Below are 56,548 nucleotides of genomic sequence, written 5' to 3' on the forward strand. Positions count from 1 at the left end.
CACCGAGACGGTGACCGACAGCGTGAACGGCAGCACCAACTCCAAGACCGCCTCGGTGAGCGTCTCCAGCAGCAGCCCGTCCCAGCTGCTCGGCAACACCGGCTTCGAGAGCGGCTCGTCCTCGCCGTGGTCGATGAGCTCCGGCACGCTGTGCAGCAACAGCGGCTGCTCGGGCGAAGTGGCCCATAGCGGCTCCTGGTTCGCCTGGCTGGACGGCTATGGCACCACCCACACCGACACGGTGTCGCAGTCGGTGGCCATCCCGAGCGGCAAGACCTCGGCCACCCTGTCGTACTACCTGCACATCGACACGGCGGAGAGCGGTTCGACCGCGTATGACACGCTGAAGGTGCAGGTACTCAACAGCTCGGGCTCGGTGCTCGCCACACTGGCGACCTTCTCGAACGTCAATGCGGCCACCGGCTATGCCGTGCACACGGCCAACCTCACCCCGTACATCGGGCAGACGGTGACGATCAAGTTCACCGGCAGCGAAGACTCGTCGCTGCAGACCTCGTTCGTGCTCGACGACATCACGCTGACCGTGCAGTAAGGCGGCCTTCGTCGCCGCTGCACGCGCAGCGGCAAAACCCAGGGCCCGGTCGGCGACGACCGGGCCTTTTTTCATGACGGCCCGGGTCCCTGCCTGCACGCCGGCCGGCCGTTGTATGGTGATGGCTCATTCACGCGGATCCCCGTCATGCATCGATTCCTGCCCAGCCTGTTCCTCGCCATGCTGCCGGTGGCGGCGGCCCAGGCGGCATCGCTCCCCGCCATGCCGCACGAGCAACCGGCGCTGCACGCACTGGCCGGCGCCCCCAGCGAGGCGGAGCTGCGCGCCACGATCACCAAGCTGGTCGGCTTCGGCACCCGCCACACGCTGTCCGACACGAAGTCCGACACCCGCGGCATCGGCGCCGCGCGGCGCTGGGTGAAGGCACGTTTCGAGGCGATCTCGCGCGACTGCGGCGGCTGCATCGAGGTGGCCACGCCCTCGCAGGTATTCAGCGGCAAGCGCATCCCCACGCCGACCGAGGTGATGGACGTGGTCGCGATCAAGCGCGGCAAGCGCGACCCGCAGCGGGTGATCGTGATGACCGGCCACCTCGACTCGCGCGTCAGCGACGTGATGGACGCCACCAGTGATGCACCCGGCGCGAACGACGATGCCTCCGGCGTGGCCGCGCTGATGGAAGCCGCGCGGCTGCTGTCGAAGCAGGACAACGACGCCACCCTGGTGTTCGCCGCGCTGTCCGGCGAGGAGCAGGGCCTGTACGGCGGCAAGGTGCTGGCCGACTATGCGGTCGCGCACGGCTGGCAGGTCGAGGCCGATCTCAACAACGACATCGTGGGCAACAGCCGGGGCCAGAACGGGGTGGTCGACAACACCACGGTGCGGGTGTTCTCCGAGGGCACCCGGAGCAACGAGACGCCGGCCCAGGCCAACTACCGCCGCTACCATGGCGGCGAGGTGGATTCGCCCTCGCGCAACCTCGCCCGCTACCTCGACCGCCTCGCCGACCGCTACCTGCCCGACTTCCACGTGCACATGGTCTACCGCACCGACCGCTACGCCCGAGGCGGCGACCAGGTGCCGTTCCTGGAAGCGGGCTACCCCGCCGTGCGCGTCACCGAGGCGCACGAGAACTACACCCGGCAGCACCAGGACCTGCGCACCGAGGGCGGTGTGCATTACGGCGACACGATCGACGGCATCGACTTCCGCTACCTCGCCCGCGTCACCGCGTTGAACACCATCACGATGGCCGCGCTGAGCCGCGCACCGGCGCCGCCGACCGGCGTCGACATTGCGGGCGCCGTGACCACCGACACCACGCTGAAGTGGCGCAAGGTGCCCGGCGCCGCCGGCTATCGCGTGTACTGGCGCGACACCACCGCGGCGCAATGGCAGCACGCGCGGGCGGTAGGCGACGTCGACCACGCGGTGCTGCAGGACGTGGTGATCGACGACTGGTTCTTCGGCGTATCGGCGGTATCCGCCGACGGCTATGAGAGCCCGGTGGTGTTCCCCGGCGACGCCGGCAGCTTCGCGCGTTCGCCGACGGCGCCCGGCAAACCCTGACCGGGGCCAGTCGCCCGGCGGGGGAATCGGCTCGTGCACGGCGGGAATCGGGCGCGCGACGCGGGACCGTACCAACTGAAACCCGGCAGGGCATCCTTGAAGATTATCCGGCGTCCCCGGACACGTTTTCTCTCTGCAATAACTTTCGCATTATCCGAAATTAATTGCGCCTGATTGACAGGACTTTGAATTGAATGCGATTTGGCATCGAAATCCTTGTGCTTTTGATTCCATATTTCAAAAAATCCTATTGACGGTTTTCATCCCCCTGACCTACGGTCTGCGGGATTCGCCAATTGGGAGGTTGGCGAATGATCCCCGAGGGATGTTCGGCAAAACCGGCATCCCGGAAAAGCGGCGGCGGCCTTGCCCGATGGACGCAATCAAGGGTAACCGCTGGTATTCACGGGATGCCGGTCAAGTCTGCAACAACAACCAATCGCCGCAAATCATGCGGTCATTCCTGCATGGGGTCGATTCGACCGCATCGGGTTTGTTTGTCCTGAAAATCTACGGGGAGTCATATGTCGACGTTATTGAAGCGCAATCTGCTCATCGCCTTCGCCAGCACCGCCCTGCTCGCAGCAACCCTGGGTTCTGCGGTCGCCGGCAACACGGATGAATTCGCACCGAACCCCTATGCGCCATCGTACGGGCATCCGTATCGCCACGGCGCGGTTCCCACCCGGGAAGCGCTGGCCCGCATGCACCAGTACGACAACCTGCACGCCGCCCAGCCCGGCAGCAGCACGACCACCAGCGGGAAAACCCTGAGCTATGGCGGCGGCGTGGACGGTATCGGCGTCACCAGCGGCACACCGCGCGTCTACATCGTGGTCTACGGCAGCCAGTGGGGCACCGCCGGCACGGACGCCAAGGGCAACATGACCCTGAGCAACGACCCGGTGAATGCCGTGCCGTACCTGCAGAACCTGTTCAAGGGCCTGGGCACCGGCAGCGAACTGTGGTCGGGCGTGATGACCCAGTACTGCGATGGCAGCGGCGTCGCCACCGGCGCCACCTTCTGCGCCTCGAGCGCCAGCCACATCGGCTATCCCTCGAACGGCGCCCTGGTCTCGGTCTGGTATGACAACTCGGTGCCCTCCCCGTCCAATGCCACCGGCGCGCAGCTGGCGCAGGAAGCGGTCAACGCCGCCCAGCATTTTGGCAACACCACGGCGGCCTCCAACCGCTACGCGCAGTACATCATCCTGTCGCCGACCGGCACGCATCCGGACGGCTTCAACACCTCCACCGGCAACTTCTGCGCCTGGCACGACTGGCAGGGCGACAACTACGGCATCACCTCGCCGGTCGGTGACGTGGCCTTCACCAACATGCCGTATGTCTACGACATGGGTACCAGCTGCGGCGAGAACTTCGTCAACAGCGGCACCCAGGGTCTGGTGGACGGCTTCTCGATCGTCAATGGCCACGAGTACGCCGAGACGGTGACCGACCAGAACCCGGCGGGTGGCTGGACCAATCACGTCAAGGGCTCCCGCAACAAGGGCCAGGAGAACGGTGACGAGTGCGCCTGGATCAGCTCCGGCCAGGGCAAGTCCCAGGATGTCGTGATGGGCAACGGCAGCTACGCCATGCAGAGCACCTGGTCGAACGACACCAACGAGTGCGACATCTCGCACCCGATCGTGCTGTAAACCACCGAAGGGTGTCCCGGGACACCGGCAGCCTGCATTCGACAGGCGTCATGGTGGATTCTGGGACGATGTGAGCTCGATGGCCCGGTCGGCAACGACCGGGCCATTTTTTTCCCTGGCGAAACATCCGCCGCCTCAGTCGCGCTGGAACACCGCCAGTTCGGGCCGGTGCAGGCTGAAACCCTGTACCCCGTTTACGCCCAGCGTCGCCAGCGCCTGCACGGTTTCCGCGTCGGCCACCCACTCGGCGACAATCTCCAGGCCGAGCCGGTGACCGATATCGGTGACCGCCCTGACCATCAGGTGGCTGACCGGATCGGTGAGCATGTCGCGCACGAAGCTGCCGTCGATCTTGAGGATGTCCAGCGGCAGGTTCTTCAAGTAGGTGAACGAGGACATGCCGGCGCCGAAATCGTCCAGCGCAACCTTGCAGCCCACCGCACGCAGTTGCTCCATGAAGCGCACCACCTGCGACAGGTTGCGCACCGCCACGGTCTCGGTGATCTCGAAACACACCCGCGACGGATCCACCCGATAGTGGCGCAGCCAGCCGATGATCCGGCCGGCCAGCGCCTCGTCCTCGACGCTGGCGCCGGAAAGATTGATCGCCACCATGCGCAGCCCCGCGCCTGCCGGATGCAGACGGTCGAAGTGGACCAGCGCGGTCTCGATCACCCAGCGGTCGACCGCCGGCATCAGGCCGTAGCGCTCGGCCGCCGGCAGGAATACGCCCGGCACCACCAGCTCGCCCGCTTCGTCGCGGAAGCGCAGCAGCAGCTCGACGCTGGGCCCGGGTTCGTCCGCCGGCGACAGCGGCAGGATCTCCTGGTAGGCCAGCACCAGCCGGCCCTCGTCGACCGCCCAGCGCAGCCGGTTCGCCCACTCCATCTCGCCGTGCCGGCGCACCGTCTCGTCATCGCGCTCGGAGTAGAAGTGCACGCGGTTGCGGCCGAGTTCCTTGGCCATATAGCAGGCGGTATCCGCCTGCGCCAGCAGATCCTTCACCAGCACGCCCGGACGATCGACCAGCACGCCGCCGATGCTGGCGCTGACCAGGTAGCTGCGCTTCTCCCAGCTGAACACGTAGCCGTCGATGCAGCGGCGCATGTGCTCGGCCGCCTGCTCGGCGGCAGCCCGGTCGGCCACGTTGGCGACCAGTACGCCGAACTCGTCGCCGCCCAGCCGCGCCAGCACGTCGCCAACGCCCAGCTGCCGGCGCATGACGGCTGCCAGTTGGGTCAGCAACTGGTCCCCGGCGAGGTGACCGGAGGTGTCGTTGATCAGCTTGAACTGGTCCAGGTCCAGGTACAGCAGCACGGCGGGCGGCGCCGCGGCGTCGATCTTGTCCAGCGCAGCCTGCAGGCGCAGTTCGAACTCGCGCCTGTTGTAGAGCTCGGTCAGCGCATCGTGGCTGGCCTGGTGGCTCAAGCGCTCGGTCAGCCGGCGCTGCTCGCTGATGTCGCTGGCCACCATCAGCAGCATGGTGCCCTCGTTCAGCGCAATCCGCGAGATCGCCACATCGGCCCAGAAACGCAACCCCGCATCGCCGTGCAGGAAGGTTTCGGTCCACGCGCCATCGCCGGGGTCGGCACCGCCGAGCCGCGCGCGCAGGTGCGGGTCCTCGAACAGCTCGGGCAGGCGGCGCCCGACGACCTGTTCTCCAAGGCGCGCACGCGCCGCCTGGTTCGCGTAGGTGATCCGCCCGTCCCCGGCCTCGGCCAGCAGCACCAGCGCCGGCAGCAAGTCGTTCAGCGCGCGGAAGCGCTCCTCGCTCTCGCGATAACGGCGGCTCATCCGCCAGCCCAGTTCGAGCGCACGCTGGCGGGTACTGACGACGGAGTAGACCAGCAGCGCCAGCAGGATGCTGGACAGCACGCCGGCCCACAGGGTCGCCTGGCCCCCTCCGCGCACGCCCGCGCCGGTGTAGTGCGGCAGCGGCCACATGCGGACATTCCATACGCGCCCGCCGTAAGCCAGCTTGCGCTCGTAGCGGTAGCCGTCGCCCAGCCATACCGGGCCGTTGCCCGAATCGAACAGGAGCAGCGCCTGCGCCCCGGTGACGTCGCTGATCTGCAGGCGCAGGTTGCGCGTCAGCGAGTCGGGCAGCGAGTTGCCGATCAGGCCATCCAGCCGGAACGATGCCGCGATCGAACCGCGCATGCGCGCGCGCCGCTCCTCGACGGTCCGCGGCGGCGCACCCGTGCTGTAGATCGGCAGCCGCAGGGTGACGCCTTCGCCCGCCATGCCGGATCCGGCCAGCTGCACCGGATGGAATGGCGCCGACAGGGTCGCCTGGTCGCTGTCGCGCGAGGCCAGCAGGCCGGCGAGGTTGCGCGGCTGCGTGCCCACATCGAGCCCGACCAGGCTGTCGTTGCCAGTCGCCGGTTCGACCCAGCGGGTTACGTAATGCTCCCCGTCCGGCCTCAGCTCGCGCTGGGCGTAGGCCAGGGCAAGCAGGCTGGGGAACTGTTCGCGCGGCCGCATGTTGGCGTAGAAGCCGGCGTATTCACCCGCCTCCACCTCCTCCGAGGAGAGGAACAGCGACTGCGCGGCGCGCAGCAGCGACTCCGCGGCATGCAGCTGGCTCTGCAGCGAAATGCAGGCCTTGTTGGCCAGCTCGTTGCGGACGAGCGTGCGTTCGGCCCGCAGCCGCTGCTTCTGCTGGTCGTGCGCGGCCAGCGCCAGCGAGAGCCCCAGCAGCAGCGCGAGCAGGCTCCACAGCCAGGCGGCGACTCGCCACCGCGAGGGTTGCGAGATCACGGGATCGCCCGCGCCACCGTCATCCGGCGGTGCGGGAAGCAAATCGTCGGGATGCTTTTTTCCAGGCAAGGGAACCACCACACGATGCCGTTGCCGCCGATGGTACACAACCGCACCGATGCCCATCCACGCAGGCGACGGAATCAACGTCCCCCGCGCGGTTTCGCGCGATGTGTGGGCGTGGCCGTCCACGGGTCGTCCGGCCACGGATGGCGCGGATAGCGGCCCTTCAGCTCCTTCTTCACTTCCGGATAGGTGCGCTCCCAGAATCCCTTCAGGTCCTGCGTCACCTGGATCGGCCGGCCCGCCGGCGAGAGCAGGTGCAGGGTGACCGGGATGCGGCCGCCACCGATGCGCGGCGTGTCGGCCAGGCCGAACAGCTCCTGCAGCTTCACCGCCAGCACCGGCGGCTCGCCTTCGGAGTACTCCAGCCGGCGGCTCTGCCCGCTCGGCACCAGCAGGCTTTCCGGCGCCTGCGCATCGAGCATGCGACGCTGCTCGTAGTCGAACCGCGTGGCCAGCGCCTGCGACAGCTGCTCCGCGCTGAGCGCGTCGAACCGGTGCTTGCCCTCGAGGTACGGCGCCAGCCACTCCTCCAGGGTGGCCAGCAGCGCCGGCTCGGAAACATCGGGCAGGCCCAGTTCGGGCATCCACGCGCGCAGCGCCTGCATGCGCGCGCGCAGTCGCCGCGCGGGATCGCTCCACGGCAGCGCTTCGACGCCTTTGGCACGCACGGCGGCAAGCAGCGCGGGCAATGCATCGGCGGCCTTCACCGGCACGCTGCGCCGCTCCAGCACGATCGCACCGAAGCGGCGCTCGTCGAACGCCTCGGCGGCGCCGCGCTCATCGTTCCAGCGCAGCGTGCGCTCGCGGGTGAAGCGCAGCGGGAAGTCGCGTTCGAGCACACGCGGATCGAACGGTGCGGCGGCAAACACCAGGCTGTCGCGCGCCTCCAGGCGCAGGTCCAGCACCACCAGCCAGGGCTCGCCCAGCAGCGCGGTGTCTTCGTGCAGGCGCACGCCGCGGCCGTTGGCCAGCGTGTAGCGCAGCGGGTTACTGCCGTCGCGGCGCGCGATGCGATCGGGGAACGCATGCAGCAGCAGGTCGCCGACCGCATGGCTGTCGGGTACGCCGCTGGCCGCTGTGCGCACGTCGAGGCGCCGGCGCCAGCCCTTGCTGGCCTGTTCGATCGCCGCCAGCGCGCCGCTGTCGGCTTCGCCGCGCACGGATGAGCCACGGCGGTCGCGCCAGGCATGCAGCGCGGCGACGCGGGCGCGGAAATCGTCGCTGCGCGCCTGCGCGCCGCGCAGCGGCGAACGCGCCTCCGTCAAGGCCAGCAGGTCGGCGATCAGTGCCCGCAGCTCCGGCGGCGCACGCAAGGCGGCGGCACCAAGCCGCGGCGTGGCGCCGAGTTCCAGCATGCGCCGGCCGAGCGCGGTGATGCGGCCATCGGTGTCCAGGGCGTCAAGATTCGCCAGCAGCTCACGCGCCTGCGCCAGCGCGCCGGGCGGTGGCGGGTCCAGCCAGCGCAGCTGGTCGCTGCCCCAGGCCGCCAGCTCCAGCGCCAGGGCGGAAAGTTCCGCCTGCACGATCTCGGCCGCGCGCGCCGGTTCCAGCCGCCGGCTCTGCGCCCACAGCCGGTACGCCGTACCGGCCGCCACGCGGCCGGCGCGGCCGGCGCGCTGGTCGGCCGAGGCCTGCGAGATGGCCACCGTCTCCAGCCGGGTGAAGCCGGAATTCGGGTCGAAGCGCGGCTCGCGCGCGAGTCCGCTGTCGACCACCGCGCGGATGCCCGGCAGGGTGACGCTGGACTCGGCCACGTTGGTGGCCAGCACGATTCTCCGCATGCCCGGTTCGGCTGGCGCCAGCGCTGCCTGCTGCTCGGCCAGCGACAATTCGCCGTGCAGCGCGACCAGCTCGACGTCGTCGCGCGTCAGCGTCTGCGCCAGCACGGCGTGCGTCCGTGCGATTTCGCGCCGGCCGGGCAGGAACGCCAGCACGTCGCCGTCGTTTTCTTCCAGCGCCTGCCGCGCGACGCGGGCCAGCTGGTGTTCAACCGTTTCCTGCGTGCGCGCCGGCGGATAGTCGACGCGCACCGGAAAACTGCGGCCCGGGCTGCCGAGCCACGGCGCGTCCAGCCACGCCGCGATGCGCTCGCCGTCCAGCGTGGCCGACATCAGCAGCAGGCGCAGCTCCGGCCGCAGCGTGGCCTGCACGTCCAGCGCCAGCGCGGCGCCGAGGTCGCCGGCGAGGTGGCGTTCGTGGAACTCGTCGAACACGATCGCGCCGATGCCGTCCAGTTCCGGATCGTGCTGGACCAGCCGGGTGAGGATGCCCTCGGTGACCACTTCGATGCGGGTCGCCGCGCTGACTTTCGACTCGAAGCGGATACGGTAGCCGACAGTTTGCCCGACCGCCTCGCCGAGCTGCTGCGCCATGAACTGCGCGGCGGCGCGCGCCGCGATCCGGCGCGGCTCCAGCATCACGATCTTGCGCCCGGCGAGCCATGGCGCATCGAGCAGGGCCAGCGGCACCTGGGTGGTCTTGCCCGCGCCCGGCGGCGCCTCCAGCACCAGCCGCGGCGTCGCCGCCAGCGACGCGCGGATCTCGGGCAGCAGCGGGGTGATCGGGAACGAAGGCGGCGCATTCATCGCGCCGATGATAGCGGGCGCCGCCGCGCGCCCCCCGGCGACACGCCGGGGCGGCTGTCTGCTACGGCTTGCTGCTGGCGGGCGTCGGCGCGCGCAGCGGTGCCAGCGACTCGAACTTGCTCTGGTAGTCGTCGGTGATCTGCTTCGCGTCCGCGCCGCCGCGGATCACCCGCGGCGTGATCAGCACGATCAGCTCGGTGCGGTTGCGGCTGCGGCTGGTGTTGCCGAACAGCCGGCCCAGCACTGGCACGCGATTGAGCCCGGGGATGCCGGTATCGGTGTTGCCTTCGGCCTGCTCGATCAGGCCGCCCAGCAGCACGGTCTGGCCACTCTGCACCGCGACCTGGGTGGCCAGCTTGCGCTGCGAGATGGCCGGGTTGCCGTTGACCAGCGGCACCGATTTGTCGGCCTGGCTCACTTCCTGGCTGATGTTCATGTAGACCAGGCCGCCGGGATTGATCCGCGGCTGCACGTTGAGGATCACGCCGGTACTCAGGTAGCTGACCTGGCTGTAGCTGGTGGCCGCGCCGAGGCCGGTGTTCACGCTGGTCTGGTTGATCGGGATCTGGTTGCCGACCGCGATGCTGGCCACTTGGTTGTTCATCACCACCATCGACGGCGCCGACAACGTCTTGGTGTTGCCGCTGGTCTCCATCGCGCGCACAGCGACCTGCAGGTCGCTGTTGAGGAAGGAGTAGAAGAACGGCTCGCCGTGGAACGCGTTGCCGCCCTGGCCCAGGCCGAGCTGGCGGTGCCGGTATGGCTGGCCCGGCACGATATTGCCGCTGCTGTCGGTGGTGCTGCCGGTCAGTCCTTCCAGGTACCACTGCACGCCGAACTGGAATTCGCCGGTGAGGCTGACCTCGAGGATGCGCGTCTCGATCTGCACCTGCAGCGGCACGTTGTCGAGCTTGTGGATCGCGCCCTTGATCTCCTCCCACTGCGACGGCCGCGCGCGCACCAGCAACTGGTTGCTGCCGTCGACCGAACTGATCCGCACGCTGCCGTCGCTGGAGCTGTACTGCGCCTCGCTGGACGCGCCGCCACCGGCCGCGCCGCCGAAGGCGGCCGAGCGGCTGCCGAAGCCGCCGCCCGCGCCTGCACTGCTGCTGTCGCGGCCATTGCCGCCGACCGCGCCGACGTTGCCGCCCGCGCCGCCCGCGCCGCCGAGGCCGCTGTCGCGTCCCGCACCGCCCGGGTTGCCGAAGCTGCCCGCGGTGCTGCCCATGCTGGTCGCGCCGGCGTTTTCCGCGCTGCCCAGGGTGGCGGCGGCGAGGCCCGGCCCGACCTGGCCGCCGTTGTCACCGCCACCGCCGGCGCCGCTGGTGTAGATCTGCGCCAGGTAGCGGGCCAGGTCCGATGCCTTGATGTTGCGCACGTCGTAGACGAACAACTGCGGCTCGTTGCCGCCGCCGCGGTCGATGCGGGTGATCCAGTCGCCGACCTCCTGCAGGTATTCCGGCTGGGTGCTGATCACCACCAGTGCGTTGGTGCGCTCGATCGGGATGAAGCGCAGCATGCCGGCCAGCGGGGTGCTCCCCTTTTCGCCGAACATGCCATCCAGTTTCGGCATCAGTTCGCCGACGCTGGCGTACTGCAGGTTGAACACGCCCACCGACATGCCGCGCAGCCAGTCGACGTCGAAGGTGCGCACCATGCGCTGGTAGTTGGCCAGCTCGTCGGGGGTGCCGGACATCACCAGCAGGTTGCGCGCCGGGTCCACCAGCAGGGTCGAATCCGCCCGCGCAAACGGCTTGATCAGCTTCTGCATCTCGGTGGCGGAGATGTAATGCAGCGGGAACAGCCGCGACTGCAGCCCGCCCGTGGGCGCGCTGGCGCCGAGGCTGGGCACCAGGTTGCCGGCCACCGCCTCCTTCTGCGGCAGCACCACATAGCCGCCGGCGCGTTGCACCAGCGCGTTGCCGGTCCACGACAGCAGGGTCTCCAGGATCGGCAGCGCCTGGTTCGACTCCACCGGCTCGGCGGTGGAGAACGAGATGTTGCCCTGCACGCCCGGTGCGATGGTGTAGTTCTGCTTGAGCAGGTCGCCCAGGATCGCCTTGACCACCGCCTGTACCGGCTGGTTCTCGAAGTTGAAGGTCACCGAGCCGCCGCCGCTGGCCGCCGGGCGCGGCTGGCTCAACGCGCCGGGCCGGATGAACTGTCCGCTGCCCCGGCTGAGCTGCGACGGTGGCGTGGCCGTGCTGCCCTCCGATGCGCCGTTGTTCAGCGGCAGGGGTGCGGGCACCGGGTTCTGCGTGCCGGCCATCGCCTCGCGCTGCAGGGCGCCGTTGTCCGGCGGTGGCGGCAGGCTGGCGCAGCCGGCCAGCGCCACGATGGCGCCCAGCATGACGCTGCGCAGGAGTTGCTGAGTGGGCGTGCGGAACATGAATCAATGCACCTCTTCATTGGCCGCAGCCGCCTTGGCAGCACGACGTTTTTGGACGCTTTCCCTGAGCTGGTCAAGGCTTTTCTGCCGCGCCGGATCTACCGACGGCGGCGACGCCTGCGGATCGCGACCGCCGCCGGAACGGATGTTCTGTCTTCCGGCCCCATGCGGCCCGATGCTGATCATCGCGTCGGCAGGCGCGGCCGGCGCCGGGCTTCCCGCGGCGGCACCCTTCTGCCCGTCGAAGGGCGCACCCGCCGGCAGCTTCAATTCGGTCCGGCCCGCGGAGGTGGCGAACACCGCCGAACGCGGATGCACTTCGAGCAGGGTGGCGCTGCCATCCGGCAACGCCTGGCCCTCGCGCAGGCGCACCTCGCGATGGTCGCCGTTCCGGTTGCGCAGCAGGGCCATGCGCAGCTCGGGGGTGAGGATGATGCCGGTCAGTTCGAGGTCGCCGAGATTGCTGCCGCCGTCGGCGGTGCGCGCCACCGGCTTGCGGTCCGGGCTGAACAGCGGTCGCTGCCAGACCAGCGCGTACTGCTGCAGCGGCACCGGCTGCAGCAGGTTGGCTGGCGGGCCGGCTGGCGGCAGCGGCGCCAGCGTGCGCGGCGTATCCCAGCGCACGCCGCGGCCGAAGCCGGCCAGCAGCAACAGCAGCAGCGCGCCCAGCAACGCGGCCAGTGCGACCAGCACGGGAGTCAGCTGGCGCTGATTGGCGGCGTTCAAGGCGCGGCTCCCGCGTCGTCGGGCGCGCGGCCGGGCGGCGCGGCCGCCGGACGCGCCGGACGCACGTAGCCGGACAGGCTGAACTGCACCTCCAGCGCCGCGCCATTGTTCTGCTGCGCCACCACCGGGTTTCGATAGATGCTGAGGTCGTCGACGAACAGGTAGGGCGTGCCCTGCTCCAACGCCTGCAGCACCGCCGCCAGCGGCTCCATGTCACAGGTCAGGCTGATGCTGACCGCCGCCTTGCGGTAGGGCTCGCCAGCGATCGACGGTGGGTTCGGCAGCGGCATCTTCTGGGTCACCGCGCAATGGCCGCCGCCGGCGTTGGCGGCGACCACGTCGATCACGCGCTGCATCAGGTCGGCCGCCGCGGCGTTCGGGTCGTCGGCGGCGAGAAACGCGGCGCTGGCGGCCTGGCCGGAGCCCAGTTCGGCGAGGCGCCGCTGCAGCGCCGGCTTCTCGGCGATCGCGGCGGCGTAACGGCTATGCGTGTCGCGCAGGTCGACCATCGCCTCGCGCACCTGCTGCAACGGCACCACGAACCACCAGTGCAGCAGCACCAGGTAGGCCAGCCCCAGTGCGAACAGGAGCAGCAGTACCGCCGCGATGCGGCTGTCGCGCGGATTCATCGCGGTGATCTTCATGGCGTGTCCCCGCGAGCTGCCGGGGGCGCCGCCGGTTTCGGCTGGTTCACGTGCGCAATCAGGTAGAAACGTTCCTTGCCGGTGGTCGGGTCGGGCTGGATGCTGCCCTGGAAGCTGGCGCCGGTGATCAGCTTCGAATCCTTCAGCGCGTCGAGCAGCTTCACTGCCTGCTGGCTCTGCCCCTGCACGCCGATCTGGCCGGTGTTGTCGACGCTGAAGCGCTCCAGCCAGGCGTTGTCCGGCAGGCGCTCGGTGACATCCTGCAGCAGGCTGAGCATGGCCACCGTGTCGTGCTTGCGCCGGGCCAGGAAACCGGCGGCGCCGGCGTCGTCCTGCAGTTGCTGGCGCAGCGTCGCCACCTGCTGCGCCTCGCCGCGCATCGCCTCGACTTCGGCCTGCATCTGCGCCAGCGCCAGCTGCCGGTTGTGCAGCCACTCGCCCAGCACCAGCACCAGCAGCAGCACGCAGGCGGCGGCCAGGATCAGGTTCAGCCGGCGGCGCGGGCGCGCGCGGCGCGGCACCTGTTCCGGCGACAGCAGGTTGACGCCGAGGCGGCCGTCGCCCACCGCCACGTCCGCCGCGTCGACCGCGATGCCCTGGGCCTGCAGGCGCGCCAGCAGCGGATCCAGCGTGGCGCGGGTGACCACCACCAGCTCCGCGTTGAGGCGGCCGGCCACGGTGGCCGCGGCCGTTTCGCGCACGGCGTAGTACACCTGCGCCACGGTGAACGGGGTCTGCCGGTCCATCTCGAAAGCGGCGACCTGACGCAGGTTGTCGCGCGCGGCCAGCGGCAGCGCCAGCGTGCGCCGCAACACCGCCGCTGCCGGCAGCAGCAGCGCCAGGCGCAGGTCCTCGCGGTCCACCCGCTGCAGCGCCGCCCCCATCGCGGCGGCCGGCGCGAGAGCGCCGTCGTCGTCCCAGCTCGCCAGCACCTCGCCATGGCCGCTGCGGCGCAGGGTCCAGGCGGTGCCGGCACGCTGCAGCAGGTGCCAGTCGGCGCCGCTGCCGAACCAGCCGCGCCAGCACAACGGCAGCAGGCCGCGCAGCTCGCCGCCCCACCAGCCCAGGAACGCGGGCAACGGCGAAGCGCGCCAACCGCGGCGTGCACGATCCCACAACGGCTGCAGCGACTGCGTTGCCGTACTCATTCCGCCTCCCCCTCCTGCCAGCGCATCACGGCGTACGGCTGCACCTGCCCCTCCTGCAGGCGAACCGTGGCACGCAGGATCGCACGCGTGCCATCGGCCAGCGTGGCCTCCGAACGAATACTATGCGCGGTTCCGTTGGCGAGAACCAGCCGCGGGTCGTCCGCGTTCTTCTGCCGTGCGGCCTGGATCGCGTTCATCTGTTCGGGCGTCATCCCGGGGATCGCGGCCAGCGCCAGCGGCGGGGCGGTGTTCGGATCCGGGCTCGGGTTGCCGGACCAGATCGTCACCACCGGCACCACCTGGCGGTACAGCGCCGGGGTCATGCCCAGCACCATCTGCAATTCCTCGATGCTGGCGAACGGACCGCCACGCGGACCGTAGTCGCGCCCGGCCGCCACATAGGCCGCGCGCTGGGTGGCGGCCGCGCCTTCGAGGATGGGCGGGCTGCGCCAGTCCACCACGCGGGCGGCCAGCACCTGCGCCTCGGCCGCCGTCAGCCCGGCCGCCTGGAACAGGCCGCGCAGCACCTCCGGCGGGGCGGCGTTGAGATCGACCTTGCCGCCCTCGTCGGTCGCGCGCACCACGACCGTGGCCTGGTCGTAGCGGAACGTGTACGGCCGGCCGTCGCCCAGCCAGTGCTGCTTCGGCTGCGGATCGTGCAGGGCGTACAGCGCACGCATCAAGCCAGCCTCGGCGGCGTAATGCGCTTGGGCCTGGGCAAACGCGTAGCGGGCCTGCAGGCCTTCGGTGCGCACCAGCGCGGCATAGCCGCCGAGCAGGATCGCCAGCAGCGTGCACGCCCACAGCACCAGCAGCAGGGCGACCCCGCGCTGGCAGGCACGCCGCGGCAACGGCCGGCGGCTCATCGTCCCCTCATGCCGGGCAGGTTGACCAGGAGCGCATTCGCTCGCACCGGCACGTCCAGCTGCGGCCACGCCATGCCGCCCTGCGCCTGCAGCTCGATACGCACCAGCTGCGGCATCCGGCGACCGTCGGGCCACGCGGTGGACCACGGTGCAGGGTCGCCCTGGTCGTCGACCCCGCGGTAGCTGAAGCTGCCTTTGACGATCCGATCGAGCAGCACCTGCGGTTCGCCCAGCGGCTGCGGCGGCCGGCCGTCCGGCGGCAGCAGGGCCAGGCTCAGCTCCAGCCGCAGGCCACCGTGGCCGTCGTCGACCAGTTGCAGCCGCTGCAACTGCGGGCCGAGCTTGCCGAGGTAGCCGGGCAGCGGCGCCACGTAGCGCATCTCGCGCGCGCTGCCCAGGAAATAGATCGGCTCGCCGTGATCGGTGCGGCCGATCGGCTGCACCTGGCTCTGCGCCAGTTCGCGGCGCAGGAATTGCTGCGCCGAGCGCACCTGGTCGACCCGCTCGATCGCTGCGGTGCCCGAGCGCACGCTGTGGGTGGCGGTGCGCAGGCCCGAGTACACGCCGACCAGCAGCAGCGCCAGCAGCACCAGCGCGGCGAGCACCTCCAGCAAGGTGAAACCGGCCGCGCGTTTCATCGGCCGGCCTGCGCATTGCCGGCGGCCAGCGGCGTGCCCAGCCGCAGCGTGCGGAAGTGCGCGGTGCGCGGATGCGCGGGCGGTCCCCACGACACGGCCAGGTCGAGCTGGTAGAGCTGCATCGATGCGTCGTGCGCGGCCGGACCGGCGGCGTTCCACGGCGTCACGTCGAGCTGCCAGCGGTAGCGCCGGTCGAAGCGGCCGGCATGCTGGCCCGGCTTCACCGCCTCGCCCACGAACGCGCTGTCGAGCAGGCTGCGCGCATGCATCGCCACCTCGCTGTACTCGGCGGCGTTGCGGCCTAGCGCGATGGACGCGCCGGCCACCTTCATCAGCGCGGTGAACGCGATCGCCAGCAGCATGATCGCGGCAATCACCTCGAGCAGGCTGAAGCCTTGCTGGTGGCGGGACCGGGCTTTCATCGCTGCGCCACCGCATCGACCACGCGCACCTCGCCGGTCAGCCACGCCACGTTGACGTGCCATTCGCGCCGGCCGCTGCGCAGGGTGATGCGCCCGCCGGTGGAGCTGCCGTCCGGGAAGAAGCGGATGCGTCCGGTGTGGTCGTTCGGCTGGTCCTGCCTCGCGCTGGTGATGCTCACGCGCAGGCCTTTCGGCAGGCGCACGCCCTGCCGCTTCGCGTCGTCGTAGCTGTTCGCGCGGGTGTCCACGTCGAAATGCTGCTCCTCCCCGCGCACGATCGCCTGCACCCGGGTGGCGCGCAACGCGCCGGCCAGCTCGCTGCTGGCCGCGCGCACGCGCGCGCTGGCCAGGCCCTGGGTCACCGATACGGACACAGCTACCGCCGCCAGCCCGATCAGCACGATAACGACCAGCATCTCCAGCAAGGTGAAGCCGTTGGTGCGCGCAGCCCTCATGCCTACTGCCAGTTACCCGCATCAGCATTGGTCCCGTCGCCACCCGGTTTACCGTCTTCGCCATAGAAGATCAGGTCGTACTTGCCATGTTGGCCGGGGTACTGATAACCGAAGTCATGCCCGTAGGGATCCTTCAGTTGCGATTCCTTGGCATACGGCCCTTGCCAGTTCGTCGCATTAACCGGCTTCACAACCAGATCTCCCAGCTGCTGCGGTGGCGAACCGTTGTCCAGTTCGTAGTTGTCGATGTCCTGGGCCAATGTGTTCAGTTGGATCTTGCCGGTCTTGTACTTGCCCTTGTCAAAGCTGGGGATGACCTTGGTGATCACTGCCACCGCAATGATGCCAACCAGTGCGATCACCGCCAGCATTTCGAGCAAGGTGAAACCGGCTTGCATACCAAATCGTCGTGGTTGCCTGTACTGCATGGAAATCACCTCAAGGTTTGCGAAGGTTGGTATCTACTGGACGCTGCTGGTCAGGGTAAGCAGCGGTAGCAAGATTGCCGCCATGATGATGCCCACCAGCACCGTCATCACGATGGTCAGCGCCGGCACCAGCGCCGCCAGCAGGCGGTCGATCGCGCGCCTGGACTCGAGCTCGAAGGTGTCGGCGACCTTCAGCAGCATGGTGTCGAGCTGGCCGGCTTCCTCGCCCACCTGCACCATCTGCATCGCCAGCCGCGGGAACAGTTTCGACTGGCCCAGCGCCAGGCTCAGGCCCGCGCCGCCCTTGACCTGCTCGTGCGCCGCCTCCAGCGCCGCGTCCAGCGCGCGGTTGGCGGTGACCTGGCGCGCGATGCTCAACGCGCTCAGCAACGGTACGCCGTTCTTCAGCAAGGTGCCCAGCGTGCGCGTGATCCGCGCGGTTTCCACCTTCAGCAGCAGCGGGCCGACCACGCGCAGCCGCAGCAGGCGGGCATGCCAGGCCAGCCGCGCCGCCGGCTCGCGCAGCCGCGCGCGCCAGGCGAACAGGCCGCCGCCGAGCAACAGCACGATCAGCCACCACCACGTCTGCAGCGCATTGCCGAGCGCCAGCACCGCGGCGGTGATCCAGGGGATCGGTACCTGCATGTCCTCGAAGATCGGCACGAACTGCGGCACCACGTAGGCCAGCAGCAACACCAGCGAACCGAGCACGCCGACCAGCAGGAACGCCGGATAGATCAGCGCATTGACGATGCTGCCGCGCAACTGCTGCGCGCGCTCCAGGTAATCGGCCAGCCGGCGCAGCGTCTCCTCCAGCGAACCGCCCGCCTCGCCGGCGCGCACCAGGCTGACGTACAGCTTGGGGAACACGCCATGCTCCTCGTCCAGCGCCGAGGACAGGCTGTTGCCGCCGCGCACGCGATCGCGCACGCGCTCGATCAGCTTCTTCGCGCCCTCGCCCTCGGGCAGCTCGAGCAGGATGCCGAGCGCGCGGTCCAGTGGCTGGCCGGCGCCGAGCAGGGTGGCCAGCTGATGGGTGAACTGGGCCAGCTGGTCGCCGCTGAACGGGCCGCGCTTGAACAGCGCGGCGAAGCCGCTGCCACCGCCGGCACCGTCGGCCGGCAGGGCTTCCAGCGGGGTGTGGCCCTGGTCCTGCAGGCGGCCGATCACTTCCTCGACGCTGGCGGCCTCCATCTGCCCCTGCAGCATCTCGCCGGCGTCGCTGACGGCCTTGTAGCGGAACTGGGCCACGTCAGCCTTCCTGCGTCACGCGCAGTACTTCTTCCAGCGTGGTGATGCCGGCCACGGCCTTGGCGATGCCGTCCTCGTACATCGTGCGCATGCCCTCGCTGCGCGCCTGCTTCTCGATGTCGCCCTCGTTCGCGCGCTGCATCACCAGCCGGCGCAGCGGGTCGCTCATGGTGAGGAACTCCATGATCGCGCGGCGGCCGCGGTAGCCGCTGGGATTGGCCGCGCTGGTGCCTGGCTTCCACAGCCGGATCGGCCGCTCGTCGGTGTACCTGTGCAACTCGAACTGCTCGATCACTTCCGGCAGCGCTTCGTACGGGATCGCCGTCTCCGGATCGAGCCGGCGCACCAGCCGCTGCGCCAGGATGCCGTTGACGGTGGAGCCGAGCAGGTAATCCTCCACGCCCATGTCGAGCAATCGGGTGATGCCGCCGGCGGCGGAGTTGGTGTGCAGCGTGGAAAGCACCAGGTGGCCGGTCAGCGCGGACTGGATCGCGATGCGGCAGGTCTCCAGGTCGCGCATCTCGCCGATCATGATCACGTCCGGATCCTGGCGCACGATCGAGCGCAGCGCGCCGGCGAAATCCAGCCCGATCTGCGGCTTCACCTGGATCTGGTTGATGCCCTCGATCTGGTACTCGACCGGGTCCTCGACGGTGATGATCTTCACGTCGGGCGTATTGATCCGCGACAGCGCGGTGTACAGCGTGGTGGTCTTGCCCGAGCCGGTGGGGCCGGTCACCAGCAGGATCCCGTGCGGGCGGTTGAGCACCTCGACGAAGCGCGACTGGAAGCGGTCGGTGAAGCCGAGCGAGGCGAAGTCGAACACCACCGATTCGCGGTCCAGGATGCGCATCACCACCGACTCGCCGAAGCTGGTCGGCACCGTCGACACGCGCAGGTCCAGCTCCTTGCCCTGCACGCGCAGCTGGATGCGGCCGTCCTGCGGCAGCCGGCGCTCGGCGATGTTCAGCCGCGCCATGATCTTCACGCGCGAGATCACCGCGGCGGTGGACGACGAGGGCGGCGCCTCGACTTCGTGCAACACGCCGTCGATGCGGTAGCGCACCTTCAGCCGGTTCTCGAACGGCTCGATGTGCACGTCCGACGCACGCTGCTCCACCGCGCGCTGCAGGATCAGGTTCACCAGCCGGATGACGGGAGCCTCGGAGGCAAGGTCGCGCAGGTGCTCGACGTCGTCCTCTTCCGCGGCGCTGCCGTCGAGGTTCTCCACGATGGTGCCCATCGCCGAGCGACCGCTGCCGTAATAACGCTCGATCAGTCCGTCGATCTCCGAACGCAGGCCCACGCGCAGCGCCACCGGCCGCCCGGCGGCCAGCTCCACCGCCTGCAGCGGATACGGGTCGGCCGGGTCGGCCACGATCAATGCCAGCCCGTGCTCGCCATCCTGCACCGGCACCACGTGCTGCTGTTTCAGGAAGCGCAGCGACAGCTCCAGCTCGGCCGGCGGCAGTTCCGGCGCGTCGCGCGCGGCCAGCAGCGGCACCTGCAGCAGTTCGGCCCAGGCCTCGGCCAGGTCGCGCTCGGAGACCAGGCCCAGTCGCGCCATCAGCGCGGTCAGCGTGCCCTCGGCCGATTCCTCGTGCAGACGGCGCGCGCGGGCGAGGTCGCCGTCCTTCAGGCGGCCGCGCGCGACCAGCCAGGCACAGACTTCCGCCTCGCGGTCATCCGCCACCCGACCCGACCCGCCGACCGCCGGCTCGATCACTGCCGACATCCTCCACCCCGCTCGATAGCTGCGAAAAACCGTCGACGCTCCCCTGCGGCGAAACGGCAAGCACCATAGTTAGCACATCCGGCTGGCCGCAGGTGAATGCCGCCCACACCGGCCACCACGGTGGCACAAACGTCCATTGTGGGGCCTGCGCCTGCAGCGTTGGACATCCGCGGCCTAGGAAAATTTCCTGTGCCGCCGCCGGCGTGACCCGGGTCGCAGGCCCGCGACGCGCCCGCGGCCGGTCATGCGTTTGCGCCGTTGCCGGGGTCTGGGACAATGCCGCTTTTGACGACCGGCCAGACCATGCAACTGCTCGATATCGGCGCCAACCTCACCCACGAGTCGTTCCACCCCGACCTCGACGCGGTGCTGCGGCGCGCGCAGGCGCATGGCGTGGGTCGTATGGTGGTCACCGGCGCCTCGCGCGACGGCAGCGGACATGCGCTCGCACTGGCGCGCGCGCATCCCGGCACGCTGTACGCTACCGCCGGCGTGCATCCCCACCACGCGGTCGACTACGACGACGCCACCGATGCGGCATTGCGCGAACTGGCGGTGCAGCCGCAGGTGCGTGCGGTCGGCGAGACCGGACTGGACTACCACCGCAACTATTCGCCGCGCGAGGTGCAGTTGGCGGTGTTCGAACGCCAGCTGCGGATCGCGGCAGACCTGCACAAGCCCCTGTTCCTGCACCAGCGCGATGCGCACGCGGATTTCGTCGCCCTGCTCCGGCGCTACCGTGACCGGGTGCCCGGCGCGGTGGTGCACTGTTTCACCGACACCGGCGAGGCGCTGCGCGACTACCTGGCGCTGGACTGCCACATCGGCATCACCGGCTGGATCTGCGACGAGCGCCGCGGCACCCACCTGCGCGAACTGGTGCGCGGGATCCCGGCCAACCGGCTGATGCTGGAGACCGACGCGCCGTACCTGCTGCCGCGCACGGTGCGGCCGCAGCCCAGCCACCGGCGCAACGAGCCGATGTACCTGAAGCACATCTGCGAGGAAGTCGCCCGCGACCGCGGGGAAAGCGCGGAAGTCACCGCGGCGAACAGCACCGCGACGGCGATGGCGTTCTTCGGCCTGGCCGAAGCGGCCTGAGCGTCAGGCCACCCGCCCCACCTGCACGAAGAACGGCCAGCGCACCGCGCGCACCCGTTCGGGCTCGCCCCAGGCCGCAGCCAGCGCGGGGGCGGCCGCCTGCACCGCATCGCGGCCGGTGCGCTGCCGATGCCGCTGCGCCGCCGACCACGACTGCAGGTAGGCCAGGAACTGTGCGAAATCCCAGTCCGCACGCATCGTGAAGCTGGGTGCCGGCACCGGCGTAAACGGGAATGGCAACCCCTGGTAGCCGGCATCCACCAACGCGCGCTCCGGCGGCCAGTCCGGGCCCAGCGCGCCGGCGTAGAGCTCGCGCTCCACCGCATCGACCGCACGGCTGACGCTGCAGTTGCCGTAGGCCGAGACCGCCAGCAGCGCGCCCGGCCGCGCCACGCGACGCACTTCCGCATGGAACGCCGCCAGGTCGAACCAGTGCAGCGCCTGCGACACGCCGACCAGGCTCACGCTGCCGGCGGCGAGGCTGCTGCGTTCGGCCGGCTCGGTGCGGTAATCGATGCGCGGATGCGGCGTGGCCTGTGCGATCTGCGTTGCGCTGGGATCGGTGGCGACCACCCGCTCGAAATGCGCGGCCAGGCCCAGGCTGGCCTGGCCGTTGCCGCAGCCGGCATCCCAGGCCAGCGCGAGGTCGGGCGCCTGCGCCGCCAGCCAGTCGAACCAATCGGCCGGCGGCAGCGGACGGGCGTCGCGGTACAGCGCGGCGTGGCCGGAGAAGTGATCCTTGAAGTCCATGCGGATACCGGTGCGGGGAGGATGCGCGGATTATCGCGCCATCCTCAGGCGAGTACGCGCGACGCGCCGGGAGCGAGCCCATCCAGCGCATGCTCGCCGATGCGCACGCGGATCAGCCGCAGGGTCGGGAAGCCGACCGCGGCAGTCATCCGGCGTACCTGGCGGTTGCGGCCTTCGCGCAGGGTCAGGCTGAGCCAGCTGGTGGGGATGGACTGGCGGAAGCGCACCGGCGGATCGCGCGGCCACAGCCAGTCCGGTTCGGCGGCGAAGGTGGCTTCGGCCGGCAGGGTCGGGCCGTCGTTCAGGACCACGCCGCGGCGCAGTGCCCGTAACGCCGCCTCGTCGAGCGTGCCCTCGACCTGTGCCAGGTAGGTCTTGGCCTGCTTGTGGCGCGGGTCGGTGAGCCGATGCGCCAGCCGGCCGTCGTCGGTCAGCAGCAGCAGCCCCTCGCTGTCCTGGTCAAGCCGGCCGGCTGCGTAGACGCCCGGCTGACGCACGAAGTCGGCCAGCGTGGGGCGGCCGCGATCGTCGGTGAACTGGCACAGCACGCCGTACGGCTTGTTCAACGCGATCAGCATGCGCGCCCGGCTCAGGGCGTCGAAGCCGCCGCCGGCTTCACGAAGCGCAGGGTCATCCGGTCGGACTCGCCGATCGCCTGGTACTTCGCCTTGTCCTTTTCGCCCAGGGTGAGCGTGGGCGGCAACGTCCACACGCCCTTCGGATAGTCCCTGGTGTCCTTCGGATTGGCGTTGATGTCGCTGCTTTCGTCCAGCGTGAAACCGGCGTCGGTGGCCAGCTTCACGACATAGCGGGTGGGCAGGTATCCGCTCGACTTCACGGCTTCCAGCGTGGCGTCGTCGTCGGCGCGGTGGTCGACCACGCCCAGCACACCTCCCGGTTTCAGCACCGCGAAGAACGCCTTGAACATCGCCGGCGCGGTGCCGGCCACCACCCAGTTGTGCACGTTGCGGAAGGTCAGCACCAGGTCGGCCGAGCCCGCCGGGCCGAGTACCGGCGCCTTCGGGTCGAAGGTGACGATCGTGGCCTTGCCGTAGTGCGCCGGGTCGGCGGCGAATTTGCGGCGCAGCGTGCTGTCGTCGCTGCGGGCCTCGGCGTCGGCGGCGGGCGCCTTCTCCGCGGCGATGTAGCGGCCGTTGTCACGCAACAGCGGCGCCAGGATCTCGGCGTACCAGCCGCCGCCGGGGGTGATCTCGATCACCGTGCGGTCCGGCCGCACGCCGAAGAACTGCAAGGTGGCCTTGGGATGGCGGTACGCGTCGCGGGCGCGGTTCGCCGCCGGGCGCCAGCTGCCGGCCAGCACGCCGTCCAGCTGCGAAGCGGTGAAGTCGCGGGCGCTGGTCGGCGGCACCAGTGCGTCGCTCGGCTGGTCCGGCGGAACCGAGACGGGGGGTACCGCCTGGGCAGCGGCCGCCAACGCCGGGCAGGCCGCCAGCAACGTGGCCGCCACGAGGCTCGCCAACCCCGTCCTGGCCGCCTGTGTCCTGTGTTTCATGGATGACTCCTTGGCATGGTGGTCGTCCGGACCTGCCGCACTGTCGCGCAAACCTTGTGCAGGACCGGTAGACGATTCAGAACGGCCGCGGGCAGACCGACTGCAGGCCGTCGATGTGTTCGTGCAGGTCCGGCGCGATACCTTGCCACATCGGGTCGAGGATGAAGTCGATGCCTTCGTAGCGAGCCAGCTTCGCGGCCGGGATGAAATCCGCATCGCCGGCGACCAGGATGATCTGGTCGACCAGCTTCTTGTAGGTCAGCGCGGCGATGTCGATGCCGATCTTCATGTCGACCTGGGTCTGGCGCATGTCCGGCTCGAAGTGCTCGTCGCCCAGGTCGTCCCAGCGCAGGTTGCCCTCGCGCAGCTGCTGGTAGGCGCCGCGCTTCAGCTGCCACTCGCCGCGCTCGGCCAGCCGGCCCAGCCGCAGCGCCATCTTGCGCTGGCGGCGCAGCTGGTCGTGCAGCTCGCGACGGAACGCGGCGGCGCCGGTGCGGCCGAAGTCGATGCTGTCGCCGCTGATCGGCCTGACGAAGCTCTTTTCCAGCGGCGGGCAGTCGTAGAAGTAGATGCGGTAGAGCTGCTCGCGCGGTCTGTCGACCGCCTTGAGGTGTTCCAGCGCCATGCCGAACAGGGTCTTCGCCACCGCGCGCGCATCGTTCGCGTCGCGCTCGCCGTAGACCTTGCGGTAGCGGGCGAGGAAGAAGGCGCCGTCGACGAGGATGGCGGTGCGGTTCATGGGACAACCTTATGGATGTGCTGGCATAACGAGGATGGGCGACGCCGGCAGGATGGGGCCGGCGGCGCGTGCCTATTCTACGTCAGTAGTGGATCACCGAGCGGATCACCTTGCCTTCGTGCATCAGCTCGAACGCCTCGTTGATGCGCTCCAGCGGCAGCACCTCGGTGATCATCTCGTCGATCCTGATCTCGCCGGCCAGGTAGCGCTCGACGTAGCCGGGCAGCTGCGAGCGCCCCTTCACGCCGCCGAACGCCGAACCGCGCCATACGCGCCCGGTGACCAGCTGGAACGGCCGCGTGCTGATCTCCTGCCCGGCGCCGGCGACGCCGATGATGATCGACTCGCCCCAGCCCTTGTGGCAGCACTCCAGCGCCGAGCGCATCACGTGGACGTTGCCGATGCACTCGAACGAATAGTCCACGCCGCCGTCGGTGAGGTCGACGATCACCTGCTGGATCGACGTGTCCGGGTAATCCTTCGGGTTGATGCAGTCCGTCGCGCCGAGCAGCTTCGCCATCTCGAACTTGGCCGGATTGGTGTCGACCACCACGATGCGCCCGGCCTTCGCCATCACCGCGCCCTGCACCACCGACAGACCGATGCCGCCCAGGCCGAACACCGCCACGGATGCACCCGGCTCCACCTTCGCCGTGTTGAGCACCGCGCCGATGCCGGTGGTGATGCCGCAGCCGAGCAGGCACACCTTCTCCAGCGGCGCCGCCTTGTTGATCTTTGCCAGCGAGATCTCCGGCAGCACGGTGTACTCGCTGAACGTGCTGGTGCCCATGTAGTGCAGCAGCGGCCGGCCGTTGAGCGAGAAGCGCGAGGTCCCGTCGGGCATCAGCCCCTGGCCCTGGGTGGCCCTGATCTTCTGGCACAGGTTGGTCTTGCCGGAGCGGCAGAACTTGCACTCGCCGCATTCGGGCGTGTACAGCGGAATCACGTGGTCGCCGACCTTGAGCGAGGTAACGCCCTCGCCCACTTCCTCCACGATGCCGCCGCCCTCGTGGCCGAGGATCACCGGGAACTGCCCTTCAGGATCGGCGCCGGACAGGGTGAATGCGTCGGTATGGCAGACGCCGGTGGCGACGATGCGCACCAGCACCTCGCCGGCCTTCGGCCCGGCCACGTCGACCTGTTCGATGCTGAGCGGCTGGCCGGCGGCCCAGGCGACGGCGGCGCGTGATTTCATGGTGCGGACTCCTCGATGCGATACGGATGCGTTGAACATCGCATGGTAACCGCTCGCCGTACGGCAGCTCACCGCATCAGCGTTCGACCATGCCGCACTCGCTCATGCCCGGCAGCTGCCGGCAGTAGTCGTCGGCCTCGGCCAGCAGCCATTCGCGAAAGGCCTGCAGGCCGCGGTGCTCCAGCGAGCGCGGCGGGTACACCAGCCAGTAGGCCTCCTCCACCGCCAGATAGTTGCCGCCCAGCACCTGCAGCCGGCCGGCGTCGATCAGCGACTTCGAGGTCACCATCCGCCCCAGCGCCACGCCGAGGCCTTCCAGGGCCGCATGGCGCAGCGCATCGAGGCTGTCGAACTGCGCCACGTAACGCTTCGGCCGCGTGCCGCCGTAGCGGCTGAACCAGTCGCTCCAGCGCGTCGAGGGCGCCGGCTCGCCGAGCAGCGGCCAGCGCGACAGCTCGCGCGGGTCGGCGCCGCCCATCCGCTCGATCAACGCCGGCGCAGCCACCGGCGCGATCCATTCGCCGAACAGCCGCTCGCTGTGCAGGCCGGCCCATTCGCCACGGCCGTAGCGCAGGGCAACGTCCACCGGTTCGCGTTCGAAATCCACCAGGGTCGAACCCGACTGCAGGCTGAGCTCCAGCTCCGGATGCGCGGCGACCAGCCGCGGCAGCCGCGGCACCAGCCAGCTCGACATGATGCCGGGGCTGGCGCTGAGCGTGAGCGCGTCATGGTGGCGCGTGCGATACGCCGCCAGCGCATGCTCGATGCCGTCGAAATGGCCGCCCACCGCTTCCAGCAGACTGCAGCCTTCGACGGTCAGCGTCACGCCGCGCGGGCCGCGCTCGAACAGGCGCCGCTCCAGCCGTTCTTCCAGCTGGCGCATCTGGTGGCTGAGCGCGCTCACCGTGAGATTCGCCTGCGCCGCGGCGCGCGACAGGTTGCCCTGCCGGGCGACCAGCACGAACTGTTGCAACAAGCCCAGCGGCAACTTTCCCACCTTGAATATTCCTCAAGCCTGACTTGCGAATATATCGCTTTTTGGCGGCCTTCGGCGTGCGTATCTTGAGCTCTCCCCAAGCCACAAGCCCTCCCAAGGAGGCTTCCCCATGAACTCGCTGTGGAAAGATCTGCTGTTCCTGCACGGCCATCTGGTGCACAAGGAGGACCTGGACTGGCGCCCGGACCCGGAGCCCGCTCCGAACCGGGCCAGCGACGCCGCCAAGGCCCGGCGCAATGTGCTGGCGTGCTGCGCCGGCGTGTGGCCACGGATCATGGCTCCGCGTTGAGGGTCGCCCGGGCTTGAATACCGCGGATATGCAGCCACTTCGTATGGACCGCGCGCCGCCTGCCGGGTCGCGCGCGGATTCTGCCCGCCGCACTCCGAGGTATTCCATGCACACGCGTCCGCTCGGCAACTCGCCGCTCTCCATCGCCCCGCTCGCCTTCGGCGGCAATGTGTTCGGCTGGAGTGCCGACGAGAAGCGCTCGTTCGAACTGCTCGACGCGTTCGTCGATGCCGGCGGCAACCTGATCGACACCGCGGATGTCTATTCGGCCTGGGTGCCGGGCAACTACGGCGGCGAGTCGGAAACCATCATCGGCAAGTGGCTGAAGCAGAGCGGCAAGCGCGATCGGGTGGTGATCTCGACCAAGGTGGCCAAGTGGGCCGAACAGCCGGGCCTCTCGCCGGTCAACATCCAGCAGGCGGTGGACCGCTCGCTGCAGCGCCTGCAGGTCGACTGCATCGACCTGTACCAGGCGCACGAAGATGACGCCAGCGTGCCGATGGAAGAAACCCTGGGCGCCTTCGCCCGGCTGATCGAGGCCGGCAAGGTGCGCGTGATCGGCGCCTCCAACTTCAGCGCCGCGCGCTTCGCCGACGCGCTGGCCATGTCGAAACAGCACGGCCTGCCGCGCTACGAAAGCCTGCAGCCGGAATACAACCTGGTCAGCCGCACCGGCTACGAGCGGGAACTGGAGCCGCTGATCCGCCGCGAGTGCATCGGCGTGATCAGCTACTACGCGCTGGCGAGCGGCTTTCTCAGCGGCAAGTACCGCAGCGCGGCCGACCTGGCGAAGAGCGCCGCACGCGGCGGCTCGGTGAAGAAATTCCTGAACCCGCACGGCCTGCAGGTACTGGCCGCACTGGACGCGGTGGCCGCCGCGCACCACGCCACCCCGGCCCAGGTCGCGCTGGCCTGGCTGATCGCCCGCCCCGGCCTCACCGCGCCGATCGTCAGCGCCACCAGCGTGGAGCAGCTGCGTGAACTGCTCGGCGCCACCTCACTGCAGTTGAGCGACAACGAGATTGCGCAGCTCGACCTGGCCAGCGCCTGATCACCCGATCGCAACGATGCGTCCTTCGTAGGGCGGGCACGGCCCGCCAGCTCTTGCTTCGCATGGTACGGCAATGAAGAGCGGCGGGCGGTGCCCGCCTACCGGCGTCACTCGGGTGCGTCGATCTGGTAGCCCTCGGCCTGCAAGGCGGCGAGGTAACCGTCCGGCTTCAGCAGTTCGTCCATCGGCAGCAGGGCGAAAGTCTGCGCATTGGCGGCCAGCGCCTTGCGCGCGGCAGCCAGCCACACGGCGCGCTGCTTCGCCGGAACGTCGTCGAGGCCGAGCGTCTGCGCAAAACCGGCGCCGGTGATTGCCGCCACGCAGGCGTCGCGACGATCGCTGTCGGGCAGTTCGTGCAGCGCCTGCAGGTCGCCCGTGGCCCAGGCGTTGGCGCGCGCGGTCATCGCCGGCATGTCGTGCTCGACGCTGTCCAGGGTGCGGATGAAGCAGGTGGTGTCGCGCGGCGCCGCCTGCCGGAACGCCTTGATCGCCGCCCGCGGGTGCTCGATCAGCACGGGGTAGTCGGTCGGCAGTTCAGGCACGCCGCGGCGTTTGGCCAGCTCGTCCACGCTCGCCTCGACCCCGCCGGAACGGCTGAGCCCGTTCGCCTTCAGCGCCTTCTTGTACAGCTCCTGCGCGGCGAACAGCGGGCGCCAGCGCTCGACGCTGCGGTCGTCACCCAGATACTTCTGCTTCAGCACCTGCCAGCGCGCATACACCGGCGGCGGCAGCACCTGTTGCAGGGTTTCGCCGTCGTCGTTCTTGCGCGCGCCATAAGCCGAAGGCAGCAGGAACAGCTTGCCGAGAAAACCCACGTCGGCCTTCAGCTTCACCGCCGGCGCCAGCAGCACCTGCTGCGAGCCGGCGATCGCCTGCTCCACCTCGCGCGACTGCCACTGCATCGCGCGCGGCAGCGGGGACAGCGTGCCCAGCACCCACAGCACATGCCCGTCCTTGCTCACCTTCCACAGGCCCGGCCCGGGCACCACGCCGCTCACCACCACCACCGGCAGGTTGGCCACGTCCTGCAGCGACGGCCGCGCGGCCGTGCTGGCCGCCGTCGGCACCTGGGCAGGCGCCGCGGGCACGCCTGCGGGCGCGAGGACACCCGACACGAGCAGGAAAGCCAGGGGCAGCAGGCGCATCACGGCACACTCCGGTTTCGAAGGCCGCCATTGTCGCAGGGCGATACTGAGAGGTTGTGAACTTTTCAACCTCTCAGGCCGGCCACGGAGGGCCGGGCATGAAACAGTCACCCCAGTGACTGTTTCATGTGAGCGAGTCCGGGCGTGTACCGGACTCGCGACTGAAGAAAACCACAGGAAGTGGTTTTCTTCACAAGCTCTGAGCGGAAGGTTGCCGGCCGGCAAAAGCCAACGGGGCACCGCGGGGTGCCCCGTTGCCTGACGCAGGAGCGGCAGTTCAGGCCGACAACTTCGCCAGCGCCGCGTTGAACGTGGCGCTGGGCCGCATCGCCGCGCTCACCCGCGCCAGGTCGGGGTGGTAGTAGCCGCCGATGTCCACCGGCTTGCCCTGCACGCGGTTGAGTTCGTCGACGATGGCGGCCTCGTGCTCGGTGAGCGCCTTGGCCAGCGGCGCGAACTTCGCCTTCAGCGCGGCATTCACGTCCTGCGCGGCCAGCGCCTGCGCCCAGTACAGCGCGAGGTAGAAGTGGCTGCCGCGGTTGTCGATGCCGCCGACCTTGCGCGAGGGCGACTTGTCGGTGTCGAGGAACTTGCCGTTGGCCTGGTCCAGCGTCTTCGCCAGCAGCTCCACCTCGGCGCTGCCGTCGCGGTTGCCCAGGTGCTCCAGCGAGGCGGCCAGCGCGAGGAACTCGCCCAGCGAATCCCAGCGCAGGTAGTTCTCTTCCAGGAACTGCTGCACGTGCTTCGGCGCCGAGCCGCCGGCGCCGGTCTCGAACAGGCCGCCGCCGGCCATCAGCGGCACGATCGACAGCATCTTCGCGCTGGTGCCCAGCTCCATGATCGGGAACAGGTCGGTGAGGTAATCGCGCAGCACGTTGCCGGTGACCGAGATGGTGTCCAGGCCCTGGCGGATACGCTCCAGCGAGAACCTGGTGGCGGCCACCGGATCCATGATGCGGATGTCCAGGCCGCTGGTGTCGTAGTTCTTGAGGTAGCGCTCGACCTTGGCAATCACCTCGCGGTCGTGCGCACGGGCCGGATCGAGCCAGAACACCGCCGGCGTGTGCCGCGCACGGCCCACCGCGAGCTTCACCCAGTCCTGGATCGGCGCGTCCTTGGTCTGGCACATGCGCCAGATGTCGCCGGCCTCCACGTCATGCTGCAGCAGCACCTTGCCGGCCTCGTCGATCACTTTCACCACGCCGTCGGCGGCGATCTGGAAAGTCTTGTCGTGCGAGCCGTATTCCTCGGCGGCCTGCGCCATCAGGCCCACGTTGGGCACGCTGCCCATGGTCGCCGGATCGAACGCGCCGTGCGCCTTGCAGTCCTCGATCACTGCCTGGTAGACGCCGGCGTAGCAGCGGTCGGGGATCACCGCCTTGGTGTCCTGCAGCTTGCCCGCGGCGTTCCACATCTTGCCGGAGTCGCGGATCATCGCCGGCATCGAGGCGTCGATGATCACGTCGCTGGGCACGTGCAGGTTGGTGATGCCCTTGTCGGAATTGACCATCGCCACGGCAGGGCGCTTGGCGTATTCGGCGTCGAGGTCGGCCTTGATCGCCGCCTGCGTCGCTTCCGGCAGCGCGCCCAGGCGCGCGTACAGGTCGCCGATGCCGTTGTTCGGGTTGAAGCCGGCCTGCTTCAGCGCGTCGGCGTGCTTCGCCAGCACGTCCTTGTAGAACTCGCCCACCGCCACGCCGAACATGATCGGATCGGAGACCTTCATCATGGTGGCCTTGAGGTGCAGCGAGAACAGCACGCCCTGCTTCTTTGCGTCCTCGATCTGCGCGTCGACGAAGGCGGCCAGCGCGCGGCGCGACATCACCGCGGCGTCGATGATCTCGCCGGCCTTCAGCGCGGTCTTCTCCTTCAGCACCTTGCTGGAGCCGTCCTTGCCGAACCACTCGATGCGCACCGCGGTCGGCTGCCCGACCACCGCGGACTGCTCGCTGCCGTAGAAGTCGCCGCCGTCCATGTGCGCCACGTGGGTCTTCGAGTCATGGCTCCACGCGCCCATCTTGTGCGGGTGCTTGCGCGCGTAGTTCTTCACCGAGGCCGGCGCGCGGCGGTCGGAGTTGCCCTCGCGCAGCACCGGATTCACCGCGCTGCCCTTGACCCGGTCGTAGCGCGCCCTGACGTCCTTCTCGCGATCGTCCTTCGGCTCGTCCGGGTAATCCGGCAGCGCGTAGCCGTGGTCCTGCAGCTCCCTGATCGCCGCCTTCAGCTGCGGCATCGAGGCGCTGATGTTTGGCAGCTTGATGATGTTCGCCTCCGGCGTGGTGGCGAGGCGGCCCAGCTCGGCGAGGTCGTCGGCGATGCGCTGGCCTTCCTGCAGCAGCTCGGGGAACAGCGCGATGATGCGCCCGGCCAGCGAGATGTCGCGCGTCTCGACCTTGACGCCCGCCGTGCCGGTGAAGGCGGCGATGATCGGCAGCAGCGACTGCGTGGCGAGGAACGGGGCTTCGTCGGTCAGCGTGTAGATGATCTTGGACGTGCTGGACATTGTCTGTGTGGACCTCTTTAGCGACTGCATGGCCGGGAGGGAGCCGTGCCGCCAGGGAACGGCGGCACGCTGATACAAGCCTCCCATTGTCGCGTTTTCGCCGGGGAGGGGAAAGCGCGATGCTGGCGGCACCGCCAACATGCGTCGACGTACTGTGGTTCGCGCAAGACAAAACGACGAGGGCGCGGCATGGCCGCGCCCTCGTTTCACCCCGCATCAGCGTTGCAGCTTATTTCACCGAGAAATCCTTGCTGGCGACCTGGTTGCCGTTCAACGAGATCTGCACCTTGTAGTCTCCGGTCGGGAAACCGTCCGGCTTGCTGATCATGAACGCGGTGGTCTGCGGGCCCGTCGCATTGAGCGACTTGCTGTCCTCATGCACCACCTGGCCGTCCTGGGTGGTCCATTTCGCCGACAGCGTGGCATTGCCGCTGCCGCTGGTGTCGACCGAGGCGTAGATGGTGTCCTTCGGCGCGAAACTGGTGCCGCTGGCGAGGATCTTGTGGTTCGCGTCGACCGTCGAACCCAGTTCCACCGAGCCGACCGTGACCGCGGCCGGCGCACTGTTGTTCATGGCCATCGGCGCCGTCGAAGCGGGTGTCGGTGCAACTGGCGGCGTCGGTGCCGTCGCAGCGGGTGGCGGCGTGCCCGATGGCGCCGGCGCCGTCGATTCGTCCTTCTTGCCGCACGCGCTCAAGGCCAGCATCGCAGCCAGCGACGCGGCAAGGACCAAGGGTTGGCGAGTGATCTTCATGGAGCTACCTCCTGCTTCAGGACTTGGCGGAAATATTCAGGACCTGGCCGACCCTGATCCGGCCCAGAGAACTGGTCGCGGAGAACTGGTCGCGATTGGCGGCGGGAATCTGCGTCCACGCGTTCGCATGGGTGTTTCGCGATCCTCGCCAGGTAACCGCCGGCCACCACGGTATGGCCGGCGACCTCCTCGGCGGTGGAACCGACCCGTGACTGCACGTGGCCTGGTGCCGCCCTGGCGGCGCAGCCAGCGGGTGGAGTTCGCTCCGCCCCGCACATCGCAAAATCAACCTTGCCGGCCTCGTCGTCCATCGCACGCCACTTCGTCCGCGAACGGGGTCAGTGGTAACCACCTTGCGGTTAACGGGTTGTGAGTGTGGCGGCAAAGCGTTCAGCTGGAGGCCACGGGAAGCGGCCGGATCAACCGATGTCGGGGCGGGGCACCATCGGATGGCGCCTCTGTCGCCGCGCCCACCACGCTCTTCGCCGCTCGGCGAGGCACGAGAAGATCACGTACAGCGCGGGGGTGCTGAGCAGGGTGAGGCTCTGCGAGATGAGCAGGCCGCCGATCAGGGCGATGCCGAGCGGACGGCGCAGTTCGCTGCCTTCGCCGAGGCCGATGGCGATCGGCAGCGCGGCGAGGATGGCGACCATGGTGGTCATCATGATCGGGCGGAAGCGCACGGTGCACGCCTCGCGCGCCGCTTCCAGCGGGCTCTTGCCGTGTTCGCGCTCGGCGACCAGGGCGAAGTCGATCATCATGATCGCGTTCTTCTTGACGATGCCGATCAAAAGCACCAGCGCGATCTGCGCCACCACCGACAGCTCGGTGCCGGTGATCCAGAGCGCCAGCAATGCGCCGGCGCCGGCGGCCGGCAGGGTGGAAAGGATGGTGACCGGGTGGACCAGGTTCTCGTACAGCATGCCGAGCACGATGTAGACGGTGAGCACGGCGGCGAGGATCAGCCAGCCCATGCCGCTCTGCGACTGCTGGAAGCGGCGGAAGTCGCTGCCCATCTTCACCCGGATGTCGCCGGGCATGCGCATGTTCTGCACGGTGGCCTGGATGATCGCCATCGCCTCGCCCATGCTCACGCCGGGGGCCAGGTTGAAGCTGAGATCCATCGTGGTGTACTGGTTTTCGTGGGTGATCTGCGACGGCGCCATCCCGGGCTCCTGCCGCGCGAAGGCGGTGATCGGGATCATCTTGCCGCCGCTCGAGCGCACGTAGATGCGGTTGAGCGCCTCCGGCGTGGCGGTCTGCACCGGCAGCGCGTTGACCACCACCTGGTACTGGTTGATGTCCGAGTAGATGGTGGACACCTGGCGCTGGCCGAACGCGTCGTACAGCGCGCCGTCGACGGCGCCGACCGACACGCCGAGCCGCGCGGCCTTGTCGCGGTCGATCACGATGTTCTGGCGCAGGCCGGCCTCGTCGACATCGGTGCCGACGTCGCGCAGCTTGGGGTTCTTCTTCAGCTCGGCCTGCAGTTTCGGCAGCCATTCCTGCAGGCTGGCCAGGTCGTTGCCCTGCAGCGAGACCTGGTACTGCGCGCCCTGGCTGGTGCCGCCGCCACCGCTGGGCAGGTCCTGCACCGGGCGCAGGCGCAGGTTGAGGTCGGGATAATGCGCCGCCTTCGCGCTGAGCCGCGACAGCACCGTGAAGGTATCGTCCTGGCGGCCTTCGGCACGGCTCTTCAGGTCGATGTTGAACGAGCCGCTGGTGCCCTGCCGGCTGCTGCCCAGGCGCGAGCCCACGGTGGCGACGTCGGGGTCCGCCATCAGCATGGTGGTGAGCCGTTTCAGGCGCTGCTCGGATTCGCCGAACGACACGGTGGCGCTGGACGTGGCGCGGCCCCAGATCAGGCCGGTGTCCTGCGCCGGGAACAGGCCGGTCTTGACCACGCCGAACAGGTAGACCGTGGCCACGATCAGCACCAGCGGAGTCAGCGAGAACGCCAGCGCATGGCGCAGCGAGAAATTCAGCGCGCGCGTGTATGCGCGCAGCATGCCGGCATGGAAACCGTCCAGCATGCGGGCGAGCCGCGACGGCGGCGCCTGCGGCTTCGCCGCATGGCCACCGAGGAATCGCCCGCACAGCGCCGGCGTCAGCGTCAGCGAGACCGTCGCCGAGACCACGATCGCCGCCACCAGGGTCACCGAGAACTCGTGCATGAACATGCCGGTGATGCCGCCGGCGAACAGCAGCGGGATGAACACGGCGATCAGCGAGGCGGTGATCGAGACGATGGTGAAGCCGATCTCCCTCGCGCCGGCGAGCGTCGCCTCCATCCGCGTCATGCCGGCATCGATGTGGCGGATGATGTTCTCGATCACCACGATCGCGTCGTCGACCACGAAGCCGATCGCGATCACCAGCGCCAGCAGGGTGAGGTTGTTCAGCGTGTAGCCGAGGATGTACATCACCACGAACGCGCCGGCCAGCGACAGCGGCACCGCCACCGCGGCGATCAGCGTGGGCGCGAGCCGGCGCAGGAACAGCGCCATCGTCAGCACCACCATCGCCAGCGAGATCAGCAAGGTGGCCTGCACCTCGTGCAGCGAGGCGCGGATGGTCGGCGTGCCGTCGAAGAACGGGGTCAGCACGGTGCCCGGCGACAGGTAGCCGCGCAGCATCGGCAGCTGCTCCTTGACCAGGTCGACGGTGGCGATGATGTTGGCGTCGGCCTTCTTGTAGACGTACATCAGCACGGCCGGCTTGCCGTGGAACCAGGCGGCCTGGTAGGCGTCCTGCTGGCCGGCGTAGACGTGGGCCACGTCCGACAGCCGCACCGGCGTGCCGTTGTGGCTGGCGACCACCAGCTGGGCGAAGTCCTCCGCGCCGTGCAGCTGGGCGGTGGCGCTGATCGACATGGTGGTGGTGCCGTTGGACAGGAAGCCCTCCGGCGAAGTCACGTTGGCCGCGCTCAGCGCATTGCGCAGCTGGTCGGGCGACAGGCCCATCGCATTCAGCGCGCGCAGGTTCACGTCGACGCGGACCGCCGGCGTGGCCGCGCCGGCGATCTCCACCGACGACACGCCCGGCAGCTGGCGCAGCCGCTGCGCCAGCAGGGTGTCGGACAGGTTGTACAGGTCGGCCGCCGATTGCGTGTCCGAAGTCAGCGCCAGCGCGATGATCGGGTCGTCGTTCGGGTTCGCCTTCTGGTAGCTGGGCGCACCGTTGAGGCCGCTGGGCAGGTCCGGCGCCGCCGCGTTGATCGCCGCCTGCACGTCGCGGGCGGCGGCATCCAGGTCGGTGCCGGTGCGGAACATCATGAACACGAAGGTGCGCCCCTCGGAGCTGGACGAGCGCATGGTGTCGATGCCGGGTACCTGGCCCAGGTGGCGCTCCAGCGGCGCGGCCACGGTGGAGGCCATCGTGCTGGCGTCGGCACCGGCCTGGCTGGCCTGCACGAAGATCGCCGGGAACTGCATGTTCGGCAGCGCCGCCACGCCGAGCAGGAAGTAGGCGATCGCGCCGGCCACGAACAGCCCCATCGCCAGCAGCGAGGTCCCGATCGGGCGGCGGATGAAGGTGCCGGAGAGGTTCATGGGTCCAACATGGGCGGAGGCTTGCGGACGACGCGCGGGAGGATCATCCCGCCTTCAACGTCCAGGGCGCGAAAAGGTTGATCGGCGCGCAGTGGGCGGCTCCTCTCCGGCCCTCCCCGGCGGGCAGGGAGGGCGCGAAGCGGAATTCCGGAAGGTCACGCCGCGTGACCGGCCTGGCTGCGGATCAGCGCGCGCCGTTCGCGGCGCGCCTCCAGCCAGTCGGAGAAGCGCTCCATGTACAGGTAGATCACCGGCGTGGTGTACAGCGTGACCAGCTGCGACAGCAGCAGGCCACCCACGATCGACACGCCCAGCGGCCGGCGCAGCTCGGCACCGATGCCGTTGCCCAGCGCCAGCGGCAGCGCGCCGAGCATCGCCGCCGCGGTGGTCATCATGATCGGGCGGAAACGCAGCAGGCAGGCGCGGCGGATCGCATCGCGCGCATTGAGCCCGGTGCGGCGTGCCTCGATCGCGAAGTCGATCATCATGATCGCGTTCTTCTTCACGATGCCGATCAGCAGCACGATGCCGACGATGCCGTCCACCGACAGGCTCATGCCGAACATGATCAGCGCCAGCAGCGCGCCGACGCCGGCCGGCGGCAGCGTGGAGATGATCGTCAGCGGGTGGATGTAGCTCTCGTACAGCACGCCCAGCACGATGTAGATCACCACGATCGCGGCCAGCAGCAGCAGGACCTCGTCACCCAGCGAGGAGGTGAACTCGGCCGCCTTGCCGACGAACTCGCCGCGCACCTGCGGCGGGAAATCCAGCTGCCGCTCGACCTGGTGGATCGCCGCCACCGCGTCGGACAGCGAATAGCCCGGCGCCACGTTGAACGCCAGCGTCACCGCCGGCAGCTGCTGCTGGTGGCTGACCACCAGCGGCGCGCTGGTCACCTGCGCGCTGACCAGCGCGGACAGCGGGATGTTGCCGCCGGCGCCGATCTGGAAGCCGATGTTGCCGGTGTTGCCGATGCCCGACGGCGTCGCCGAATTGCTCGACTTCAGCTGGCCGAAGCTGGTCGCGTTGCTGCCGGTGAGCGCGCCGTTGCCGTTGCCGCGCACGGTGAGCTTGGTCAGCAGGTCGTCGCTGGTGCGGAACTCCGGCGCCACCTCCAGCACCACGCGGTACTGGTTGAGCTGGGTGAAGATGGTCGAGATCTGGCGCTGGCCGAACGCGTCGTACAGGGTGTCGTCGATGGTCTGCACCGGCACGCCGAGGCGGCTGGCCTTCTCGCGGTCGATGGCGAGCTTGAGCGCATTGCCGTTGTTGGCGAGGTTGTTGTCGACGTCGGCCAGCTCCGGCCGCTGGCGCATCGCCTGGGTCATCTGGCTGGCGTAGCCGGCCAGCTCGGCCGCGTTCACCTCGGACAGCGAGTACTGGTATTCGGTGGCGGCGACGCGGCTGTCCAGCGTCACGTCCTGCACAGGCTTGAGGTACAGCGCCACGCCGGGGATCCCGGCCACCGCGTGCTGCAGGCGCGGCAACAGCGCGTCCAGGCCGTCGCGCTTGCCGCGGTCCTTCAGCACGATGCTGAGCTGGCCCTGGTTGAGCGTGGGGTTGATCGTGCCGGCGCCGATGAAGGCGGCCACGCCGGCCACCGCGGGATCCTTGCGCAGCGCCTCGGCGACGGCCCGGGTGCGGTCTTCCATCTGCGGGAAGGCGATGTTGTCGTCGGCCTGCACCACGCCGGTGATCAGGCCGGTGTCCTGCTCGGGCAGCAGGCCCTTGGGAATCACGATGTACAGGAACACGGTGAGCACCACGGCGGCGCCGGCGACCAGCATGGTCAGGCGCTGATGGCCCAGCACCCAGTCCAGCGAGCTTTCGTAGACGCCGACCGTGCGCGACCATACCGTGCGCTTGCCGGCAGCCAGGTGGCGCTCGTGCGCGTCGTCGCCCTCGGGCAACTGGTCGGGCTTGAGCAGGTAGGCGCACATCATCGGCGTCAGCGTCAGCGACACCAGCATCGAGATGGTCACCGCGATGGTCAGCACCCAGGCGAACTCGTGGAACAGCCGGCCGGTGACGCCGGGCATCAGCAGCAGCGGCAGGAACACCGCCACCAGCGACACGGTCAGCGACAGCACGGTGAAGCCGATCTCCTTCGCGCCGACCTCGGCCGCCTCCTTGCCGTCCCTGCCCTGCTCGATGTAGCGCACGATGTTCTCGATCATCACGATCGCATCGTCCACCACGAAGCCGGTGGCCACGGTGAGCGCCATCAACGAGAGGTTGTCCAGCGACATGCCGGTGAACGACATCACGCCGAACGTGCCCAGCAGCGACAGCGGCACCGCCACCGACGGGATCACCGTGGCCCACAGCCGGCGCAGGAACACGAAGATCACGCCCACCACCAGGAACACGGTGAGGATCAGGGTGAACTCGACGTCGTGCACCGAGGCGCGGATGGTCACCGTGCGGTCGGCGAACACGTCCAGGTGCACGTCGGCCGGCAGCGCGCTGCGCAGCTCGGGCAGCACGTTGCGGATCTGCTCCACCGTCTGCACGATGTTCGCGCCGGGCTGGCGGCGCACATCCAGCAGCACCGCCGGCTTGCCGTCCGCCCACGCGGCGAGCTGGTCGTTCTCGACGCCGTCGACCACGTTGGCCACGTCGGAGAGGCGCACCGGCGAGCCGTTCTTGTAGCTGATGATGGTGTTCTTGTACTCGGCCGCGTCCTTCAGCTGGTCGTTGGTGCCGATCGAGTAGCTCTGCGTCTTGCCGTTCAGCGTGCCCTTGGGCGCGTTGACGTTGGCCTGGGTCAGCGCGCTGCGTACGTCCTCCAGGGTCAGGCCGAGGTTGGACAGCTGCGCCGGATTCACCTGCACGCGCACCGCGGGGCGCACGTTGCCGGCGATCGAGACCAGGCCCACGCCCTGCACCTGCGACAGCTTCTGCGCAATGATCGAGTCGGCCAGGTCGTTCACCTCGCGCAGCTGGCGGCTGTCGGAGGTGAGCTTGAGGGTGAGGATCGGCGCGTCGGCCGGATTCACCCGGTTGTACACCGGCGGGTACGGCAGGTTGCCCGGCAGCGTGCCCTTGGCCTGGTTGATCGCCGCCTGCACGTCCTGCGCGGCGATGTCGATGTCGCGGTCCATCGCGAACTGCAGGATGATCGTGGACAACCCGGCGGAGGAATCCGAGCTCATCATGGTGAGCCCGGAGATCTGCCCCAGGTTGCGCTCCAGCGGGGTGGTGATCAGCGCGGCCATGGTGCTGGCGCTGGCGCCCGGGTACTGCGTGCTCACCACCAGGCTCGGCGCCTCGATCTCCGGCAAGGCGGACACCGGCAGCTGGCGGTAGCCAAGGATGCCCAGCAGCAGCACCGCCACCATCAGCAGCGAGGTGGCGATCGGCCGGCGAATGAAGAGTGTCGAGAATCCCATGGCTATCCGTAACGTGTAGGTGCGGTTTCCGCCGCGATCATGGCCAGGGCACGGCCGGGTTCACGCGGCGGCGGTGTCATGCCGGCCGGCACGCGGCCGCTCAACCGCGACGGCGACCGCCACCGTTCTTGCTGTTCTGCTTGGCCTTCTCCAGCTCGGCCGCGGTCGGCGCGGCCGGCACTTCGCCCGGCTTCAGCGCGTTGACCTTGCTGCCCGGCTTCAACCGGAACTGGCCCTCGGTGACCACCCGGTCGCCGGCCGCGAGCCCGCTGCCGATCATCACGTGGCTGTCGCCCACCTCGCCGGCCACCTGCACCGGCTGCATCTTGACCGTGCTATCGGCCTGCACCTGGTACACGTAGTCGCCGTCGGGCCCGCGCTGTACCGCCTGCGCCGGGATCACCAGGCCGCCGTCGACGGTGTTCACCAGCAGCTGCACATTGACGAACTGGCCCGGCCACAGCTCGTTCTTCGCGTTCGGGAACTCCGACTTCAGGCGGAACGTGCCGGTGCTGGTGTCGATCTGGTTGTCGATCACCTTGAGCACGCCGCCGCTGGCGATCGGGTGCGCGTCGGTGCGGTCCAGCGCGGTCACCTGCAGCGCGGCGCCTTCCTGCGCGGCGGCGCGGCGCACCAGGTCAAGGTTCTGCTCGGGCAGGGTGAACATCACGTTGATCGGATGCAGCTGGGTCAGCGTGACGATCGCGCTGGCGGTGGTGACCACGTTGCCGGGGTCGACCGCGCGGATGCCGGCCAGGCCGTCGATCGGCGACAGCACGCGGGTGTAGTTCAGCTGCACCTGGCTGTCGCGCACGCTGGCGGCGTCGGCGGACACAGCGGCCTGGTACTGGGCGGAGGTGTTGCGCAACGTGTCCAGGTCCTGCTTGGAGATGTAGCCCTTGGCGGCTAGGTCCTGGCTGCGCAGCAGATTGCCCTTCGCGGTATCCAGCAACGCCTGATCCTGATGCTGCTTCGCCAGCGCCTGGTCATAGGCGGCCTGGTAAGTGCGCGGATCGATCTGCGCCAGCACCTGGCCCTTCTTCACCGGCTGGCCTTCGGCGAACTCCAGGCTGAGCAGCTGGCCGCCCACCTGCGGGTTCACGGTGACCGTGTTGAGCGCCTGCACCGTGCCCAGCGCGGTCAGGTAGACCGGCACGTTCTGCTTGACCACCGGCACCACGGTGACCGGCACCGGTGGCGTCTCGTCCTTCCCATCCTTGCCCTTGCCGGCGGCCGCCGTCGCGGCCGCCCCCGGGCCGGCGGGCTTGTGCAGCAGGCGAAATCCCACGCCAGCCACCACGATCACGGCAATGACGATCAACGCGATCTTCCAAAAACGCGACATGCGAAACTCCTGGGCTAAACGGTGCGTTCGACCGGCACTCCACCATGCGGCATGCGTCGGTGATGTTACTGGCGTCTTTCAGTCGGCGCCGGTGGCGCCTGGCGGGGGGGAGCATAGGCGCAGTTGAACGGCATTGGACAATGCCGGTTGACAGGGGTGCGCCATGACCGATGGCAGGGTGGCCGGCCGGCCTGGCCCTTTCCCGGCCGGGCACCGGGCGCCGCGGCATGGCAGCGGATCGCCACGGAGGCCTGAAACTTGCCGCGCGCTTCGTCTATAATCCGCGACTGGTTCGGCTGCCCGATCCGTGAACGGGCCAGCCGGCAGACGCGATCCACGCCGCGCAACCATTTGCGGCGACCCACGCCGGGGCGAATCCATCGCGCCGGTGCAACACAGCAACAGGCCATTCAGGCAGGCCGGGGCAGCCATCGTGGCGTTCCGTCCGGCCCACTGACAGGAGTACGTGCGTGAGCGGTCCCATGAGCAAATCCGATCAGAGCGTCCTGCGCCAGTTCTCGATCATGATCGGGGGTCTGGCGGTACTGACGGTGGTACTGATCTTCACGGCGCTGGCGATCCACGATCACGAGCCGAAGGAATCCAACCCGAACCAGCCGGCCATGGTCGCCGCGCGGATCGCACCGGCCGGCGCCGTGTACGCCGGCGACACCGGCCGCGCCGCGATGCAGGCCGCCGCCGATGCCGCCGCCAAGGCCGCCGCCTCGCAGGTCGCCTACGGCGGCACCACCGACGGCAAGGCGATCTTCGACCACCTGTGCACCAGCTGCCACACCGCCGGCGTGGCCGGCGCCCCCAAGGTGGGCGACAAGGCTGCCTGGGCCCCGCGCGTCGCCCAGGGCATCGACACCCTGGTCAAGCATGCGATCGAGGGCTACCACGGCCCGGACGGCAATTTCATGCCGCCCAAGGGCGGCAACCCGGCGCTCACCACCGAGCAGGTGACCAACGCCGTGCACTGGATCGCCGACCAGGTGAAGTAAACCCGGCCTCCATGAAGCGAATCCTGACGCCGCCTTCGGGCGGCGTTTTCGTTGGCCCCTGACTGACAAGGGGGAGCCGGCGCTCACGGCGCGTGCGTCCCGATCCATGCCCGCGCGAAGTCCTGCAACTGCGGGAAGAACGCCTCGAAGCACTCCTGCAGGGCGGCGTCCCGCTCCAGCAGCACGGGCAGCGCCGAATCCAGCGGATTGCCGCGGCTCAGGCGCTGCCCGATGCCGCCCAGCGCCTCGCCCAGCATCGCGGGGTCGGCGTAGCCGGCGGGCAGGCCATGGCGCTCCATGTAGCCACGGAACCGCCGCAGGCCGTCCGGCAGCAACGCATCCTGCCGCCACAGCTGGGCACGCAGATCGGCGGCATATGCCGGCAGCGGCTGCGCGCTCCACTGCGGGAAATCCCGCGCCAGGCAGTGGTCGAACCACATGTCGAGCAGGATCCCGGCATAGCGGCGATACGGCGGAGGCAGCAGCGCCCGGGCCGCCAGCACCTCGGGGTGGGCGTCGGTGTAGACGTCGATCGCGCGATGCAGGCGGATTCCCTCGACCACCCGTGGCGGCCAAGCCAGCGCCTCCGCCCGCCCGTGCACGAAATCGCCCAGCATGCCGCCCAGCCGCAGGGCCTCGTCGTCGCCCGCCAGCAGCACGTGGGCCAGGTGGTTCATCCACGCCGTCCGCGGCAACCGATCCGCCCGGCGGTTATCATCGCCTGCATGACGCCCACCGAGCTCCCCGCCGCACCTGCCGGCTTTCCGGATATCGCCGCCAGTTTCATGCTCGACGGTCCCGCCGGCAAGCTGGAAACGATCAGCGACACCGCCGAACCGGCCTGCGCGCGCCGCGGCGTGGCGGTGATCTGCCATCCGCTCACGATCGAGGGCGGCAGCATGCACAACAAGGTGGTGACGATGGCCGAGCGCGCGCTGCGCGAATCCGGCCTGGACACGGTGCGCTTCAACTTCCGCGGCGCCGGCAATTCGCAGGGCGCGTACGACCATGGCCACGGCGAAGGCGACGATCTGGCCGCCGTGGTGGCGTGGATGCGCCGCATGCGCCCGCACGACGCGCTGTGGCTGGCCGGCTTCTCGTTCGGCAGCTACGTGACCATCGCCAACGCGGTGCGCCTGCGCGCCGATGTACTGGTCAGCATCGCGCCACCGGTGGGGCGCTGGCCGTTCGACGCGGTCGCGCTGCCGACCTGCCCGTGGCTGATCGTGCAGGGCGAAGCCGACGAGATCGTCGAGCCGCAGGCGGTGTTCGACTGGGCCGGGACGCTGGAGCACCGGCCCGAGCTGGTGCGCATGCCCGAGACCAGCCACTTCTTCCATCGCCGGCTGATGGACCTGCGCGGCGCGATCAGGCATGCGATACGCGGCTGGCTGCCACCCTTGCGGCACGGCTGACGCCGGCCATCGCCCCTTTCGAAGACCTGCCCGCTCCATGAGTGAAACCCCCTCGCCCGCGCCCACGGCGCGCTACCTCGAAGGCGTCGCCGCGCACCGCTGGGAGTCCGACCCGACCCAGCTGGCGCTGCTGCCGGAGTTCGACCGCATGCACGCGGCGCTGTGCGCCGGACCGGCGAACGGCAACGGCCTGCTCGGCCGCCTGAAATCCCTGCTCGGCAACGACCCGCCCGAGGCGGTGCCGGGCCTGTACCTGTGGGGCACGGTGGGCCGCGGCAAGACCTTCCTGATGGACCTGTTCGCCGCCAGCCTGCCGCACGGCGTGGTGCTGCGCCGGCACTTCCACCGCTTCATGGGCGAGGTACACGAGCACCTGCGCACGCTGGGCGAGCGGCAGAGTCCGCTGGCGGAAGTGGCCGCCGGTCTCGCCGCGCGCTGCCGCGTGCTGTGCCTGGACGAGTTCCTGGTCAACGACATCGGCGACGCGATGATCCTGTCGGGCCTGCTCGACGCGCTGTTCGCGCGCGGCGTCACCCTGGTCACCACCTCCAACACCGCGCCGGCCAACCTGTACCAGGGCGGCCTGCAGCGCGCGCGTTTCCTGCCCGCGATCGCGCTGATCGAGCGGCACTGCCACGTGGTCGAGATGGCCTCCGCGCACGATTGGCGCCTGCGCGCGCTGACCCAGGCTTCGGTCTACCTCACCCCGCCCGGTGCCGAGGCGCACCGCGCGCTGGAGCGCATCTTCGCCGGCCAGGCCCGCGGCCACGTGGAGGAGCACGGCAACCTGCACGTCAACGGCCGCGCGATCCCGTTCGTCAAGCGCGCCGACGACATCGTCTGGTTCGAGTTCGCCGCACTGTGCGAAGGCCCGCGCGCGGTGGCCGACTACATCGCGCTGGCCAAGGCCGGCCCGACGGTGATCGTGGCCAACGTGCCGCAGTTCACCGTCTACAGCGAGGACGCCGCCAAACGCTTCGTGCAATTGGTCGACGAGTTCTACGACCGCCGCGTCAAGCTGGTGCTGTCCGCCGCCGCGCCGATCACCGAGCTGTACGACGGCGAACGCCTGCGCGCCGAGTTCGGCCGTACCGAATCGCGCCTGATCGAGATGCAGAGCGAGGAATACCTGGCGCTGGACCATCGGCCCGAATGAACTGCTACCGTGCCGGCTGAGGATCGCCACCGGAGCCACCCATGTTTCTTCCGCTTGCCGTCGTCCTGCTGCTGGCCGCCGCCGACCTGCCGCCTGGCCAGGATTTCAGTACGCGCGTGACGCAGGGCCGGCTGGCCGAGGCCGCCGCCACCGGGCCGGCCTACCAGAAGCAGCTGTGGGACCGGATCACCGCCCCTACCGCGGCGGCGCTGAAGGGCTGCATCACCCGCCATGCGCCGGCCGACAAGTCGCCGTTCACCCTGGTCGCCGACGTCCAGGCCGACGGCAGGCCGGCCCGGATCGAGGTGCTGCCGCCGACACCGGTCGCCACCTGCATGGCCGACCGCTTTGCCAGCGGAATGCTGCCGCCGCCACCCACCACGCCGGCGCCCTACCCGATCGAGATCGACTTCAGCATCGTGCCTTGAGCCGGCATCGCGACGGCCGCACGCCCACCTCGACCATCCCCGCCACGGAGACACCCATGCACCGCACCGTCCTCGCCCTCGCCATCGCGCTGGCCGCCACCGCCCTCGCACCGTTGCACGCCACCGACGCTTCCGGCGTGCAGGCCATGGCGCAGCAGGAACTGCCACAGGTCATCGCGTGGCGGCGCGACATCCACCAGCACCCCGAGCTGAGCAACCGCGAGGTGCGCACCTCGGCGCTGGTCGCGCAGGAGCTGAAGAAGCTGGGGCTGGAAGTGCACACCGGCATCGCGCACACCGGCGTGGTCGGCCTGCTGAAGGGCGACCTGCCCGGGCCGCGGCTGGCGATCCGTGCCGACATGGACGCCCTGCCGGTGACCGAGGAGGTGAACCTGCCGTTCGCCTCGAAGGCGAAGGGCGAGTATCGCGGCAAGACCGTCGGCGTGATGCACGCCTGCGGCCACGACGCGCATACCGCGATGCTGCTGGGCATGGCGCAGGCGCTGGCCGGGATGAAGAAGCAGTTGCACGGCTCGGTGCTGTTCGTGTTCCAGCCGGCCGAGGAAGGTGCGCCGGCGGGTGAGGAAGGCGGCGCCTCGCTGATGCTGAAGGAGGGCCTGTTCAGGCAGTTCAAGCCGGACGCGATGTTCGGCATGCACGTGGTCAGCGCGCTCAACGTGGGCACGGTGGCGGTGCGGCCGGGGCCGACGATGGCCGGCTCGGACTGGTTCCGCATGGTGGTGCACGGACGCCAGACTCACGGCGCGATGCCGTGGAACGGGGTCGACCCGATCGTCACCGCCGCCGAGATCATCAGCACCGCGCAGACCATCGTCAGCCGCAAGCTGGACATCGGCACGCTGCCGGCGGTGCTCAGCTTCGGCATCGTCGAGGGCGGCTCGCGCTACAACATCGTGCCGGACAAGGTGGAGCTGCAGGGCACGCTGCGCACGTTCGACGCCGGCATGCGCCAGCAGGCGATCGACAACCTCAAGGGCATCGCCGAACACCTCGCCGCGGCGAACGGTGCCACCGTGGAGGAACAGATCCCGGTCGGCGACAGCAACCCGGTGCTGGTCAACGATCCCGCGCTGGCCGCAAGGGTGAAAGCCAGCATCGTCACGGCGATCGGCGCCGGGCACGTGATCGAGGCGAAGCCGTGGATGGCCTCGGAGGACTTCGCCTACTTCGCGCAGAAAGTGCCGAGTGTGTATTTCTTCGTCGGCGCCACGCCAGTCGGCCAGGATGCCTCGAAGGCGCCGGCCAACCACTCGCCGAAATTCTTCCTCGACGAGGGCGCGCTGAAGATCGGCATGGCCTCGATGCTGCAGGCCAGCCTGGATTATCTCGGCACGCCCAGGTCCTGACGGCGGCAGGCCGGGGATGCGAAGGCGCCGCTACGCCGCGGTCGTGCCGGACTGCTGCATCCGCTGGAAGCGGCTATGGTGGACCAGCAGGCCGCTGAAGTAGGCAATGTAGTAGCCGACCAGCAGGCCGATCACCAGCATGGTCAGCGGGCTGGCGGCGTAAGCCGTCGGCGGCATCACGCCGGGCGCGGCCGAAACCTGCTGCATCTGCGGCCATGCCACCAGCATCCGCCAGGCCAATCGCCCCAGCAGCAGCGCAGTGAGCAGCGCACCGATCCACGGATTCGGCACGTAGCAGTCGCCCTTTGCCGGATCGACCTCGAAACGGGTCAGGCGCAGCCCGAGCAGGCCCAGCGCACCGCCGAGCAGCACGCCGCCAGCGAGGCCCTCGGCCAGCGCAAGGTGGTGGAACCCGCTGAGCGCGAGCACGCCGCCGAGGACCGCGAACATCACGATGCGGAAGATCATCCGCTTGCGCCGGATCGGCTGGCGGCCGAACTGCCGGCTCACCCGCCGCCACACCATCCAGGCCAGCAGCGGCAGCATCACGAGATATTGGGTCAGGTGGGCGGGCATGGGCATCTCACCGGGCAGATGGTGCCCAGCATAGTCGCCCGCGGAATGGCTGACGATTGACGTTTGTCACCCCTCGCCGTGCGGCAGGAGCGCGGCGCGCTACTTCGCCTTGCCCTGGTTCGCCACCGCGGCCATCTTTGCCGCGATCGCCTCGGCATCGCCGAGATAGTAGTGGTTGAGCGGCTGCATCCGGTCGTCGAACTCGTACACCAGCGGCACGCCGTTGGGGATATTCAACTCGACGATCGCCTCGTCGGAAATGCCGTCCAGGTATTTCACCAGCGCGCGCAGCGAATTACCGTGCGCGGCCACCAGCACGCGCTGGCCGGACTTGATCGCCGGCGCCAGCACCTCGTGCCAGTACGGCAGCACGCGGGCCACGGTGTCTTTCAGGCATTCGGTGTCGGGGATCTGCTTCGGATCGAGCGCCGCGTAGCGCGGATCGTGCACCGATTCGTTGGCGGCGCGCTCCAGCGGCGGCGGCGGGATATCGTAGCTGCGGCGCCACACCTTCACCTGCGCCTCGCCATACTTCGCCGCGGTCTCGGCCTTGTTGAGGCCGGTGAGGCCGCCGTAGTGGCGCTCGTTGAGGCGCCAGTCGGTGAGCACCGGGATCCACATCAGGTCCATCGCGTCCTGCACGCCCCACAGCGTGCGCACCGCGCGCTTGAGCACCGAGGTATGCGCCACGTCGAACATGTAGCCGCCCTCGCGCAGCAGGCGACCGGCCTCGCGCGCCTCGGCCATGCCCTGCTCGGTGAGATCGACATCGGCCCAGCCGCTGAAACGGTTGTCGAGGTTCCACTGCGATTGGCCGTGGCGGATCAGGACGAGCTTGTGCATGGGGGCGCCCAACAGTGAGGTGTAAACCAGGAATGGTGCAGGCCGGCCCGCACAGCGTCAAATGCGGCCCCTGCCACAGGTCATGCCAACCCTGCGCGGCGGCGGCGCATCCTAGTACGGAACCCCCACTCCAGGAGACCACTATGCGTCGATTCCCGACGATCCTCATCCTCGCCGCACTCGCGCTGGGCCTGTCGCCGCTGGCCAGTGCGCGCGACAACGATATCGACAAGGTCAACGGCTCGGTGCAGGTCGAAGCCGGCCAACAGGTCGGCGACGTCAGCACGGTCAACGGCGCGGTGCATATCGCCGGCGGCGCCAGCGTGCACGAGGCCAGCACCGTCAACGGCAAGGTCGAGCTGGGCGACAAGGCCCAGGCCACCAAGCTCGGCACGGTCAACGGCGCGATCAGCCTGGGCAGCGCCAGCCGGGTCAGTGGCGAGGTGAGCGCGGTGAACGGCAGCATCCATCTGGCCCGCGGCGCCGACGTCGGCGGCCGGGTCGGCAACGTCAATGGCGCGATCGTGCTCGACGGCGCCCACGTCGCCGGCGGCCTCGGCACGGTCAGCGGCGACGTCACGGTGGGCGCGGACTCGCGCGTCGAGGGCGGCATCCTGGTCGACAAGCCGAACAACGGCTGGTTCCACTGGGGCAGCGAGCGCAAGCCGGTGATCGTGATCGGCCCGCACGCGGTGGTGCAGGGCACCCTGGAATTTCGCCGCGAAGTGGTGCTGAAGGTCAGCGACAGCGCTCAGATCGGCCCGGTGAAGGGCGCCACGGTGGAGAAGTTCAGCGGGGCCACGCCGTAAAGGGCAGGAGTGAGTGATGAGCGAGAAACGAGATACGAGCGGGATACGACTCGACTTACTCGTTTCTCACTCCTCTTTACTAGTTTCTCTCATCACAGCCAGTCGCGCGGTTTGAGGTACTCGGCCAACTTCGCCTCGGCGGAGCCGGCCTCCGGCTGATACGCGTACTCGAAGCGCACGCGCGGCGGCAGGCTCATCAGGATCGACTCGGTGCGCCCGCCCGACTGCAGGCCGAACAGCGTGCCACGGTCGTAGACCAGGTTGAACTCCACGTAGCGGCCGCGCCGGTACAGCTGGAACTCGCGCTCGCGCTCGCCGTACGGCGTGGCCTTGCGCCGTTCGACGATCGGCAGGTAGGCGTCGAGGAAACCCTGGCCCACGTCGCGGGTGAACGCGAAGCAGCGCTCGAAGCCACCTTCGTTGAGGTCGTCGTAGAACAACCCGCCGACGCCGCGCGTCTCGCCGCGGTGCTTGAGGTAGAAGTACTCGTCGCACCACTGCTTGTAGCGTGGGTAGACGTCCGCGCCGTACGGCGCGCACACGTCGCGCGCCACCGCATGCCAGTGCCGCACGTCCTCGTCCACCGGATAGAAGGGAGTGAGGTCGAAGCCGCCGCCGAACCACCACGCCGGCGCCACGCCTTCCTTGCTGGCCTCGAAGTAGCGCACGTTGGCGTGGGTGGTCGGCACGTGCGGGTTCTTCGGGTGCAGCACCAGCGACACGCCGGTGGCGATGAAACTGCCGCCGGCCAGCTCGGGCCGGTGCGCGGTGGCGCTGGGCGGCAACGGGTGGCCATGCACGCGCGAGAAGTTCACCCCGGCCTGCTCGAATACCGCGCCGTCGCGCAGCACGCGGGTGCGCCCGCCGCCGCCGGCCTCACGCGTCCACGCGTCTTCCTCGAACCGCGCGCCGCCGTCGGCCTGCTCGATCGCAGCACAGATGCGGTCCTGCAGTTCGCGCAGGAAGGTTTCGGCCTGGTTGGCTTGCTCGCTCATCGTCTGGCGTCGTCGGTTCGATCCGGCGAGCTTAGCAAGGCGAACGATCCGGCGGATGCGGCGTGGCGTCGCGCGGAAACGACGACGGCCCCGCGGGCGGGGCCGTCGTCATCGCGGATGGCCGGAGAATCAGCCGCCCGGCGAAGCCATCGGCATCGCTTCGGCGCCGGCGGAAATCAGCTGCAGATCCCGGCCGATGTCGCCACTGAGGTAACGCATCCAGTTCATGTAGTTCGTATGGATCAGGCGGGTGCCGTCCTTCTTCACCTCGTACTTGAGGTTGGTGCTACCGGCGTAGCTGATCTTGACCTGGTGCGTGTCGAAGGCGACGTGGATCCTCGCCTGGTAATCGTTGCCGTTCAGCGCCGCGTCGATGCCATCGGCATGCTCGGCGGTGACGACCCAGGTACGACCGATCAGCGCGCCCTTGACCGCCTTGCTCACCTGCACCGCGGTCAGGCCGGCGGGCACGTCGATCGGCGGCGGGTCGACCAGCGGGGTCTGGCGGAACGCCATGGTCAGCAGCAGCATGGGCAGCAGCAACAGCAATAATAGCCGTGAACGCGGCATCGTGTTTCCTCCCTGATAGGCCGGCAAGGCGCGCGGCCCGTGCAGTCTGCCGGGGCGGCGCGCGGCGTACAACCCGGCCGCTCAGCTGATCCGCGCGCGCATCCGCCGGTGTCCGATCAGTTGCGCCCAGCGCAGGCCCAGATCGGTCCACATCAGATAGCTGGCCTCGACCAGGAGCAGGCCGAGGTAGCGCCGATGCCGCGGCATCGCCGGCTCGGCCGCTACCGGGGTGCTGTCGAAACCGAGCCGTCGCGCCAGCAACAGGCAGCGGGCCAGGTGGTAGCGGCTGGTCACCAGCGCCACCGGCGGCAGGCCGGCGTTGCCGGCCTCGGCCAGCAGCAGGCGGCGCGCGTGGCGCAGGTTCTCCAGCGAATCCACCGAATCCTGCTCCAGCTCCAGCCGCACCGTGCCAGGCAGGCCGTGCTGCCGCAGCCAAGCCTGGCCGGCGGCGGCCTCGCTGCGCTGGCCGCCGCTGCAGCCGCCGAGCAGCAGCAGGTGGCCGGTTTGCTGCTGCTCAGCCAACGCCAGCGCACGGCGCAGCCGCTGCCGGTAGTCGTGCTCCGGCGCATCGCGCTCGAGCCGGCGGCCGAACACCAGCGCCACCATCCGCCGTGGCGGCGCCAGCGGGCTGCGCGCGGCGACCCGGCAGACGTGGATCAGGTAACCCAGCCAGACCAGGCCCGCGCTGAGCAGCAGCGCCAGCACGGTGACCAGCGCGGCATGCTGCACGTCGCGGTCGCGCAGGTAGCGCCAGCTTGGTGAGGGGGACGGGTTCGACGACACGGGATTTTGCGGAGGAGCGGGCGCTCCAGCTTAACCGGGCGTATCCGGTTCGCGGCAGCTTCATGCCCCGGCAACCACCCTGAATGCCCACCTGGTCACAGGCTAGGCATTCTGCAGGGTCAACGTTAGGCTTTCCTGATGCCCCTTCCCATGACACCCCTCGCGGTCACCGCCTACACCGCCACCTCCGCCATGGGCAGCGGCCTGGCGGCACAGCTCGATGCGCTCGAGCGCGCCCGCAGCGGATTGCGCCCCAACGACATCAGCAGCGCGCCGCTGGCCTGCTGGATCGGCCGTGTCGACGGCGTGGAGGACACTGCCCTGCCCGCCGCGCTCGCCGCCTGGGACTGCCGCAACAACCGCCTGGCCTGGCTGGGCCTGAACCAGGACGGCTTCCTCGACCGCGTGGGGGCGGCGCGCGCACGCTACGGCGCCGCCCGCGTGGCGCTGCTGCTGGGCACCTCCACCGCCAGCATCGGCGCCACCGAGGAGGCCTATCGCCGGCTCGATCCCGATGGCGGCATGCCCGACGACATGCTGCGCCCGGCGATCCACGCGCCGCATTCGCTGGCCGGGTTCGCTGCCGCCGCGCTCGACCTGGAAGGGCCGTGCCTGACCGTCTCCACGGCCTGCTCGTCCAGCGCCAAGGTGTTCGCCAGCGCCGAGCGGATGCTCCGCCTCGGCCTGGTCGATGCGGCGGTGGTCGGCGGCGTGGACACCCTGTGCGACAGCGTGCTGTTCGGCTTCAACGCGCTGGAGCTGGTGTCGCCCGAGCCGTGCCGCCCGTTCGACGCCGCGCGAAACGGCATCTCGATCGGCGAGGCCGCCGGCTTCGCCCTGCTGGAGCGCATCGAGGCGGCGCCCGATGCGCCGCGGCTGCTCGGTTATGGCGAGGCCAGCGACGCACACCACATGTCCACGCCGCACCCGGACGGCCTCGGCGCCGAACTGGCGTTGCGCGACGCGCTGGCGCGCGCCGGCCTCGACGCGGCGCAGGTGGACTACATCAACCTGCACGGCACCGCCAGCCTGAAGAACGACGCGGTGGAGGCGGCGCTGGTCAGCCGCACCTTCCCTGCCACCACGCGGGCCAGTTCGACCAAGGGCTACACCGGCCACACGCTGGGCGCGGCCGGCATCGTCGAGGCGACCATCGCGCTGCAGGCGATCGAACACGGTCTGGTGCCCGGCAATCTCGGCGGCGACACGCCCGATCCGATCTGCGGCGCGCACTTCGCCTGGCGCAACGAACACCGGCGCGTCGACGTGGCGCTCAGCAACTCGTTCGGCTTCGGCGGCAACAATGCCTGCCTCGCGTTCGCCCGCGCGGGGTCCGCCGCATGACCGCGCTGAGCGTCCATGTGGAAGGCGTCGGCCTGTGGTCGCCGCCGCTGGCCGACTTCGCGGCACTGCGGAACCTGCTCGCCGGTAGCACGCCGGAGCCGGCGCCGGCGCGACCCTCCGCCGCCATGCTGCCGCCGAACGAGCGCCGCCGCGCACCGGAGAGCGTGCTGCTGGCGATCGAAGTGGCCGGCCAGGCGCTGGCGATGAGCGGCCGCGACGCCGCCGCGCTGGCCTGCGTGTTCGCCTCCTCGCATGGCGACCAGGCGATCACCGACTACATGTGCGCCACCCTGGCGCACTCGCCGATGGAACTGTCGCCGACCCGCTTCCACAATTCGGTGCACAACGCCGCGGTCGGCTACTGGACCATCGCCACCGGCTGCCACGCGCCGTCCACCGCGGTCTGCGCCCAGCGCGAGAGCTTCGGCGCCGGCCTGCTCGAGGCGGCCAGCCAGGTGCTGGCCGAACAGCGCCCGGTGCTGCTGGTATGCAGCGACACCGCCAGCAGAGGCCCGCTGGACGAAGTCACCGCCTGCCGCCTGCCATTCGGCTGCGCGCTGGTGCTGGCGCCGCAGGCCGGCGCCACCACGCTGGCCCGGCTCGACCTCGGCCTGCAGCCGCGCGCGGCCCTCGACGCGCCACTGCCCGAGCCGCTGGCCGGCTGGCGCGAGGGCAATCCGTCAGCGGTGAGCCTGCCCTTGCTGGCCCTGCTCGCCGCCGGCCGCGGCGGCCACTGCCGACTGGCCACCACCGCTACACTGGAATTGCACATCGACATGGAGCCCGTCGCTTGAATACCCCCGCCGCGCGCTGGTGCGTGCTGATCCCCTGCCTCAACGAGGAGGCCGCGATCCGGTCCGTGCTCGAATCCGTGCTGGCGCTGGGTGCGCCGGTGATCGTGATCGACGACGGCTCGGACGATCGCACGCCCGAGATCGTCGCCGCCCTGCCGGTGACCCTGCTGCGCCATGACGAACGCCGCGGCAAGGGCGAGGCGCTGCGCCACGGCTTTCGCGAAGCGCTGCGGCAGGGCTACGACGCGGTGCTGACGATGGACGGCGACGGCCAGCATCTGGCCGCCGACATCCCGCACATCGTGGCCGCCGCGCAACGCTACCCGCAACACATCGTGATCGGCGCACGCCTGCTCGACCGCGAGCAGCAGCCGAAGGGCCGCCGCCGCGCCAACGCGGTGGCCGACTGGGGCATCTCGTGGGCCTGCGCGCAACCGGTGGCCGACACCCAGAGCGGGCAGCGCTGGTACCCGCGCGCGGCGCTGGCACTGGTCGACCTGCCGGCGGAAAACTTCGTGTTCGAAGCGGCGATCCTGATCGCCGCTTCGCGCGAGAAGCAGCTCGGCGTGGTCTCGGTGCCGATCGCCTCGCGCTATCACGGTGCATTCCGCCCCAGCCACCTCAAGCCGGTGCGCGACGTCACCCGCATCACCACCTACACGATCGGCCGGGTGGTCCACTACGGCCACGTGATCCGCAGCTATCGTCGCTCGCGCGGTGCGCCGCTCGTGGTCGACGCTGGCGCGGACTGATGCGATTCAGCCCATGCCGCCGTTGACGCCGATCACCTGGCCGTTGATGTAGCCGGCCACGTCCGAGCACAGGAACGCCACCAGCGCGGCGACCTCCTCCGGCTTGCCGGCGCGCTGCGCGGGCACCAGCTCGCGGATGCGTTCGGACGGGAAGGCCGCCTCGGCCATGCGCCCCTCGATCACGCCGGGCGCCACCACGTTGACGGTGATGCCGCGCGAGGCCATCTCGCGCGCCAGCGACTTGCCGGCGCCCACCAGCGCCGCTTTCGCCGCCGCGTAGTTGGCCTGGCCGCGGTTGCCCAGCTGCGCCGCCGCCGAGCCGATCGAGACGATGCGGCCGAAGCGCGCGCGCGCCATCGGCAGCAGCAGCGGCTGGGTGACATGGAAGAAACCGTGCAGCGAGACGTCGATCACCCGGTGCCACTGCGCGTCGCTCATGCCGGCCATCGGCGCGTCGTCGTGGATGCCGGCGTTGTTCACCAGCGCATGGATCGGCCCTTCGGCCAGCAACGCGTCCAGCGCGGCACGGGTCGCTTCCGCGTCGGTGACGTCGAACGCGATCGCCTGCGCGCGGCCGCCTGCGGCGACGATCGTCGCCGCGGTTTCCTCCGCCCGGCTCAGGCTGTGATGGCCGTGCACGATCACCTGCCAACCGGCCGCGGCCAGTGCGTGGCAGATCGCGCCACCGAGCTCGCCGCTGCCGCCGGTGACCAGGGCGCGACGTGCGGGAGGGGCTTCGGACATGGGAGGACTCGCAGGCGGATCAGCGGGAAGGATGGATCACCGCGGCACGCCCGCTGGCGAGCAGCCGGCCGCGATGCTCGACGCGGAACGCATATTGCGCGCCACCGTCGTCGGCGTAAAGGCATTCGGCATGGACGTCCAGAGCGCCGTCGAGCCGGTCGACGTATTCCTCGAACAGCTGCACCTCGCGCAGGCTGACCAGCCGGCCCGGGCGCACTTCGACCAGGCCGCGCGCACGCGCCAGCAGCGCGCCATGCACCGCCATCGCCTGCGCGCCGTATTCGGCCAGATGCACCGCGTGCAGGCCGTGCGCGCTGCGCAGCGGGTTGTCTGCGCGTGCATGGCTGGCGCTGGTTGCGTGGATCGTGCGCTCGTCCCAGGCCAGCACCGCATCCAGCAGGCACATCGTGCCCGCGTGCGGGATGAGCGCTGCCCAGTCAGTCTTGTCGAGCATGCGGCGCCATCAGGATCGACAGGCAGAAGTGGAAGGCCACGCCCAGGCTCACGGTGAGCCCGATCGCGCGCAACACCGGGATCGTGGCCCACGCCAGCATGCCGAACACCAGCAGCGCGGACAGCACGCAGACGATCGTGGCGTGCAGCGTGCGCCGCTGCTCGGCTGCGTCGCCGGTGTCGCGCTCGAAGAACAGCGCGTAGTGCAGGCCCAGCCCACCGGCGAGGATCAGCGCGACCAGGTGGAACAGCGAGATCTCGACACCGGCCACGCGCTCCACCGCCAGCACCAGGAAGGTGGCCAGGGTCATCGGCGCCAGCACGTGCCACGCGCGGCGCAGGCTGCGCAGCGCGAGCGCGATGGTCAGCACCAGCAGCAACGCGGCGGCCGCGAGCGCCTGCAGGATACGCGAGCGGTAATCAACCACCAGCGATTCGGAGGCGGCCTTCAGGTCGAGCAGGCGCACCGCGCCATGCGTGTCTGCGCCCAGCGCCTGCAACGCGGCCACGTCGTGCACGCCACTGACCGTGCCCAGGCCCAGCCAGTGGCCGTCGCGCTCGACCAGCATCGCGGCGAGGCGCTGGCCCAGCGGCGTCTGCGCGTAGCGTTCTGGCGTCAGCGGCGGCAACGTGCGTGCGGTTTGCACATCATTGACGAACGGCCGGAACAGGTCGGCGCGGAACGGCAGGCCCTGCAGCGCCTCGTCCAGCGCGTGCTGCAGCGTGGCGCGGTCGGGCAGCTTCGCCTGCCGTTCGCGCTGCACGGCCACGCTGGGCAGGTAGCGCGATGGCAGTTCCAGCGCATCGGCAGCATGCCGCGCCAGCAGCGCATCGACCCGCGGCTGCAGCGTTTCCGACAGCGCCAGCACGCCCTGCGCGCTCGGCGCCTCCAGCACCAGCAGGTAGCGCACGTCGGGCGCGCCCAGCGCTTCGCGCAGGCGCGCGTCGTGCTGCAGCAGGTCCGGCGGCAGCGGGGTCAGCGCGGCGAGGTTGTCCTGCCAGAACGGGCCGCGGGCCAGCGCCAGCATCGCCACGATCGCCGCGGCGACCACGACCGGAATCCAGCGCGGCCGTGGCAGCCGGTCGACCCACGTGCGCGCCCGCAGCAGCCAACGCATCGCGGCCACGTCGCGCACGCGCCGCGGCAGCAGGTACGGCAGCAGGTAGCGCGTGCTGAAGCCGGCCACCAGCAGGCCGACGATGGTGAACACCGCCAGCTGCTTCAGCCCGTTCACGCCGGACGCGTAGAACGCCAGGTAGGCGATGCAGGCCGAGGCGATCGCGGTGAGCAGCAGCGGCCACAGCGTGCGCACGCTGGCCACCGCATCCTCGCCCGCACGGCGGTGGCTGAGCACGCGGATCGGGTACTCCTGCGCCACGCCGAGCAGGGTGAAGCCGAACGCCAGGGTGATGCCGTGCACCGCGGGGAAGGCCACGATGAGCGCGGCGATGCCGGCCAGCGCGGCGCTGGCGATCGGCAGCGCCGACAGCAGCAGCGAGCCGACGCTGCGGTACGCCAGCAGCAGCAGCGCGATGAAGCCCACGGTGGAGATGCGCCCGATCCAGTCGGCCTGGTGCCGCGTCTGCGCCGCGGCCACCACGCTGAAGTAGCCCGGCCCGCTCAGTTCGAGCGTTGCACCGGCACTGCCCGGCAGCGTGGCGAACGCCCGGCGGATGCCGTCGATCGCCTGCTGTTGCGCGCCGGGGTCGAAACCGGCGGCGACGGTCTGCACCAGCAGCAGCGCCTCGCCCCATGGCGAGAACCACACGCCTTCGCGCAGCTCCGGCGATTTCGCCGGCGCCCAGCGCTCGGCCAGCTTCAGCACCTCCAGCGTGGGATCGCGCGGCAGCAGGCCTTTGAGCAGGCTGGCGGCGGGCGAAGACAGATCGTCCAGCCGCTGCTGCAGCTGGTCGGCGAGATAGGCCTGGTCGAGCGGCTGCGTGTCCAGCGTGGGCGACAGCAGGTAGCGGTAGGGCAGCAGGCCCGCGTCCAGCGCGCCGAGGTCAAAGCTGCCGTTGAGCACCTGGCTGTAGCGCCGGTCGTTTTTCAGCGCCGCGGCAAGGCCCTGACTCAGCGCCGCCAGCCGTTCATCGGACTGGCCATGGATGGAAAGCAGCAGCAATCGCGAACCCGGCCCCTCGCCGACCTGCTCCATCAGCAGGCGCTGGTCCGGCGTGGTCGGCGCGGGCATGAAGCTGCGCAGGTCGGTGCTGACGCGCAGCCGCTGGCTGACCATCCAGCCCAACCCGGCCAGCGCCAGCAACCAGAGCACCAGCAGCGTCGCGCGGGCGCCTGTGCGCATGCTCAAGGTGCGCCCTGGCACAGCGCC

49 protein-coding genes and 1 pseudogene (1 of these 50 cut by a window edge) are annotated in these 56,548 nt (G+C 69.7%); 15 read left to right on the forward strand and 35 right to left on the reverse strand.

Translation table 11 applies throughout. From position 1 onward, the window contains the following. The 3 genes and pseudogenes from DEO45_RS12615 to DEO45_RS12625 form a co-directional block, all read left to right on the forward strand. Positions 1–553, forward strand: a pseudogene (locus DEO45_RS12615) (xanthomonalisin); the annotation flags it as partial. A 147-nt stretch (positions 554–700) separates the two neighbouring features. Next, positions 701–2,083, forward strand: coding sequence for a M20/M25/M40 family metallo-hydrolase (locus tag DEO45_RS12620; RefSeq protein WP_114344210.1), 1,383 nt, complete (start codon positions 701–703; stop codon positions 2,081–2,083). Positions 2,084–2,607: 524 nt separating this feature from the next. Further along, a complete protein-coding gene (locus DEO45_RS12625; protein ID WP_114344212.1) occupies positions 2,608–3,744 on the forward strand; it encodes a hypothetical protein in 1,137 nt (378 codons plus the stop codon). A 135-nt stretch (positions 3,745–3,879) separates the two neighbouring features. Here DEO45_RS12625 and DEO45_RS12630 read toward each other — a convergent pair whose 3' ends face one another. From DEO45_RS12630 to gspE, 13 genes are all read right to left on the reverse strand, one after another. After that, the gene (locus DEO45_RS12630) at positions 3,880–6,504 is read right to left on the reverse strand and encodes a bifunctional diguanylate cyclase/phosphodiesterase (protein WP_223250866.1); all 2,625 of its coding nucleotides are present in this window, start codon (positions 6,502–6,504) and stop codon (positions 3,880–3,882) included. Between the two features lie 143 nt (positions 6,505–6,647). Continuing rightward, positions 6,648–9,155, reverse strand: coding sequence for an ATP-dependent helicase HrpB (hrpB, locus tag DEO45_RS12635; protein ID WP_114344216.1), 2,508 nt, complete (start codon positions 9,153–9,155; stop codon positions 6,648–6,650). A gap of 61 nt (positions 9,156–9,216) precedes the next feature. Next, positions 9,217–11,544, reverse strand: coding sequence for a type II secretion system secretin GspD (gspD, locus tag DEO45_RS12640; protein ID WP_114344218.1), 2,328 nt, complete (start codon positions 11,542–11,544; stop codon positions 9,217–9,219). A 3-nt stretch (positions 11,545–11,547) separates the two neighbouring features. Continuing rightward, positions 11,548–12,270, reverse strand: a complete 723-nt coding sequence (locus DEO45_RS12645; protein ID WP_114344221.1) for a general secretion pathway protein GspN — start codon at positions 12,268–12,270, stop codon at positions 11,548–11,550. Next, complete coding sequence (gspM, locus tag DEO45_RS12650; RefSeq protein ID WP_114344224.1) at positions 12,267–12,914, reverse strand: type II secretion system protein GspM; 648 nt, start codon at positions 12,912–12,914, stop codon at positions 12,267–12,269. The genes DEO45_RS12645 and gspM overlap by 4 nt, the downstream gene beginning before the upstream one ends. Continuing rightward, positions 12,911–14,062 carry a PilN domain-containing protein gene (locus tag DEO45_RS12655; protein ID WP_114344226.1) on the reverse strand — a complete coding sequence of 384 codons (1,152 nt, stop codon included), beginning with the start codon at positions 14,060–14,062 and terminating at the stop codon, positions 12,911–12,913. The genes gspM and DEO45_RS12655 overlap by 4 nt, the downstream gene beginning before the upstream one ends. Then, positions 14,059–14,928 (reverse strand): general secretion pathway protein GspK, encoded by an 870-nt coding sequence (locus DEO45_RS12660; protein ID WP_114344229.1) that lies wholly within the window; start codon positions 14,926–14,928, stop codon positions 14,059–14,061. Before DEO45_RS12660 ends, DEO45_RS12655 begins: the two co-directional genes overlap by 4 nt. Beyond that, entirely contained in the window at positions 14,925–15,566 is a 642-nt protein-coding gene (locus DEO45_RS12665) for a prepilin-type N-terminal cleavage/methylation domain-containing protein (protein WP_114344231.1), read from the reverse strand. The genes DEO45_RS12660 and DEO45_RS12665 overlap by 4 nt, the downstream gene beginning before the upstream one ends. Beyond that, on the reverse strand, positions 15,563–15,988 hold the full coding sequence (locus DEO45_RS12670; RefSeq protein WP_114344233.1) for a type IV pilus modification PilV family protein: 426 nt from the start codon (positions 15,986–15,988) through the stop codon (positions 15,563–15,565). The genes DEO45_RS12665 and DEO45_RS12670 overlap by 4 nt, the downstream gene beginning before the upstream one ends. After that, a complete protein-coding gene (locus DEO45_RS12675) occupies positions 15,985–16,443 on the reverse strand; it encodes a GspH/FimT family pseudopilin (RefSeq protein WP_114344235.1) in 459 nt (152 codons plus the stop codon). The genes DEO45_RS12670 and DEO45_RS12675 overlap by 4 nt, the downstream gene beginning before the upstream one ends. A gap of 2 nt (positions 16,444–16,445) precedes the next feature. Continuing rightward, positions 16,446–16,871, reverse strand: coding sequence for a type II secretion system major pseudopilin GspG (gene gspG, locus DEO45_RS12680; protein WP_114344238.1), 426 nt, complete (start codon positions 16,869–16,871; stop codon positions 16,446–16,448). Between the two features lie 33 nt (positions 16,872–16,904). Then, a complete protein-coding gene (gspF, locus tag DEO45_RS12685) occupies positions 16,905–18,122 on the reverse strand; it encodes a type II secretion system inner membrane protein GspF (protein WP_114344240.1) in 1,218 nt (405 codons plus the stop codon). 1 nt (position 18,123) lies between these two features. After that, the gene (gspE, locus tag DEO45_RS12690; RefSeq protein ID WP_114344242.1) at positions 18,124–19,857 is read right to left on the reverse strand and encodes a type II secretion system ATPase GspE; all 1,734 of its coding nucleotides are present in this window, start codon (positions 19,855–19,857) and stop codon (positions 18,124–18,126) included. 303 nt (positions 19,858–20,160) lie between these two features. Between gspE and DEO45_RS12695 the strand changes: the two genes are divergently transcribed. Further along, complete coding sequence (locus tag DEO45_RS12695) at positions 20,161–20,958, forward strand: TatD family hydrolase (protein WP_114344411.1); 798 nt, start codon at positions 20,161–20,163, stop codon at positions 20,956–20,958. 3 nt (positions 20,959–20,961) lie between these two features. On the opposite strand, the gene DEO45_RS12700 is transcribed toward DEO45_RS12695, so the two are convergent. The 6 genes from DEO45_RS12700 to DEO45_RS12725 all read right to left on the reverse strand — a co-directional run bounded on the left by DEO45_RS12700 (position 20,962) and on the right by DEO45_RS12725 (position 26,152). After that, the gene (locus DEO45_RS12700) at positions 20,962–21,708 is read right to left on the reverse strand and encodes a class I SAM-dependent methyltransferase (RefSeq protein ID WP_189339745.1); all 747 of its coding nucleotides are present in this window, start codon (positions 21,706–21,708) and stop codon (positions 20,962–20,964) included. Positions 21,709–21,752: 44 nt separating this feature from the next. Further along, on the reverse strand, positions 21,753–22,286 hold the full coding sequence (locus DEO45_RS12705; protein WP_114344245.1) for a pseudouridine synthase: 534 nt from the start codon (positions 22,284–22,286) through the stop codon (positions 21,753–21,755). An 11-nt stretch (positions 22,287–22,297) separates the two neighbouring features. Beyond that, a complete protein-coding gene (locus DEO45_RS12710; protein WP_114344246.1) occupies positions 22,298–23,221 on the reverse strand; it encodes a class I SAM-dependent methyltransferase in 924 nt (307 codons plus the stop codon). 76 nt (positions 23,222–23,297) lie between these two features. Beyond that, on the reverse strand, positions 23,298–23,960 hold the full coding sequence (locus DEO45_RS12715) for an NYN domain-containing protein (protein WP_114344248.1): 663 nt from the start codon (positions 23,958–23,960) through the stop codon (positions 23,298–23,300). An 82-nt stretch (positions 23,961–24,042) separates the two neighbouring features. Next, positions 24,043–25,155: an S-(hydroxymethyl)glutathione dehydrogenase/class III alcohol dehydrogenase gene (locus tag DEO45_RS12720; protein WP_114344251.1), complete on the reverse strand. Its 1,113-nt coding sequence runs from the start codon at positions 25,153–25,155 to the stop codon at positions 24,043–24,045. A gap of 76 nt (positions 25,156–25,231) precedes the next feature. Then, on the reverse strand, positions 25,232–26,152 hold the full coding sequence (locus tag DEO45_RS12725; RefSeq protein WP_114344253.1) for a LysR substrate-binding domain-containing protein: 921 nt from the start codon (positions 26,150–26,152) through the stop codon (positions 25,232–25,234). Between the two features lie 109 nt (positions 26,153–26,261). Between DEO45_RS12725 and DEO45_RS12730 the strand changes: the two genes are divergently transcribed. Both DEO45_RS12730 and DEO45_RS12735 read left to right on the forward strand, forming a co-directional pair. Then, the gene (locus DEO45_RS12730; protein ID WP_114344255.1) at positions 26,262–26,441 is read left to right on the forward strand and encodes a hypothetical protein; all 180 of its coding nucleotides are present in this window, start codon (positions 26,262–26,264) and stop codon (positions 26,439–26,441) included. A gap of 106 nt (positions 26,442–26,547) precedes the next feature. Beyond that, entirely contained in the window at positions 26,548–27,492 is a 945-nt protein-coding gene (locus DEO45_RS12735; protein ID WP_114344257.1) for an aldo/keto reductase, read from the forward strand. Between the two features lie 107 nt (positions 27,493–27,599). On the opposite strand, the gene DEO45_RS12740 is transcribed toward DEO45_RS12735, so the two are convergent. From DEO45_RS12740 to DEO45_RS12765, 6 genes are all read right to left on the reverse strand, one after another. Then, a complete protein-coding gene (locus DEO45_RS12740) occupies positions 27,600–28,637 on the reverse strand; it encodes a TraB/GumN family protein (protein WP_114344259.1) in 1,038 nt (345 codons plus the stop codon). Between the two features lie 277 nt (positions 28,638–28,914). Next, positions 28,915–31,140: an NADP-dependent isocitrate dehydrogenase gene (locus DEO45_RS12745; protein ID WP_114344261.1), complete on the reverse strand. Its 2,226-nt coding sequence runs from the start codon at positions 31,138–31,140 to the stop codon at positions 28,915–28,917. Between the two features lie 229 nt (positions 31,141–31,369). Continuing rightward, a complete protein-coding gene (locus tag DEO45_RS12750) occupies positions 31,370–31,894 on the reverse strand; it encodes a hypothetical protein (protein ID WP_114344263.1) in 525 nt (174 codons plus the stop codon). Between the two features lie 419 nt (positions 31,895–32,313). Further along, positions 32,314–35,445, reverse strand: a complete 3,132-nt coding sequence (locus DEO45_RS12755) for an efflux RND transporter permease subunit (protein WP_114344265.1) — start codon at positions 35,443–35,445, stop codon at positions 32,314–32,316. Between the two features lie 155 nt (positions 35,446–35,600). Further along, entirely contained in the window at positions 35,601–38,840 is a 3,240-nt protein-coding gene (locus DEO45_RS12760; protein WP_114344268.1) for an efflux RND transporter permease subunit, read from the reverse strand. Positions 38,841–38,940: 100 nt separating this feature from the next. Then, the gene (locus tag DEO45_RS12765; protein WP_114344270.1) at positions 38,941–40,185 is read right to left on the reverse strand and encodes an efflux RND transporter periplasmic adaptor subunit; all 1,245 of its coding nucleotides are present in this window, start codon (positions 40,183–40,185) and stop codon (positions 38,941–38,943) included. Positions 40,186–40,667: 482 nt separating this feature from the next. Between DEO45_RS12765 and DEO45_RS12770 the strand changes: the two genes are divergently transcribed. Then, positions 40,668–41,189 carry a c-type cytochrome gene (locus DEO45_RS12770; RefSeq protein ID WP_114344273.1) on the forward strand — a complete coding sequence of 174 codons (522 nt, stop codon included), beginning with the start codon at positions 40,668–40,670 and terminating at the stop codon, positions 41,187–41,189. 83 nt (positions 41,190–41,272) lie between these two features. On the opposite strand, the gene DEO45_RS12775 is transcribed toward DEO45_RS12770, so the two are convergent. After that, positions 41,273–41,866 (reverse strand): ACP phosphodiesterase, encoded by a 594-nt coding sequence (locus DEO45_RS12775; RefSeq protein WP_114344275.1) that lies wholly within the window; start codon positions 41,864–41,866, stop codon positions 41,273–41,275. Between the two features lie 48 nt (positions 41,867–41,914). Here DEO45_RS12775 and DEO45_RS12780 point away from each other — a divergent pair, with 48 nt between their 5' ends. The 4 genes from DEO45_RS12780 to DEO45_RS12795 are packed head-to-tail and all read left to right on the forward strand — an operon-like array spanning position 41,915 to position 45,555. Continuing rightward, complete coding sequence (locus tag DEO45_RS12780; RefSeq protein ID WP_114344277.1) at positions 41,915–42,604, forward strand: alpha/beta hydrolase; 690 nt, start codon at positions 41,915–41,917, stop codon at positions 42,602–42,604. A gap of 37 nt (positions 42,605–42,641) precedes the next feature. Then, entirely contained in the window at positions 42,642–43,760 is a 1,119-nt protein-coding gene (zapE, locus tag DEO45_RS12785) for a cell division protein ZapE (protein ID WP_114344279.1), read from the forward strand. A gap of 41 nt (positions 43,761–43,801) precedes the next feature. Continuing rightward, positions 43,802–44,188 carry a peptidase C13 gene (locus DEO45_RS12790; protein ID WP_114344281.1) on the forward strand — a complete coding sequence of 129 codons (387 nt, stop codon included), beginning with the start codon at positions 43,802–43,804 and terminating at the stop codon, positions 44,186–44,188. Positions 44,189–44,244: 56 nt separating this feature from the next. Further along, positions 44,245–45,555, forward strand: coding sequence for an amidohydrolase (locus tag DEO45_RS12795; protein ID WP_114344283.1), 1,311 nt, complete (start codon positions 44,245–44,247; stop codon positions 45,553–45,555). A gap of 30 nt (positions 45,556–45,585) precedes the next feature. Here DEO45_RS12795 and DEO45_RS12800 read toward each other — a convergent pair whose 3' ends face one another. Together DEO45_RS12800 and gpmA are read right to left on the reverse strand one after the other, a co-directional pair. Further along, positions 45,586–46,131: a DUF1453 domain-containing protein gene (locus tag DEO45_RS12800; RefSeq protein WP_114344286.1), complete on the reverse strand. Its 546-nt coding sequence runs from the start codon at positions 46,129–46,131 to the stop codon at positions 45,586–45,588. A 99-nt stretch (positions 46,132–46,230) separates the two neighbouring features. Continuing rightward, on the reverse strand, positions 46,231–46,974 hold the full coding sequence (gene gpmA / locus DEO45_RS12805) for a 2,3-diphosphoglycerate-dependent phosphoglycerate mutase (protein WP_114344288.1): 744 nt from the start codon (positions 46,972–46,974) through the stop codon (positions 46,231–46,233). 143 nt (positions 46,975–47,117) lie between these two features. Between gpmA and DEO45_RS12810 the strand changes: the two genes are divergently transcribed. Next, positions 47,118–47,783 (forward strand): hypothetical protein, encoded by a 666-nt coding sequence (locus tag DEO45_RS12810; protein WP_114344290.1) that lies wholly within the window; start codon positions 47,118–47,120, stop codon positions 47,781–47,783. A gap of 92 nt (positions 47,784–47,875) precedes the next feature. On the opposite strand, the gene hemF is transcribed toward DEO45_RS12810, so the two are convergent. The 3 genes from hemF to DEO45_RS12825 all read right to left on the reverse strand — a co-directional run bounded on the left by hemF (position 47,876) and on the right by DEO45_RS12825 (position 50,131). After that, positions 47,876–48,778 (reverse strand): oxygen-dependent coproporphyrinogen oxidase, encoded by a 903-nt coding sequence (gene hemF / locus DEO45_RS12815; protein WP_114344293.1) that lies wholly within the window; start codon positions 48,776–48,778, stop codon positions 47,876–47,878. Between the two features lie 129 nt (positions 48,779–48,907). After that, the gene (locus tag DEO45_RS12820; protein WP_114344295.1) at positions 48,908–49,348 is read right to left on the reverse strand and encodes a hypothetical protein; all 441 of its coding nucleotides are present in this window, start codon (positions 49,346–49,348) and stop codon (positions 48,908–48,910) included. A gap of 81 nt (positions 49,349–49,429) precedes the next feature. Next, positions 49,430–50,131 carry a YdcF family protein gene (locus DEO45_RS12825; RefSeq protein ID WP_114344298.1) on the reverse strand — a complete coding sequence of 234 codons (702 nt, stop codon included), beginning with the start codon at positions 50,129–50,131 and terminating at the stop codon, positions 49,430–49,432. A gap of 150 nt (positions 50,132–50,281) precedes the next feature. Here DEO45_RS12825 and DEO45_RS12830 point away from each other — a divergent pair, with 150 nt between their 5' ends. The 3 genes from DEO45_RS12830 to DEO45_RS12840 are packed head-to-tail and all read left to right on the forward strand — an operon-like array spanning position 50,282 to position 53,021. After that, positions 50,282–51,475, forward strand: coding sequence for a beta-ketoacyl-[acyl-carrier-protein] synthase family protein (locus DEO45_RS12830; RefSeq protein ID WP_114344300.1), 1,194 nt, complete (start codon positions 50,282–50,284; stop codon positions 51,473–51,475). Next, positions 51,472–52,269 (forward strand): beta-ketoacyl synthase chain length factor, encoded by a 798-nt coding sequence (locus DEO45_RS12835; protein WP_114344303.1) that lies wholly within the window; start codon positions 51,472–51,474, stop codon positions 52,267–52,269. Before DEO45_RS12830 ends, DEO45_RS12835 begins: the two co-directional genes overlap by 4 nt. Next, entirely contained in the window at positions 52,266–53,021 is a 756-nt protein-coding gene (locus DEO45_RS12840; RefSeq protein ID WP_114344306.1) for a glycosyltransferase family 2 protein, read from the forward strand. Before DEO45_RS12835 ends, DEO45_RS12840 begins: the two co-directional genes overlap by 4 nt. 6 nt (positions 53,022–53,027) lie before the next feature. Here DEO45_RS12840 and fabG read toward each other — a convergent pair whose 3' ends face one another. The 4 genes in view from fabG to DEO45_RS12860 are tightly spaced (at most 19 nt apart) and all read right to left on the reverse strand, a layout consistent with a single transcriptional unit that may run on beyond the window. Then, on the reverse strand, positions 53,028–53,765 hold the full coding sequence (fabG, locus tag DEO45_RS12845) for a 3-oxoacyl-ACP reductase FabG (protein WP_114344309.1): 738 nt from the start codon (positions 53,763–53,765) through the stop codon (positions 53,028–53,030). 19 nt (positions 53,766–53,784) lie between these two features. Beyond that, complete coding sequence (locus tag DEO45_RS12850) at positions 53,785–54,219, reverse strand: phosphotransferase (protein WP_114344311.1); 435 nt, start codon at positions 54,217–54,219, stop codon at positions 53,785–53,787. Then, a complete protein-coding gene (locus DEO45_RS12855) occupies positions 54,203–56,521 on the reverse strand; it encodes an MMPL family transporter (RefSeq protein WP_189339747.1) in 2,319 nt (772 codons plus the stop codon). The genes DEO45_RS12850 and DEO45_RS12855 overlap by 17 nt, the downstream gene beginning before the upstream one ends. Before the next feature lie 2 nt (positions 56,522–56,523). Further along, on the reverse strand, positions 56,524–56,548 hold the 3' end of the coding sequence (locus tag DEO45_RS12860; protein ID WP_189339748.1) for a LolA-related protein. 635 nt of this gene lie beyond the right edge of the window; the window shows 25 of its 660 coding nt (coding positions 636–660); its start codon lies beyond the right edge, outside the window; the stop codon is at positions 56,524–56,526.

Source organism: Rhodanobacter denitrificans (assembly GCF_003335105.1).
Taxonomy (GTDB): Bacteria; Pseudomonadota; Gammaproteobacteria; order Xanthomonadales; family Rhodanobacteraceae; genus Rhodanobacter; species Rhodanobacter denitrificans_A.

Excerpts from the sequence above, each read along its gene's own strand:
- DEO45_RS12620 (WP_114344210.1), top strand. The coding sequence starts at position 701 with ATGCATCGATTCCTGCCCAGCCTGTTCCTCGCCATGCTGCCGGTGGCG.
- DEO45_RS12625 (WP_114344212.1), top strand. The coding sequence starts at position 2,608 with ATGTCGACGTTATTGAAGCGCAATCTGCTCATCGCCTTCGCCAGCACC.
- hrpB (WP_114344216.1), bottom strand. The coding sequence starts at position 9,155 with ATGAATGCGCCGCCTTCGTTCCCGATCACCCCGCTGCTGCCCGAGATC.
- gspD (WP_114344218.1), bottom strand. The coding sequence starts at position 11,544 with ATGTTCCGCACGCCCACTCAGCAACTCCTGCGCAGCGTCATGCTGGGC.
- gspM (WP_114344224.1), bottom strand. The coding sequence starts at position 12,914 with ATGAAGATCACCGCGATGAATCCGCGCGACAGCCGCATCGCGGCGGTA.
- DEO45_RS12655 (WP_114344226.1), bottom strand. The coding sequence starts at position 14,062 with ATGAGTACGGCAACGCAGTCGCTGCAGCCGTTGTGGGATCGTGCACGC.
- DEO45_RS12660 (WP_114344229.1), bottom strand. The coding sequence starts at position 14,928 with ATGAGCCGCCGGCCGTTGCCGCGGCGTGCCTGCCAGCGCGGGGTCGCC.
- DEO45_RS12665 (WP_114344231.1), bottom strand. The coding sequence starts at position 15,566 with ATGAAACGCGCGGCCGGTTTCACCTTGCTGGAGGTGCTCGCCGCGCTG.
- DEO45_RS12670 (WP_114344233.1), bottom strand. The coding sequence starts at position 15,988 with ATGAAAGCCCGGTCCCGCCACCAGCAAGGCTTCAGCCTGCTCGAGGTG.
- DEO45_RS12675 (WP_114344235.1), bottom strand. The coding sequence starts at position 16,443 with ATGAGGGCTGCGCGCACCAACGGCTTCACCTTGCTGGAGATGCTGGTC.
- gspG (WP_114344238.1), bottom strand. The coding sequence starts at position 16,871 with ATGCAGTACAGGCAACCACGACGATTTGGTATGCAAGCCGGTTTCACC.
- gspE (WP_114344242.1), bottom strand. The coding sequence starts at position 19,857 with ATGTCGGCAGTGATCGAGCCGGCGGTCGGCGGGTCGGGTCGGGTGGCG.
- DEO45_RS12695 (WP_114344411.1), top strand. The coding sequence starts at position 20,161 with ATGCAACTGCTCGATATCGGCGCCAACCTCACCCACGAGTCGTTCCAC.
- DEO45_RS12700 (WP_189339745.1), bottom strand. The coding sequence starts at position 21,708 with ATGGACTTCAAGGATCACTTCTCCGGCCACGCCGCGCTGTACCGCGAC.
- DEO45_RS12705 (WP_114344245.1), bottom strand. The coding sequence starts at position 22,286 with ATGCTGATCGCGTTGAACAAGCCGTACGGCGTGCTGTGCCAGTTCACC.
- DEO45_RS12710 (WP_114344246.1), bottom strand. The coding sequence starts at position 23,221 with ATGAAACACAGGACACAGGCGGCCAGGACGGGGTTGGCGAGCCTCGTG.
- DEO45_RS12715 (WP_114344248.1), bottom strand. The coding sequence starts at position 23,960 with ATGAACCGCACCGCCATCCTCGTCGACGGCGCCTTCTTCCTCGCCCGC.
- DEO45_RS12720 (WP_114344251.1), bottom strand. The coding sequence starts at position 25,155 with ATGAAATCACGCGCCGCCGTCGCCTGGGCCGCCGGCCAGCCGCTCAGC.
- DEO45_RS12730 (WP_114344255.1), top strand. The coding sequence starts at position 26,262 with ATGAACTCGCTGTGGAAAGATCTGCTGTTCCTGCACGGCCATCTGGTG.
- DEO45_RS12735 (WP_114344257.1), top strand. The coding sequence starts at position 26,548 with ATGCACACGCGTCCGCTCGGCAACTCGCCGCTCTCCATCGCCCCGCTC.
- DEO45_RS12740 (WP_114344259.1), bottom strand. The coding sequence starts at position 28,637 with ATGCGCCTGCTGCCCCTGGCTTTCCTGCTCGTGTCGGGTGTCCTCGCG.
- DEO45_RS12745 (WP_114344261.1), bottom strand. The coding sequence starts at position 31,140 with ATGTCCAGCACGTCCAAGATCATCTACACGCTGACCGACGAAGCCCCG.
- DEO45_RS12750 (WP_114344263.1), bottom strand. The coding sequence starts at position 31,894 with ATGAAGATCACTCGCCAACCCTTGGTCCTTGCCGCGTCGCTGGCTGCG.
- DEO45_RS12755 (WP_114344265.1), bottom strand. The coding sequence starts at position 35,445 with ATGAACCTCTCCGGCACCTTCATCCGCCGCCCGATCGGGACCTCGCTG.
- DEO45_RS12760 (WP_114344268.1), bottom strand. The coding sequence starts at position 38,840 with ATGGGATTCTCGACACTCTTCATTCGCCGGCCGATCGCCACCTCGCTG.
- DEO45_RS12765 (WP_114344270.1), bottom strand. The coding sequence starts at position 40,185 with ATGTCGCGTTTTTGGAAGATCGCGTTGATCGTCATTGCCGTGATCGTG.
- DEO45_RS12770 (WP_114344273.1), top strand. The coding sequence starts at position 40,668 with ATGAGCAAATCCGATCAGAGCGTCCTGCGCCAGTTCTCGATCATGATC.
- DEO45_RS12775 (WP_114344275.1), bottom strand. The coding sequence starts at position 41,866 with ATGAACCACCTGGCCCACGTGCTGCTGGCGGGCGACGACGAGGCCCTG.
- DEO45_RS12780 (WP_114344277.1), top strand. The coding sequence starts at position 41,915 with ATGACGCCCACCGAGCTCCCCGCCGCACCTGCCGGCTTTCCGGATATC.
- zapE (WP_114344279.1), top strand. The coding sequence starts at position 42,642 with ATGAGTGAAACCCCCTCGCCCGCGCCCACGGCGCGCTACCTCGAAGGC.
- DEO45_RS12790 (WP_114344281.1), top strand. The coding sequence starts at position 43,802 with ATGTTTCTTCCGCTTGCCGTCGTCCTGCTGCTGGCCGCCGCCGACCTG.
- DEO45_RS12795 (WP_114344283.1), top strand. The coding sequence starts at position 44,245 with ATGCACCGCACCGTCCTCGCCCTCGCCATCGCGCTGGCCGCCACCGCC.
- DEO45_RS12800 (WP_114344286.1), bottom strand. The coding sequence starts at position 46,131 with ATGCCCGCCCACCTGACCCAATATCTCGTGATGCTGCCGCTGCTGGCC.
- gpmA (WP_114344288.1), bottom strand. The coding sequence starts at position 46,974 with ATGCACAAGCTCGTCCTGATCCGCCACGGCCAATCGCAGTGGAACCTC.
- DEO45_RS12810 (WP_114344290.1), top strand. The coding sequence starts at position 47,118 with ATGCGTCGATTCCCGACGATCCTCATCCTCGCCGCACTCGCGCTGGGC.
- hemF (WP_114344293.1), bottom strand. The coding sequence starts at position 48,778 with ATGAGCGAGCAAGCCAACCAGGCCGAAACCTTCCTGCGCGAACTGCAG.
- DEO45_RS12820 (WP_114344295.1), bottom strand. The coding sequence starts at position 49,348 with ATGCCGCGTTCACGGCTATTATTGCTGTTGCTGCTGCCCATGCTGCTG.
- DEO45_RS12830 (WP_114344300.1), top strand. The coding sequence starts at position 50,282 with ATGACACCCCTCGCGGTCACCGCCTACACCGCCACCTCCGCCATGGGC.
- DEO45_RS12835 (WP_114344303.1), top strand. The coding sequence starts at position 51,472 with ATGACCGCGCTGAGCGTCCATGTGGAAGGCGTCGGCCTGTGGTCGCCG.
- fabG (WP_114344309.1), bottom strand. The coding sequence starts at position 53,765 with ATGTCCGAAGCCCCTCCCGCACGTCGCGCCCTGGTCACCGGCGGCAGC.
- DEO45_RS12850 (WP_114344311.1), bottom strand. The coding sequence starts at position 54,219 with ATGCTCGACAAGACTGACTGGGCAGCGCTCATCCCGCACGCGGGCACG.
- DEO45_RS12855 (WP_189339747.1), bottom strand. The coding sequence starts at position 56,521 with ATGCGCACAGGCGCCCGCGCGACGCTGCTGGTGCTCTGGTTGCTGGCG.